Source organism: Arhodomonas sp. SL1, assembly GCF_052060015.1.
Taxonomy (GTDB): domain Bacteria; phylum Pseudomonadota; class Gammaproteobacteria; order Nitrococcales; family Nitrococcaceae; genus Arhodomonas.
This window is the reverse complement of sequence record NZ_JBPODZ010000003.1, coordinates 282661-323292: the sequence shown is the minus strand read 5'-3', so window position 1 is coordinate 323292 and position 40632 is coordinate 282661. Positions and strand designations below refer to the sequence as shown.

Annotated in this window: 34 protein-coding genes, 2 tRNA genes, 1 pseudogene and 1 riboswitch (1 of these 38 only partly in view); of the genes and pseudogenes, 15 read left to right on the top strand and 22 right to left on the bottom strand. The window is 65.4% G+C overall.

What is annotated here, in order from left to right; translation table 11 throughout:
- The 6 genes from tolA to ACQ754_RS07025 all read left to right on the top strand — a co-directional run.
- Window positions 1-487, top strand: a 487-nt coding sequence (gene tolA / locus ACQ754_RS07050; protein ID WP_440996290.1) for a cell envelope integrity protein TolA, incomplete at its 5' end; no start/stop codon positions are given.
- 33 nt (window positions 488-520) lie between these two features.
- Entirely contained in the window at window positions 521-1825 is a 1305-nt protein-coding gene (tolB, locus tag ACQ754_RS07045) for a Tol-Pal system beta propeller repeat protein TolB (RefSeq protein ID WP_440996289.1), read from the top strand.
- A gap of 43 nt (window positions 1826-1868) precedes the next feature.
- Window positions 1869-2444 carry a peptidoglycan-associated lipoprotein Pal gene (pal, locus tag ACQ754_RS07040; protein WP_440996288.1) on the top strand — a complete coding sequence of 192 codons (576 nt, stop codon included), beginning with the start codon at window positions 1869-1871 and terminating at the stop codon, window positions 2442-2444.
- Between the two features lie 6 nt (window positions 2445-2450).
- Window positions 2451-3308, top strand: a complete 858-nt coding sequence (gene ybgF / locus ACQ754_RS07035; RefSeq protein WP_440996287.1) for a tol-pal system protein YbgF — start codon at window positions 2451-2453, stop codon at window positions 3306-3308.
- Between the two features lie 64 nt (window positions 3309-3372).
- A tRNA-Lys gene (locus ACQ754_RS07030) sits at window positions 3373-3448 on the top strand.
- Between the two features lie 308 nt (window positions 3449-3756).
- Window positions 3757-4221 carry a hypothetical protein gene (locus tag ACQ754_RS07025; RefSeq protein WP_440996286.1) on the top strand — a complete coding sequence of 155 codons (465 nt, stop codon included), beginning with the start codon at window positions 3757-3759 and terminating at the stop codon, window positions 4219-4221.
- A gap of 216 nt (window positions 4222-4437) precedes the next feature.
- Here ACQ754_RS07025 and brxL read toward each other — a convergent pair whose 3' ends face one another.
- The 14 genes from brxL to ACQ754_RS06955 form a co-directional block, all read right to left on the bottom strand.
- Window positions 4438-6498 (bottom strand): BREX system Lon protease-like protein BrxL, encoded by a 2061-nt coding sequence (gene brxL, locus ACQ754_RS07020; RefSeq protein WP_440996285.1) that lies wholly within the window; start codon window positions 6496-6498, stop codon window positions 4438-4440.
- A gap of 13 nt (window positions 6499-6511) precedes the next feature.
- Window positions 6512-8845, bottom strand: a complete 2334-nt coding sequence (pglZ, locus tag ACQ754_RS07015) for a BREX-1 system phosphatase PglZ type B (RefSeq protein ID WP_440996284.1) — start codon at window positions 8843-8845, stop codon at window positions 6512-6514.
- A gap of 5 nt (window positions 8846-8850) precedes the next feature.
- Window positions 8851-10539 (bottom strand): DUF262 domain-containing protein, encoded by a 1689-nt coding sequence (locus ACQ754_RS07010; protein WP_440996283.1) that lies wholly within the window; start codon window positions 10537-10539, stop codon window positions 8851-8853.
- Complete coding sequence (locus ACQ754_RS07005) at window positions 10536-13994, bottom strand: Eco57I restriction-modification methylase domain-containing protein (protein ID WP_440996282.1); 3459 nt, start codon at window positions 13992-13994, stop codon at window positions 10536-10538. The genes ACQ754_RS07010 and ACQ754_RS07005 overlap by 4 nt, the downstream gene beginning before the upstream one ends.
- A 120-nt stretch (window positions 13995-14114) precedes the next feature.
- A complete protein-coding gene (locus tag ACQ754_RS07000) occupies window positions 14115-15827 on the bottom strand; it encodes an ATP-binding protein (protein ID WP_440996281.1) in 1713 nt (570 codons plus the stop codon).
- 15 nt (window positions 15828-15842) lie between these two features.
- Complete coding sequence (gene brxC / locus ACQ754_RS06995) at window positions 15843-19277, bottom strand: BREX system P-loop protein BrxC (RefSeq protein WP_440996280.1); 3435 nt, start codon at window positions 19275-19277, stop codon at window positions 15843-15845.
- Between the two features lie 47 nt (window positions 19278-19324).
- On the bottom strand, window positions 19325-19876 hold the full coding sequence (locus ACQ754_RS06990; protein WP_018716648.1) for a BREX protein BrxB domain-containing protein: 552 nt from the start codon (window positions 19874-19876) through the stop codon (window positions 19325-19327).
- Entirely contained in the window at window positions 19873-20694 is an 822-nt protein-coding gene (locus ACQ754_RS06985) for a hypothetical protein (RefSeq protein ID WP_169509118.1), read from the bottom strand. The genes ACQ754_RS06990 and ACQ754_RS06985 overlap by 4 nt, the downstream gene beginning before the upstream one ends.
- Window positions 20675-20869, bottom strand: a complete 195-nt coding sequence (locus tag ACQ754_RS06980) for a helix-turn-helix domain-containing protein (protein ID WP_084594027.1) — start codon at window positions 20867-20869, stop codon at window positions 20675-20677. The genes ACQ754_RS06985 and ACQ754_RS06980 overlap by 20 nt, the downstream gene beginning before the upstream one ends.
- 113 nt (window positions 20870-20982) lie before the next feature.
- Entirely contained in the window at window positions 20983-21522 is a 540-nt protein-coding gene (locus ACQ754_RS06975; RefSeq protein WP_440996279.1) for a hypothetical protein, read from the bottom strand.
- A 7-nt stretch (window positions 21523-21529) separates the two neighbouring features.
- Window positions 21530-24241: a MobF family relaxase gene (gene mobF / locus ACQ754_RS06970; RefSeq protein WP_440996278.1), complete on the bottom strand. Its 2712-nt coding sequence runs from the start codon at window positions 24239-24241 to the stop codon at window positions 21530-21532.
- The gene (locus tag ACQ754_RS06965) at window positions 24241-26343 is read right to left on the bottom strand and encodes a type IV secretion system DNA-binding domain-containing protein (RefSeq protein ID WP_440996277.1); all 2103 of its coding nucleotides are present in this window, start codon (window positions 26341-26343) and stop codon (window positions 24241-24243) included. The genes mobF and ACQ754_RS06965 overlap by 1 nt, the downstream gene beginning before the upstream one ends.
- Window positions 26327-26587, bottom strand: coding sequence for a hypothetical protein (locus tag ACQ754_RS06960; protein WP_440996276.1), 261 nt, complete (start codon window positions 26585-26587; stop codon window positions 26327-26329). The genes ACQ754_RS06965 and ACQ754_RS06960 overlap by 17 nt, the downstream gene beginning before the upstream one ends.
- On the bottom strand, window positions 26584-26907 hold the full coding sequence (locus ACQ754_RS06955) for a hypothetical protein (protein ID WP_440996275.1): 324 nt from the start codon (window positions 26905-26907) through the stop codon (window positions 26584-26586). Before ACQ754_RS06955 ends, ACQ754_RS06960 begins: the two co-directional genes overlap by 4 nt.
- 611 nt (window positions 26908-27518) lie before the next feature.
- Here ACQ754_RS06955 and ACQ754_RS06950 point away from each other — a divergent pair.
- The 3 genes and pseudogenes from ACQ754_RS06950 to ACQ754_RS06940 all read left to right on the top strand — a co-directional run bounded on the left by ACQ754_RS06950 (window position 27519) and on the right by ACQ754_RS06940 (window position 28326).
- On the top strand, window positions 27519-27911 hold the full coding sequence (locus tag ACQ754_RS06950) for a helix-turn-helix domain-containing protein (protein ID WP_440996274.1): 393 nt from the start codon (window positions 27519-27521) through the stop codon (window positions 27909-27911).
- Window positions 27809-28090: pseudogene (locus tag ACQ754_RS06945) on the top strand (helix-turn-helix domain-containing protein); the annotation flags it as partial. The gene ACQ754_RS06950 and the pseudogene ACQ754_RS06945, both read left to right, overlap by 103 nt.
- Before the next feature lie 68 nt (window positions 28091-28158).
- The gene (locus tag ACQ754_RS06940; RefSeq protein WP_440996300.1) at window positions 28159-28326 is read left to right on the top strand and encodes a hypothetical protein; all 168 of its coding nucleotides are present in this window, start codon (window positions 28159-28161) and stop codon (window positions 28324-28326) included.
- Window positions 28327-28330: 4 nt separating this feature from the next.
- Here ACQ754_RS06940 and ACQ754_RS06935 read toward each other — a convergent pair whose 3' ends face one another.
- The 5 genes from ACQ754_RS06935 to ACQ754_RS06915 all read right to left on the bottom strand — a co-directional run bounded on the left by ACQ754_RS06935 (window position 28331) and on the right by ACQ754_RS06915 (window position 33249).
- Window positions 28331-29017 carry a helix-turn-helix domain-containing protein gene (locus ACQ754_RS06935; protein ID WP_440996273.1) on the bottom strand — a complete coding sequence of 229 codons (687 nt, stop codon included), beginning with the start codon at window positions 29015-29017 and terminating at the stop codon, window positions 28331-28333.
- A 194-nt stretch (window positions 29018-29211) separates the two neighbouring features.
- Window positions 29212-30999, bottom strand: coding sequence for a hypothetical protein (locus tag ACQ754_RS06930; protein ID WP_440996272.1), 1788 nt, complete (start codon window positions 30997-30999; stop codon window positions 29212-29214).
- Complete coding sequence (locus tag ACQ754_RS06925; RefSeq protein WP_440996271.1) at window positions 30996-31451, bottom strand: hypothetical protein; 456 nt, start codon at window positions 31449-31451, stop codon at window positions 30996-30998. Before ACQ754_RS06925 ends, ACQ754_RS06930 begins: the two co-directional genes overlap by 4 nt.
- Entirely contained in the window at window positions 31451-31684 is a 234-nt protein-coding gene (locus tag ACQ754_RS06920; protein WP_440996270.1) for a helix-turn-helix domain-containing protein, read from the bottom strand. Before ACQ754_RS06920 ends, ACQ754_RS06925 begins: the two co-directional genes overlap by 1 nt.
- 347 nt (window positions 31685-32031) lie before the next feature.
- The gene (locus tag ACQ754_RS06915) at window positions 32032-33249 is read right to left on the bottom strand and encodes a tyrosine-type recombinase/integrase (RefSeq protein ID WP_440996269.1); all 1218 of its coding nucleotides are present in this window, start codon (window positions 33247-33249) and stop codon (window positions 32032-32034) included.
- Window positions 33250-33386: 137 nt separating this feature from the next.
- On the opposite strand from ACQ754_RS06915, the gene ACQ754_RS06910 reads away from it, so the two are divergent.
- Window positions 33387-33458: transfer RNA gene (locus tag ACQ754_RS06910), tRNA-Ser, on the top strand.
- A 122-nt stretch (window positions 33459-33580) separates the two neighbouring features.
- On the opposite strand, the gene ACQ754_RS06905 is transcribed toward ACQ754_RS06910, so the two are convergent.
- Together ACQ754_RS06905 and ACQ754_RS06900 are read right to left on the bottom strand one after the other, a co-directional pair.
- Entirely contained in the window at window positions 33581-34012 is a 432-nt protein-coding gene (locus ACQ754_RS06905) for a hypothetical protein (RefSeq protein ID WP_440996268.1), read from the bottom strand.
- Window positions 34013-34102: 90 nt separating this feature from the next.
- A riboswitch (cobalamin riboswitch) is annotated at window positions 34103-34238 on the bottom strand.
- Window positions 34239-34291: 53 nt separating this feature from the next.
- A complete protein-coding gene (locus tag ACQ754_RS06900; RefSeq protein ID WP_440996267.1) occupies window positions 34292-36061 on the bottom strand; it encodes a PHA/PHB synthase family protein in 1770 nt (589 codons plus the stop codon).
- A gap of 215 nt (window positions 36062-36276) precedes the next feature.
- Here ACQ754_RS06900 and glnH point away from each other — a divergent pair, with 215 nt between their 5' ends.
- The 5 genes from glnH (at window position 36277) to ACQ754_RS06875 (ending at window position 40450) form a co-directional block, all read left to right on the top strand.
- Entirely contained in the window at window positions 36277-37011 is a 735-nt protein-coding gene (gene glnH, locus ACQ754_RS06895) for a glutamine ABC transporter substrate-binding protein GlnH (RefSeq protein WP_440996266.1), read from the top strand.
- Between the two features lie 66 nt (window positions 37012-37077).
- Window positions 37078-37734, top strand: a complete 657-nt coding sequence (gene glnP / locus ACQ754_RS06890) for a glutamine ABC transporter permease GlnP (protein ID WP_440996265.1) — start codon at window positions 37078-37080, stop codon at window positions 37732-37734.
- Window positions 37731-38459, top strand: coding sequence for a glutamine ABC transporter ATP-binding protein GlnQ (glnQ, locus tag ACQ754_RS06885; RefSeq protein WP_440996264.1), 729 nt, complete (start codon window positions 37731-37733; stop codon window positions 38457-38459). Before glnP ends, glnQ begins: the two co-directional genes overlap by 4 nt.
- Before the next feature lie 10 nt (window positions 38460-38469).
- On the top strand, window positions 38470-39510 hold the full coding sequence (locus tag ACQ754_RS06880) for a C45 family autoproteolytic acyltransferase/hydolase (RefSeq protein WP_440996263.1): 1041 nt from the start codon (window positions 38470-38472) through the stop codon (window positions 39508-39510).
- Window positions 39511-39517: 7 nt separating this feature from the next.
- The gene (locus ACQ754_RS06875) at window positions 39518-40450 is read left to right on the top strand and encodes a MurR/RpiR family transcriptional regulator (protein WP_440996262.1); all 933 of its coding nucleotides are present in this window, start codon (window positions 39518-39520) and stop codon (window positions 40448-40450) included.
- 96 nt (window positions 40451-40546) lie between these two features.
- Here ACQ754_RS06875 and ACQ754_RS06870 read toward each other — a convergent pair whose 3' ends face one another.
- Window positions 40547-40632 carry the final stretch of a hypothetical protein gene (locus ACQ754_RS06870; protein ID WP_440996261.1) on the bottom strand. It continues 139 nt past the right edge of the window, so only the last 86 of its 225 coding nucleotides appear in the window; the start codon falls outside the window, past its right edge — the gene reads right to left on this strand; it ends in the stop codon at window positions 40547-40549.

Genomic DNA, 40632 nt, shown 5'->3' with positions numbered 1-40632 from the left:
TGAGCTCGAACGCCAGCGCCAGGAAGAGGCCGAACGCCAGCGCGAGCTCGAGGAAAAGCGCAAGGCCGAGGAGGAACGACAGCGCCAGCTCGAGGAACAACGCCGGGCCGAGGAGGAGAAACGGCAGGCCGAGGAGCAGGCCCGGCGGGAGGCCCTGGAACGGGAGCTGGAGGAAGAGCGCCTCGCCCGCACCGCCGAGCGGGCGGTGGCCAACCTCCGTTCCGTATGGCAGAGCCAGATCAATCGCAATTGGATCCGTCCCGCCACTGTCCCGGATGGGCTATCCTGCGTTATCCGTATACGGGTGGCACCCAACGGCATGATCCGCGGCGAACCGGAAATCGTGGAGTCCAGCGGCAACCAAGCCTTCGACCGCTCGGCGTTACGGGCCGTGCAAAAGACCGGGGAGTTGCGCATGCCCGAGGATCAGGAGGTGGCCAGGCGCCTCAGCCCCATCGACCTGCGATTCCGGCCCGAGGGATCCTGATCAGGCCACCGAAGAAGGGGGAGAACCGAGCACATGCGGCCACGTATTGAAACGCGCTTCCAGGGCCTGAAGCGGATGATGATCCTGCTCCTCGGCCTGCTTGTCGCCCCGGCCTTGCCGGCGCAGATCACGGTGGATATCACCGGCGGCGCCGTTGGCGCCCTGCCCATTGCCGTGGTGCCCTTCGCCGGCGAGGACGACGCCCCCGAGGACATGGCCACTATCATCGGCGAGGACCTGCGACGCAGTGGGCTATTCGACCCCATGCCTGAATCCGACTTTCTGACCCGCCCCTCGAGTCGTGACGAGGTGCAGCTCCAGAACTGGCGGACACTGGGCGCGGACAACCTGGTGGTGGGCCGGATCGGCCGGGAGGGGTCCCAATACACGGTGCGCTTCGAGCTGATCGACGTCTATACCGGCTCGCGGATCATCGGCAAGCGCTACACTGCCGAGGGCGACGAAATGCGACGCCTCGCCCACACCATCAGTAACGAGATCTTCGAGGCCCTGGTGGGGCGGCCCGGCGCCTTCAACACACGGATCGCATACGTCCGCGCCGAAGGCGCCGGCGAGCAGCGGCGGTTCCGGTTGATGGTGGCGGATGCCGACGGTGGCGGCGCGCAGACCATACTCACCTCACGGGAGCCGCTGATGTCGCCGGCGTGGGCACCGGACGGCGAGCGCATCGCCTACGTCTCCTTCGAGGGACGTCGATCGGAGGTCTTCGTCCAGGAGGTCGCAACTGGGCAGCGGCGTAGCGTGGCGAGCTTCCGCGGCATCAATGGGGCACCGGCTTGGTCGCCGGACGGCAATCGCCTCGCGCTGACCCTCTCTCGGGACGGCAATCCCGACATCCACATTCTCGAGCTGGGTAGTGGCGAGACCCGACGACTCACCGAGCACTGGGCCATCGATACCGAACCCGTGTGGAGCCCGGACGGGCGCTCGGTGCTGTTCACCTCCGACCGCGGCGGCGGCCCCCAGATCTACCGCAAGCCCGTGCGCGGCGGCGAGGCGGAGCGCCTGACCTGGGAGGGGGACTACAACGCCTCACCGGATATCTCCGCGGACGGCAAACTGCTGGCCATGGTCCATAGGCGCAACGGGGAATTCCGCATTGCCATCAAGGATCTGGAGACCGATGCCACCAGCGTGCTCAGCCAGGGGCCACTCGACGAAAGCCCCGCGTTGTCCCCCAACGGGGTGATGCTCGCCTATACCCGTTCCCACGGCGGCACGCCGACCATCGCCACCATCTCCGTGCATGGTCGTGCCGAGGCCGACCTGGTGCGCTCGGGGGGCGAGGTGCGGGAGCCCGCCTGGTCGCCCGAATGACTGCAACTGACTCACTCATGAAAGAGAATCGGAGAACGACGCCATGACCCGTACCATCCAATGGATCTTCATTGCCCTCCTCGCCGCAGCGCTCGGCGGCTGCGCAACCACCGACCAGACCGAAAGCGAGGATCGTGCCGCCGCGGACGGCGAACTGGCAGGTGAGCGCGCCGGCATGGATGGAAGCGAGGATGGTGCCGGCGCCGAAGGCACCGGGGCCGAGGCCCGGGGGGCGGACGGCACCTCCGGGTTCACCAGCGCCGACCTCGACGATCCAGCCAGCCCGTTGTCCCAGCGCATCTTCTATTTCGAGTTCGATAGCTCTCAGCTCAGCCCGGAGGACGTCGAGACCCTCACCGACCACGCCGAGTACCTCGCCACCCACCCGGAGGTCAGCGTCATCATCGAGGGCCACACCGACGAGCGCGGCAGCCGGGAGTACAACCTCGCCCTCGGCGAGCGCCGGGCGCAGTCGGTGGCCGACGTCCTCACCCTCAACGGCGCCGCGGGTGATCAGGTCAGCGTGGTCAGCTATGGTGAGGAGAAACCCGCCAATCCCGGCCACAACGAGGATGCATGGGCGGAGAACCGTCGCGCCGAACTGGTTTATGAGCGCTAGCACATCATGATGAAGGCAAAGATTCCGACCCGATCCCGGTCCACCGTTGCGGCGGTGGCCCTCGCCCTCGCCACAACCGCGTCACCGGCGGTGGCACAGTCCGAGCGCGACCTGGAACAACGGGTAGACGCCCTGGAGCGGCGACTCGACAGTGGCGCGCTGACCCGTATGATCAATCAGTTCGGCAGCCTCGAGGATGAGATCCGAAGCCTCAACGGCCGAATCGACGAGCTCAACCGACGCGTCCAGGAGCTGGAGGAGCGCCAGCGCAAGATCTACCAGGACGTGGATATGCGGCTTCTCGAGCTCGAGGACGGCGGGGGTGACGCCTCCGGCGAGGCAGTCGCGCCTCCCTCCGCGCCGTCCGGTGGTCAGGCGCCGTCGGAAGGCTCTTCCGGGCAGGCGGACGCCGCAGCCGGGGAAGGCACCGGAGGTGCCGGCACCCCGGATGCCGGAACCACGGTCGCTGACACCGGCGAGGGCGGCGACGACGCGGAGGCGGCCTATGAATCGGCCTTCGAAACGCTGCGTGCGGGGGAATACGAGGACGCCAACGAAGCGTTCACCGCCTTCCTCGAACGCCACCCGGACAGCGAGTACGCCGACAACGCCCGCTACTGGCTCGGCGAGAGCCACTACGTGGTCCGGGAATTCGATCAGGCGCTTACCGAATTCCAGCGCGTCCTCGGCGACTACGACGACAGCGGCAAGCGCCCTGACGCCCTGCTCAAGATCGGCTATATCCACTACGAGCGTGGACGCCTGACCCAGGCCCGGGAAACACTCCGCGAGGTGGTCCAGGCCTATCCGGATTCCTCCGCGGCCAGCCTGGCACGCCAGCGTCTGGAGCAGATCGACGGGTGATCCGCAGCGAGCGACGGCGGTTGTTGTCGGGCCGCCGTCGATTCGCTAGTATCTCGCCTCTCGTGGGCCCTTAGCTCAGCTGGTAGAGCATCGGACTTTTAATCCGCTGGTCGCTGGTTCGAATCCAGCAGGGCCCACCATAAAATCAGGTATTTACGCGATCTTGTGTAACTGCCGCCTCCCTCCGAGTCACAGCAAAGTCACAGCGGCGTTCCTCTTGGTCACAGCAACCGGAGCGGACGCCATGTCGAGCACTCAAGCCTCACCACACCACCGCTGCTGCCGCGCTCGCCGCGCGCGGTGGACGCTGCCGCCGGGCGGCCACGATGTGCATTGATACCGCCAACGGCGTCGAAGTACGCTTGTGCAACGAGCACATGTAGCATTACCGTGAACGTCGATTGCGCTTGCCACGCGCCACCATGAACAACGACAGGGAGGTCTGAACATGGACTCCGATGCCTATTTCTGGGCCGGAATGGCCGGCGGCCGGTACAATCAGATTAAACGGCAGAACGGAGAGCTCGCGGAACAGGCCGAAGCGATCGGCGAGCTCCAGGAGTGCTATCGACAGCTCCGCGGTCTTCTCGACGCGATCAGTCAAGCGGCGGAAGCGCGCGGCGTTCCCGCCGATGACATCTGGGCTGACGAGGACGTGCAGAAACAGCGCGTAGCGGTGTTGCATGCCGAGAAGTCGGCACAGTCGCTGTATGAAATCGGTTGCGGCTTTAAGAACCTTGAGCCGTACCCGCATCCGAATCGCGTCGTTCAGAAGAACCGCGAGCGCCGTCGGTATTACGAGGAAACCGGAAAGAAAACGCCGTGGCAAATCATGAACGGCGTAGTCGCGCTGGTCCTACTCTCGCTACTGATAGGCGTGCCGATCATGGCCGTCTTCTTCCCGCCGCAATAATGTGACACGGCCCGCCAAGAGCCGGGCCGCCCGACCGGGAAGCGGGGTGCCAATGGCCATCGCGCTTTTGCCCCCCCTGTGGCCATCAGAATTGACCCAGTTGCCGAACGCACCCGGCGCAGGGACGCGCCACCGGCGAGCGGAAGGGGCGAGGTCGACACCCTACACGAGCTCTTGGTGATATCTGGTCGAACAGAGGGGCGACTCTACCGGCAATCATTCCCCTAAAGACTTAAGTAGTGCATCGCGCGCATCCAAATAGAACTGAATGTCGACCTTCGTAGCCATCTCGTCAGAGAGGTCGAACAGCAGTTTTCGACAAGTAACCGGCATAAGAATGGCGCTTGCCCCCTTCTCGACAGCAATTTCTACCAAAGTGACCGGATTGTGGACTGGCTCGATTGAGCCTCCCAAGTTGATCTCCCCGACTACGATTAGCCCTCCGCGGAGGCTGCGCTTGAGCAACGATGAGCTCATGGCGATCAGGGCGGCGACCCCCAATTTGCTACCGCTTTTGGCCGCATCAAACGCGCGAAGCTGGACGGCGAACTCATGCTGGCGAGGGTCCTTGTCACCGACAAGCTGTGCCGAACGGCTATAGAGATTCTGCTCGGCATAGCCGACGCTCTCGCGAAACGCTGGCGGTACCGGTTTATTCAGGATCTTCACCCCCGACCCGGGGGCTTCGTTGACCTCGATACGGAACAGGCCGGAATGTTCTTCCTGGCCGCCACTGGCCTGCCCGCCGGGACTAATGGCCCAAACCTGCCCGGGCTCCAGCGGATCGCTACCAATGCTATTGTCGCTCTGCAGCTCTGGAGTTGCCACGAACTTCTCGACGCCGTCCTCGCCCATGGTGTAGCTGAAGTGTGTGTTACGGAACTCAGCGGCACCGATGCGTTTCTGCTGCTCTTTGACGCGTCGACGGGCCTCCATGGCGATATGGATCGCCCACTCAAGGTCTTCATCACTGGGCGTCGAGTCGGTGCCTGGGTACAGTAGCTTCAGCAGTCCGCTCGCCGTCTTGTTCACGGCATTGCTGTCTCGCCCTGAAAGGGCACCACCGAAGAACACTCGACCCTGCCACTGGGAAACGCGACTCTGGTTGCGTAGTTGGCTCCAGCATTCGGAGAGGAAGTCGCTTACCAGACCGAAATGATCGGTCAGCAAGTCTTTGCCAACTTTGGGTACGTCCCAGCCCGGCAAAAAGGCGTGGATACGGTCCATGAAGGCGGTGTCGTAGCGCATCTCCTCCGGGAGCGGACCGAATAGATGCCCGATACGCTGCTGATGCTCGACGTCCACATCGAAGTTCCCGACCATCACCAGGGAACCGTCCGCACGGATACTCTCCTTGCCTCGAGAGAATTCGCCGGACTCCATGTAGCCCTTCATGATGTTGACGCCATCCTTGTTGTCGAAGGAAATGCCGGAGACCTCGTCGAAGCAAACCACGTCATACTGGCAGACCAAACCACGCTGGCCATTGGAGTTGTTGACGAACATCTTTGCCACGGTCGCCTTGCCGCCAGAGATCAGGTGGGCGTAAGGGGACACCTGCTGAAATAGGTGGCTCTTCCCGGTGCCTCGAGGTCCCAGCTCGACGAGGTTATAGTTGCGCTCCACGAAGGGGACCATTCGCAGCAGCATCGCGTCCTTCTGCCGCTCCGTGAGCCCGGCGGGCTCGATGCCGGTGGAGCGCAGCAGAAACGCCTTCCACTCCTCTGTCGTGAAGCCGCTCCGGGCCCGTGCCAGCTCGTCGAGGACATTGCGCTTGGAGAGCTGGATTTCGCGCAGCGCCCGAATACCAAATGGGCGTCCGCCCTGTTCCTGGGCAACACCGGAGTCATACGCAAGGGTGACCTCCGCATAGAAGCCGCCGGTCAGCATCCGCTCGTGCTCGCTTACCAATTCCTCGGGGATACGCACATCGTTCAGGCGCAGGCTCGGGAGGGTGGCGAGGTAGCTATCGCTCTTGGTGTCCAGCCGCGCCTGGATGAGGTCAATGATCTTGATGTCTCCCTTCTCCCGGGCGCGTGCCTTGAATAACTCCTCCTCTCCAGCCTTGATGGTGCGCGACTGAAGCTGTCGCTGGACAACCTCGAGCCCCTCTTCGATTTCTTCCGGGTCGGTGCTGGCGCAGTAACGTCCGAGCAGAAACTCCACCACGTAAGTCGGCACTGGGAACTGGCGGGCAAAGGTCCGCACCAGGTCCTTGCGGACCAAGAAACCATCCAGTTGCTCGGCGGCCTTACGATCGAGCTCATCGAGTTCCATGACGTCCCCTTTGTCAGTGCTCGCCGCCGACGGTAGTCGAGCGCTGCGCAATCACCCGTCCCGCGCTGTCGAGAATGACGGCCTGGGCTGTCTCTCCCTCACGATCGTCATCGGCGACCACGACCGAAGCCTTGCCTCCTGTTTTGAAGGGCTTGGGGGAGAGAGCGAGGCTGCTTGTCGGATCGCCAGCGTGATGGCGTACGTCCAACGTCATTCCGTCGGTGTCTCCCTCCACAGCCAGTGTGCAGCGCAGCCCTTTCCACACCAGATCGTCAATCAATACCGAGGGCCTGGGACCGGCGGTACCAGTTACGACGAGCTCCGGCGTGACACACTCCTGGACGCTGAGACCCCCATGAGCATAGCTTTCGCCCGCCTTGAAGCAGTGAATGCTCTCTGCGAGGGCGAAGTGCGCCTGCTCATTCCAGTACCAGGGGAAGCGCACCGCATCGGTGCGCGCGCCGGGCTTTAGCTGCGCGCAGCGTCCCCACTTGGTCTCTACCAGGCTGGCAGACAGCTCCGTTTTTGGCAGATCTCCGGGGAGAAGCAGCCACCCGTGATCGGTGACCACTCGTACCTGCGGCCAGCCCTGGGCCAGCAAGGCTTCGATGCGCTCCGTTACCTCGGCCAACATGTCGTCGACATGCTGGGCCAGCTTCCAGCCGCGCTCGTGTCCGGCGTGGTCGATATCGCCGAACTCACACCAGGCGGGCCTTGAGGTGTCCAGTGTCTCCTTGTGCAGGCGTTCCACCTGGCGTCGCTCGAGCACCTGCCACCCGTGCTCGTGCAGTAGCTTCTTGAACAGGTGCTGAGTGATCGGCGTGAACTGATAACCAGCGGGTTCTTCGTGGATAGCATCGCTATTTAGGATGGGTGCCACCGCATATTTCCCGGTGCCGGTCACACTGGGCAACGCCGCCCAGGTGGTGTGCTCCTCGACCGCCAATCCCAGACTGGCAAGCCTCTTGGCCAATCGCTTGCCGCAATCCAGCCGCAGGCCATCCACGAACAGCACGCACTCCTCTTCGTGTGCGCGAGGGGAGGTGGCCCCCCGTTTGAGCCCATCCACTCCTGGCCGCCAGGTTTGCTGTAGGTGACGGGCCGCCTCGTCGGCCCATCGCATGTAGACGGTACGTATCGCGGTGAAGACGGCCTCCTGCTCACGCTGCCCATTCACTGCCGCCAGCGCGGTCAGCAGCGCATCATCCGCCTTCCACCCGTCGGCGGCATAGGCCTGGCGCATATCCTCGGGCTCGCCACCGGCCAGGCTCCGCCGGGTCACCTGGGCAAGCTGGGCGAGTGGCGCCAGGGCGACGGCTAAAGGACTTTCACCCAGCTCGGCCCACACCCACGCCCGGCGCATACCATGCTCGCGCTCCAGCATCTCGAGCCGATCCCGAGCCTCGTGGGCCGGCAGATCACTCAACCTGGACAGGGCGTCATAGAGCCTGTCCTCCTCCTGTCGGTTGAGCTGCGGCCAGACCTCCATGTCTTCTGGAGCCGGAAAGAGCCCCAGGTCTGGGGGCGTAAGCTGGCGAATCTGCCGGATAAGCTCCGGATAACGGTGCGGCGCCTCCGCGAAGCGCGTCCACACCGTTTTCCACGTGCCCTGTCGCTGGGTGAGTTTCTCGACGGCTTCCAGCGCACTGTGTTGTTCGGGGTGTACGCCATAGCGGGATGCGCAGACATGACAGAAGGCCTTCCATTCATGGGCTGGCAAGCTGGCCTTCATGCTCTCCGGTTGGCTGAGCCAGTCCAGCAGGTCGCGAACGGGATCGCCCCCGGTGAGCAGCGTGTTCAGCGCATCGGCGTCCAGGTGCTGGCCCTGCAGATCCTCGACTTCTTCGTTCAGCAGCCGGGGCAACGCCGCCAGCAGCGCCTGGCGCGTGGCACTGTCGCCTGGGATGTCCAACCCGAGGCCCCCCTGCTGGGACGAGAGAAAGGCGCGCGGCGTCCAGTCCTTGGCGTTCACCTGCGACCACAGCACGCCCCGATACTGCAATTCCGCCAGCGGTTTGAGGGAGTCCGGACACTCGCTGACGGCGCGCAGGTCCTGTCGGCCGACGCCGGGCAGATAAATGACTGGCGGCGTTTCCGGATCGACCGTCACGTCGTCCAGCGTGCCGGCGATGGCGCAGCGCAGCCAGATCGCCGGACCACGTCGCGCCTCCGGCGCATAGTCACCGAGCACCAAAAGCTCCGGAAGCTGCGCCTGGATTTGCGCGATCACCGGCTCCCAAAGGCGCTCCCGGTCAGGCCAGAGTATGCAGGCCGGTGCCGCTTGCACGTCCGGGTTATGTGCGGAGGCTCGCCGAATCGCCTCGGCCAACCGCTCGATCAGTACCATGCGTTTCAGAGATCCCACCCGTCGGCCAGCGCGTCCAACAGGTACTTCTGCCGTTCCTGGACAACGTCCGGCGTCCATTTCTTGTGTGCCAGGACCTGACTGGTCAGCGCATATGAGGATACATTGCTGCGGCCGCGGAAATAGGCGTTCTTCTTCCTCTCAAAGTCGAAGTTCTGCGCCTGGGAATTCCGCCGCTTGTTCAAGGGCACCAAGTTGGCTAGACGATGCACCCACTGTGCTCTCTTCTCCGGCATCGGCCACTGCTGCTCCCACTCGCTGCCGTCCGGTACCGACTGCGGCAATACATGCTCGATGGTGAGAAGCGTCGGGTCGTAGGAGGCCGCGCCATCCGAGACAAACGAGTCCAGCCGCAACATCAGGTAATTGCGGCGCCGCGCGGTCAGGGTGTAGATGTCGCCATCCAAGGCGCGCCGCATTGCGGCCTTCTCCTCTTCCGTTAATTCGACGGCCTGCACCCGATCGTCCCGGCTATGGGTCCGCTGCAACGCAGCGATTAACTGCGCATACCTTTCGATTCGCTGGTTTACATTGTGTGCGCAGATGTGCATATACGCAGCAAGTCGCTCGAGCCGGTTGAAAAACCACTCGACATAGGTCGGGTCATCTTTGTGTTCGGCGAGAAAGGTCATCGCCGGCGGCACCCAGTCGGAGTTATCAATACGGTTAAGCCAATGCAGATAGCGATTGACTTTGTCCGCATCGGTTTCGGCGACGTAATTGACCTCTCGCAAAGTAGAGAGGGTTTCCGCATAGGGCTCAAGAACATCTTCGATCAACGCCGTCGCACCGGTGGTTCGTGTGAGGACATGATCCCGGAATTCTTCCAGTAGCGCGCGTTTCGCTTTCTCTTGGGAATAGATCATCCGCACGTAGGCGAACAAATCGTTGAACCCGGAACGCCCCAGCTCCACCTCCATGTCTTCCCAACGCGCGTTGTACACCTCCTGCATTTCCTCCGACGGCAGCTGTCCGATAACGTCCGCTTTGATAATGTCGGTCGGCTGCAAATCCAGCCCCCGACTGTTCATCACCGAAAACACCCGAAAGGCCGACTTCTGGCTGGGTGTGGATACCGCCACCAGAAAGCAGCGTTGTAGCAGAAACCCTACAAACCGGCGCAGCGCTTGCTGGTCGTTGCCAAACCGATCGGTAACCCGGTTCAACAACAACTGACTGTTCACCTGAATGTTCTTTTGCGCTTCGTTCTCCAGCGTGTGCGAGCCCAGCGCCAGGAGATCGTCGAAGCGCATGCCCTGCACGTACCGGGCGAAGAAGTCTTGATCCTTCCCTCGCAGCGTGAGCCGCGGTTTGGGTTCGAGTCCCTCAAACGGGTTGCCGGGCTCCATGATGTACTTGTTGAGAGTGGACCGATGTTCCTCACCCTCGATCAGGGATGCGATAACCGCCAGCAGGATAGTCAGGCTGGTCAGTCGTTGCTGACCATCAATCACGTCGGCCTCGGACCTCCCCTCCTCCTTGATCAGCACGATGCTTCCGAGGAAATAGCCCTCTTCGTCCTCACTGACATGGAAGTCGTAGAGGTCATCGAACAGCTCGGATGCCTGATCCACGGTCCATGCATAGGGCCGCTGGTAGGATGGGATCCGGTACTCGAATTCGGAACTGAATATCTTGGCGAGCGGAAACTCCGCGCCACTGATCTTCTTGGTCATCCTGCTTCGTTGCTCCCTGCTTGCTTTCTCGCCCTGCGCTTTTCCGCGAGCGTCAGGTGGTGGTCGTTGATACGGGCGCCCTTCGCCTCGCCCAGCTCAGGGCCGAGGTGGTACCAAGGAGCGGATTCCACGTCCTTGCCCCGGTCCTTTCTCCAATTGATGTTGGGCTTGTCGTGGAGGACGCCGGCGCCTTTCTTCTTGACGTCGGGCACGGTCATGAAAGGGCGGATGTTGAGGCGCACACCGTCGTTGAGGTCGGGGTGCCAGCCGATGGGCTGTTCCTCCAGCGGCTTCCACCGCACGAAGATGTCGTAGGGCGCCTCGCCTTCCAGGATCAGCTCCAGGCTCTTCTGCAGGGCCTCGGCGGCGGCCAGCCGGGCTTCAGCCCCGTCGACGCCGTCGTTGATCTGCTTCTTCTGCTGGGTGATCCAGTCGCCCAGGTAGGTGTAGGTGAGGGTTTCCAGGGCCTTGTAGTCGAGCTTGTGATAGTTCACCAGCGCCGAGAAGCCGTCCTTGAGGCCGTCCCAGATGTGCCAGATGAAGGGGCGGTTCTGGAAGAACTTGCAGTGCTGAGCGAAGAACTTGTCACGCAGCCAGCTCTCCAGGTCCTTGCCGGCGTGGTCGACGCTCTCCAGCAGCTTGCCGCGGGTGGTGGCGGACCACTGGTCGCCGTAGGCGTCGGCCAGCAGTGCCTCCAGGCGGTCCACGGCGCGGCGCTCACCGCGCACGGCGGGCAGACAGACGATGCCGTCGCGGTCGGCATGGCCGAGCAGCGCCTCGCCGCGATTGACCCATTCGCGCTGCTCCTCGGCCAGCTCCATCTCCGGGTCCAGCTCCGCCGGCCAGCGGTAGCCCAGTAACCGGGCCACGGCGACCTGCAGCACGGTATCATCGGTGCGCAGCGGGCCATGAGCGGTCCATTTGGCCTCCTCGTCCCAGATGACCGAGCCGCAGGGATGGCCGTGGAAGATCCATTGGGTAGGATCGTCGGAGTAGGGTTTGGGGAGTCCATGGGGGTATAAAGCGAGAGACGTGGCCTCCCAATAAGAAATATCGATTCCTATTTTCTCAAAATATCCCGGATCTATATTCATCTTGGGGTTGTTTTTTCTCAGGGCTTCTTGGAAAAAACCTGATCTGAAAAACTCCCATATTGCTGGGTGATCATTATTGTCATGCGGTATTATTGTAGCTCCACTATTTGACCAACAGTTCCCCCCGTAAATAGTTACTGGAATGTTTCCCATTTGTGAAATATGTACGCCATGTTCTCCCCAGACGTTCTGCCCGCGAAGATAGGCCCCGGGGCTACGTGACAATGCCCCCTCTCCCTGCTCCCAAAGCAACAGGAATGAGCGTCCTCCATAATGGCAGCTTTTTTTAATAGTGCCCATTTGGAAGATCCATTCAGAAGTCTTTTCTCCTAATTCCCAAAAATGAATCACATACCTTGGTAGGTCTCCTGTTTGGAGGCCTGTGTAAGCACTTGCATATTCTGAAAGCAATGGAAGTTTAGGAGACTGGTCAAGAGAAATTGTTGCGTCTGGATTTTTTAGTTGATTATACTGTTCTATGCTCTGCACTTCATCGGCTAGCAACCTAGATGCTTTTTTAACTTCTTTTCTAGCTTGAGATACATCAATACCCCGTATCAGGTTGCGTTGGCTGCCTGAAGCTAGAAGGTCTGCTGACTGGCCTATGCTATAGCTTCGGCTTATGTTGATAAGAACTGCTTTTACTACCTCACCGCTGATGGTCTCGAAAGCTCCAGGGCCCAGCCTCGCAATCAAATGCCAAACATCATTCTGTAGTAGCTTTTCTCGAAACTTCTTGTAGCTGGTCAGGAACAGCCAGTTCTGCGGCAACACATTGCTGGTGGTGCCGCCTTCCACGCAGAGCTCCAGGCAGCGATCGAGAAAGACTGTGGCCAGGTCATTCTTGGCCGCCGGGTAGTAGTCGGCACAGAACTCTTGAAGCCTCGGATGCTGCTTGCCGCGGGCCAGGTAGGGCACGTTGGTGATGACCCAGTGATATCGATCCCCCAGCAGCGTGGCGGCCTTGGCCAGGCCCTGGGCGGTGACGGCGGCTTCATGCTGCTCGTCGCTGCCTTCCTGGGTGTTTTCTTGAGAGAGCGCCTGATTCAGCGCCTCGGACAGCTCCTCCCACTGGGCGATCTTGGCGGCACTGGTCCGGGTGGGGTCGAGCAGGCTGCCGAGGATGGGGGCGTCCTTGAAGCTGTCGTAGAGCCAGTCCAGGGCGATGGTGAGGTTCTTCTTGCCGAGCCCCAAGGCCTTCCACTCCTCTTTGGCCACGCTGATGGGCAGGCCGGAGCAGGCCAGGTGCAGTTCTGGCAGCTTGCGATAGCCGCCGGCACCGGGGTAGCGCCAAGCGGTAAGGGCCAGGGCAAAGGCGGCGAGTTCCACGCAGCGCTGATCGATCTCCAGGCCGTGCAAGTTGTCGCGCAGCACCGCATCCACGGCGTCACGAGAGCTAAGGCCCTCCAGCTCCATGCGCATGGGCACCAGCATCAGCAGGGCGGCGACCAGGAAGTGGCCGCTGCCGCAACAGGGGTCCAGGGTCTTGAGCTCGGCGAGGCTCTGTGGCCAGGCATCGAAGGTGCTGGCGGCGGGGGTCCAGTGCCCGGTCTCCTCGTCCTTGACGAAGCGTAGATATTCCAGCGGCACGCCGGGCAGGCTGGCCTTGTCGCGCAATTCCTGTTCGCTTTCGGCGTTGGCCAGGTCGATTTCCGACAGGCGGCGGACGGCCCACCAGGCGCCCAAGCTATTATCCAGTAGGAAGCTGACCATATAGGGCTCGGTGAAGAGCTGGGTGACGGCGGGCAGCTCGTCGGTGCCGATCTTCACCTCGGAGCGGTTGATGCGCTCCTTGTTGTCGGTCTGCCAGAACTGGTAGACCCAGCCCAGGCTGTCGCTGGCGTGGAAGACCTCCACCGGCAGACCGGCCAGCAGCTCTTCCAACTCGCGCTGGTACTCGGCGGCCAGGGTGAGCTCGAATACCGGGCTGTCGACGCGGAACACCTGGGGCAGCATGGTGCTGGCCAGCCGGGCGGCCAGGGCCCAGCCGCTGGCATGGCCTTCCTCCTCGGCCAGCTCCTCGCACTCCTCCAGGGTGACGGCCACCCCCTCGTACATCAGCAGCTCGTTCTCGGCCAGAAAGCGGGCGAAGATCATGCGGTGCCAGTGCTCATAGGCGACCTCATGGATCAGGCGGGTCGTCGCCTGGGCGCCGTCCTTAAGCGGGTCGCCGAGGCTACGGGCGTGGGCGCGCAGCCGACGGCGCAGGGCGCGCTGGTCTTCACCGAGGTAGCTGGGCGGGTTCTCCTCGCCGAGACCGAGCTGCTCCAGGGCCGCCTCGGCGGCCTGTTCGGCCACCGGGCGGGCCGTGCGCACGGTGCGGTCGAGCTGGTTGCGGAGTGTCTTGTCGAGTGGCTGCATGCTGCCGTCCTTGTTTATCCCTTCCAACGTTTTCCCTGCGAATGCGTGTTTATTGCGCGTGAGCATTGCAGTGCGCATTGAGCTGGGTTTAATGCTCACCCCAATGCGCAGCGCATTGCCCTACGTATTGCGGTATTCGTAACGGGCATGCTTGCCCTTCCCGGGGGGCTGGATCTGCGGGTTTTCTTCCCGTAGCTCGCGCATCAGGCGATAGGCGTGGTTGCGGTCGAAGCGGGTGATCTGGCGGATCTCCTTGTTGCTCAGCCCCACCTCGCCGCGCTTGGCGCGTTCGATCAGGATGCTGAGTACCCGGGTCTTGGCGGCATCCCAATCGATGCGGCGGCGAGTCTCCGCGTTGCCATCGGCACGAAGCCGTGCATAGAGTTCGGGGTGAATGCTCCAATAGGCCCCGCGACCGCTTCCCCCATGCTCGACGTAGCCCTGTCGCTCCATATCGGCGAGCAGCTCTCGGGTTTCTGGCTCGGTGCGCTGGCAGAGCCTCGCCGCTGTGCCGGTATCCACCTCGGGGTGCTGCAGGAAATACTGCAGTAGCAGCAACTGATCGACCCCGAGGTTGCGGCCGCGCTCGCTCTCTTCGGCCACGAACCGCCGAAACGCGGCATTGATCTCCCGCTTCTGGAAGATCACCGAGACGGAGTCGCCGATCTCGCGGATCACCGGGGGCTCCTTACCTTCCATCAGCATGGCCTCAAACATGCGGCTGACCCCGAGGTTGCTGCGGTTGACCAGGCGCAGCTTGACCAGCGCATCGACCAGCAGCGGGTTTCGGGCGGCCGGCTGGTGGTGGAGGATGTTGTGCTCGCTGATCCCTGCGATGAAGCCACCGTTGTTGCTGACCTCCAGGCGCTGGGGGTAGAGCTTGACCATCACGGGACCGGCGAGGCGCAGGTCTCCGTGACAGAAGGCGTTCATCAGCGCCTCGCGCACCGCGACCTCGGGCCAGGTGCGGTACTCGAAGTGAAACATGCCCTGCTGCACGGTGGTGATGGGGTTGAAGGGCACCAGCAGCTCCTCGATGCGCTGCACCGATAGGGGCAGGGCGCTGACGCGGTCCTCGCGAACGCCGTAGTCGGTATCGGAGCGCATCTGCAGGAAGGTCCACAGGTGGCCCGGCACATGCTCGCGCAGGGCTTCTTCGGTACCGGCCAACAGGATAGCGGCGCGGGTGACCTGCCCCTTGCGGATCAGTCCCAGGGTATCGAGCAACTCCCGGTCGGAGCGGCGCAGGAGTTCATCCGGGACTCTTTCACGCTGTGCCAGGTGGCGAAGCGCTTCCATGGCGACAGGCGAGAAGAGGGCATCGTCGACGGGACCCAGCGTCTCGGCGGTGTAATCGGTATCGCCGGTCTCCACGCCGATCTTGCGGCGCTGGGTGCCGGTGAGCGGTTTGCACTCCTTGCCGATGCGTATGGTACCGCCACCCCTGGTGTCGGTATGGGGCGGCATGCCCGGGTGCACCTGCATGATCAGCACCCGGCCGGTGCCTTCCGGCACGTGGAGTTCATCGAACACCGGAGTGACATGCGGGTCGGTCTGGTCATAGACGGCCCGCTTCAGGATATTGACGTCGACTTCTGGCGGGACACCCAGGACAGCCTGTTCACGGCCGGAGACACGATCCGCCACGCCGAACACCACAGTGCCTCCCCCGCCGTTGACCATGCAGATGGCCATTTCGACGACCTTCTCCACGGCCTTATTGCGGCTCTTGGTGTCCCACTGCTTGAAGTCTAGGTCCTGGTCTTCCAGCTCATCGGCGATGTAGTGCTCCAGCTCCTCCAGCAGCGCCTCGATATCGCGGCGTGACCTCATGCCCTGTCGCCGCCCCTATTGGGTGATCACGGGTCCGGCCTGCAGGGCCTGCTGGAGCTGATCGCGCGCTTCCTCCAGCCAGGCATCGATCTCGGCCTCGCTTTTGAGTGTGCGGCGCGGCAGCCTGACGAACTGGGCTTGGGGCTCCATGGCCTCAGCAGCCGCTGTCAAAACCTCATCGAAGCGGCTAGACAGCGCGGCGATGCGGTCGGCCAAGGCATCCGGGCGCACGCGTTCTAACGTCTCCAGTACCTCGTCGGTGGAGCCGAGTGCGATCTTCGGCGCGTGGGCGTTGGTGAGGCGCTTCGGTTCCAGGAGATCATGGCGCTGTTCGGGGGACAATTGCTGCCAGTTTTCATCTGCTTCCAGCCGCGCCATACCCGCTGCATGCTCCGCTTCGTAGCGTTCCCGCAAGGTATTCAAGGCGTCACGGAAGTACTGCGTGAGGTTGCTCAGCAGGGGTTGGATGGGGTCCGGCTCATCGAGCAGGGAGCGGTGCTCACGGATCTGATCCACCTGAGCCAGCAGCGGCTCGGCGTCTTGCTCGCCCCTGGCGTAATTCGCCAGATGCATGAGAGTTGCCCAGGCGGGCTGGCGCTGCGCAATCTTGTCCGCGATGGCCTGCCACTCATCGATCGCAGTGAGGAGTTCGTCCTGATTGGTGACGATGGCCTTGAGCTGGTCATTGCCACTGCTCAGGCGTATTGCCTCGAGGGCATCGGTGCTGGGGGGGGGTGGTAGTGGGGCATCACCACCGGCACGGTCCGCCAGAGATCGTAGCTTCTCGACGAACTCGGGCGCCTTGGGCGACTCTTCGCCAGCTTTGGCCTGGACGCCCAGCTTCTGCATCACTTTACGGATCTTGATGCGCTCGCTGGCGGATATCGTGGTGGCTTCCACGCGGAACTCGGTCTTGCCAATGGCGCGGCGATCCAGGTCCTGGGGCGCTGTCCCATCGACGGTCCGGATCTGGCCGGCAACCAGGAGCACCTGCAGGGCGCCGTCTACGGCGTCTTGTGGCCAGCCGTACTCGCCATGCTCGAAGTGCTCGCGGATCTCGCTACCCTTCTTACCGTTGCCTAGATAGCCGAGAATGGCCTTGCAGACCGGATGGGCCTGGGGCTCACCGTCATGACCCACGGCCTTCAGTGCGTCGGGCGCACCCTGTTTGGCCTTGGCATATACCTTGTCCCAGTTCGCGTGGTCGGCCTGGTGGAACTTGGGGTGAAGCCGCGTCAGGGCATTTTCAGCCCCCTCGAGGATGGCTTCTCGCAGCGTGGCACCAACGAGCTCGTTACCGCCGCCCTGGAAGACCTGGGCGCCGCTGAAGGCCTCGTCCAACAACTCGTTGATCCGTCGCTGGGCGGTGTCGCGCGTCGTCTGCATGGCGGCCTGAGCTTCCTGGCCCTCTGGGGTACCCGGCGTGCCGCGGGTCTCAAGGGTGGCCGTCGCCGCCTTGTATTCGATCAGCTGGTTTCGCAGCTCATCGGCAGAACGCTTCGGGATGAAGACGAATAACGTGGGAGATTCCGATCCCGCTTGACGTGCGTCGGCTCGTAACTGGCTCACGTCGTCCGACCAGCCGTTGCGAACCCACACGTAGAGCTTCTCAGGCGCGTCGCCAGGCAGCACCGTGTCGAATACCGGCGACAGTGGCCGCGGAACCTTCGCCTCCCCGTGGGCCAATGAGAGGTTCCCGACCTGTTTGGCGAAATGCTGCCGAATCAGGTCTTCCCGCTCGGTCTCGACCTGATGCGTTGCGTTGCCGAGCCTGTTCTTGTGGCTGAGAAAGGCGTCATTCCAAGCGGCGCTTTCCTCCGTCTGGATACGGTATTCGTCACCGACCTTAATGATGAACTCGCATCGATCGAGCAATGTTGGCAGGTGACCGCGCAGCGTGCTGCTTCCGGCCGTAAGATCGTCCACCAGCAGATCGGCGATGTTGCTCAGCGTCGGCTTCAGCCCGAGCTCGGTATTGGTGCCAGCCACCTTGTTAATCAGAAATACGAGCGCGCAGGCGCGCGCCATCAGGTGCTCATCCTCGTTGCCCTCGAGCCAGCGCAGAGTGGCGTCATGCAGCTTGCGCGGCAGCATGCGCGCCTGCAACAGCCGGTCGGCGGCGTCGAAGTAGAGGTAGTCACCCGGGATGATGTTGCCCAAGGGCGCGTCCAGGTTGGTCTGGATCGCCTTGTGGATCATGCTCAGCTGGTTGCGAAGCTGACTATCAGTGCCGGTCTGGTCGAGAACCCGCAGCGCAGCGTCCCAGAAGCGCCGACGTACGGGCAGGATGGGATAGTCCTGCGCGAAGTGCCTCGTATCCTCCTGGCGATGCGCGATGGAAGTATCAGCGAGGTGACGGGAAATCTCGCCTAGGTTCTCCTCCATCACCTCAGTGACGGGGCCCTTCGCATCGGGCTTCTTGGCCAGCACCACCTGGCGAATGACCGCGTCCACGTCGGCGTCGGAGAGCTCGATGCGGGTAGTGAAGCGGCCCTGCAAGCGCGCCAGGTTGCTGGTGCCGGTGATCGCAGTCTGGCCGGTTGCAACGAACATCAGTCGGCTGCCGAGCTCCTTGCAACACGCCTCGACGGCTTCCTGGACCTCGATGGAGCGCTGGCCATCGGAGCCGATGTACTGCTGTACTTCGTCCAGCACCACCAACGTGAGGGGCATCTTGCCGTCACGACTTATGGCCTGACGAATCGCCTTGAGCATGTCGTCGCTGCTGACGTCAGTGACGTGCGGGTAAAGGTGGCTCAGCGTCTCGGCACAAGATTCTACGCTGCTGAACGTCCTCGGCTTCGCCTTGACCAGCGCCTCGTGGAGCGACTCCGCCACGTAGAAGTTGTCCAGCTCTTCCTGCCAGTCATCGCCACGAGCCTCGACATCGTTCCGCACCTCGTCGAGAATGCCTTCATCCCGCAGCCACATGACGAAACGTGCGACGGGGTACTGCCGCGGGAGGCCGGCGGCGCGGAAAATGACGGACAGGAGTGCAAGGCGCACGCTCTTGTCGCGCGAGCTCGCACCCAAAGTACCTGAGGCGGCGAACAGCCCTCCATGGCGCCTGCCCTGGGTGGACAACTCTTTGAGTTGGTCGCCAACCTCTTGGGGCAGCGTAGTGATCCCCCGCGCAGTGGCGCCGTCGTCGAAGGTGAAGTCTTCCCAAAGGTTGCGAAGCACTTTGGCCAGGTGCGACTTGCCCGACCCGAAGAAGCCGCTAATCCATACACCGGGTTGCTGTGAGGCGCCGCCGCTGAGGTTGCGCAGGTAGGTGTCGAGGATGTCCTGCATGCCACGGGCGTACTGGCCGTCGCAGACGAAGGTCTCCAGCTCGTAGCGGAGTACTGATTGGGCGCGGCTACTGGCGTCATCGTTGACGTACGCCACCCCCTCGTTCTCCAGGCGTTGCTGGGATGGGTCCTTGGCATAGATTTCGCGGTTTCGCATGCGTCCTTTCCTTGCGGTACAGGAGGCAGTCGGTCTCGGTTGCAAGCTCACCTTGCGCCATCGGGAAGGATCGGCGTGGCGAGATAGTTCCAGCCGTCGTAGCCATCCAAGAGTCGGTAGTTGTTCTGCTCGAAGCTGCCCGGAAACAGCACGACCAGTCTGCCAGGCACATGGGGTGCGAGGCGGTCGACAACCTCCTTTACCTTGAGCAGCCCGAACAGACTGCCAACGCCGTAGATCATGACCACATGGTTGTCATCAACTTCATTGGCGTCGAGGTTTGCGACGAAGCCGTCAACCAGCCACTCGAGGTAGCGGTGCAGTACCGTGGGCAATTTTGACGGAGAGCGGAAGTATCCCTCCGCGTACTTCTGTTCGGCCATCCACCGCGCAAAGGTGTCACTCAGGTCAAAAGCGATCCAGTCATGCCCGCTTTGTCGGGTCGTCAGCTCGAACTCCCCGAGGTTGGCCCGGATGCGGAGTTCCTCGGTCTCCGGGTAGACGCAGAACGCTACCCGCTGCGCAGCAGCAGCGTCGTCCCGCCAAGGCAGCTGGATAAACTGGGCATACGACTCGATCAGTCGCTTAACCTTGCTCATGGATTGATTCTCTGTGCGGTTCCCTTGTCGGAGGTTTGCATGGCCTGAGTAACCACATCCGTTAGAGCGGGAAAATCGACATCTACCACGTTATCCACGCGGCGCATGACCATCCACCCCTTGGCCGACGCCTGACCTGCGAGTTCCAGCAGGCGCTCACTGGTAACGTTCAACAGCTTGCAGTAGACATTCTGTAGCAGGATCTCACCTCTATCTCCCTGCAACCATGCAAGGTAGAAGGCGAAGGCAACAGCGCCTATCGCGGGATTCAACTGCCGGCGGATCTTGGTTCGCCGGCCGCCAAGGAGGCCCGCCTTCGTTAGGCTGCTGTTGAGGTTCTGTGCGACCGACCTACGGGTCGCCGAGCTAAAGCGCTCGGGCCAGCGTGACTCGATTCGTTCCTCCACCCACTCCCGTTCGATACGCGTGCCCGGTGGCCTAGCGAGTATCGCGGGAGCGGTGTCGCGCAGCAGGCTGTCCCGGGCGGCGGCTGCGAGCAAGGCTAGTTGAGGGCGGGCGGATACATCACGAGCCCAGAAGTAACGCAGCCCTGCATAAACCGGATTGGCGGGATCCAACGCGTACGCTTCAGCAAGGTGTCGCGCCGTAAGAAGTCGGCTCCGCCCGGAACGCTTGGCGAGACAGTTCTGCTGGCAAATCGCATCACGATACGCGGATGGTGGCGCGTCCGCGCCAACGCAGTCGAAGAGCGTGGATAGCTCGGTGAGCATGATGGTGCGAGAGGCGTGTACACCGCCGGTATGAGTCATGAAGCCGAGGCGTTGCAGAGTAGTTTCATCACGCATCGGGCTTGCCACTCGCACGCGTCCCCCCGCTGCGGACCCACGCATCTACCTCGTCACTCTTAAACTTCCAGAGCCGTCCGACTCGGTGCGCGGGCATACTGCGCTGGGCAATCCACCGATAGACTGTGTCGCGCTTGACGCCTAGGTACACACTGATCTCATCTACGGAGAGCCAACGGCCATCCATCAATTGCTACCACCGCTGTGAGTGCCGATATAGACGATTCTGTCGGAGTCTTTGCCACTTTAGACGATTGTCGGTTTGAGGGCTAACGGGCAGTGGATCATAGAGAAGCCTCGTCAAATCCAAATCCATACGCCCTCACCGAGGCGTACAAGCATCACCTCGCCGGCGCCGGCTGCGCGGGCGGCCCGTCGTGCGCTACGCCGGTTCGGCCAGGTCGGCAGGCGACGGGCGTAGCAATACCCATCGTCGGCGGTGATTGCCAACCACACATCGCCAAGCCACGGCGAGACGTAGACGCCGGTCGCGGTGGTGCTATCAGCCCCGGCAAGCACATCGGCCCCGGCGATCAGCACGAGGTCCTCCGGTATTAGCGGCGGTTCGATGTGACCGGACTCGAGCCAGCCCACGCCGTCGCGCAGCTTCCGCCCGGGCAGGCGCTCCAGTTGCTCGATATCGTTGGGGTCGAGGTCTTCATCGTCGGCGAGCGGCGAGATCGCGGTTTCATCCCAGATGGCCTCGTAATGGTCGATGCGGCGCCCACGCCAGTCGAGCACGGCGACGAGGGAAACCGTTTTTCCGTTGACAAGTGGCCGCAGTGATTGGCCGCTATGTGGAATATCGCATCGCTTGCGCATCGTCGTTTCCCCCGTCATGGTTGCCTTACTGCCCCGCCGCATGATTAGCCTCGCGATTTATCCCGGCGGTGCCTGCCGTCACATCCGCGTCGTGCCGTGCCGGCTCGGACGCGACATAGTCGAGTGTGGTCACCGCCGGCCGGCTCTCGCCCATCGCCTCGACGAGCTCGTGGAGCTCGCCAAGGTCGGTGGTCGGCTCGCCCTGGGCGGCGAGCCAGGCCTGTGCGGCGGCCAGGCTCTCGGTGATCTCCGTCGGCCGCTCCAGGCCCCGGGCCTCGGCGAGTGCGCGCACCCGCTCGAGCAGCGGCTCGCTCGGCGCAAGCTGTTCAGCGGCGGCCCGGAGCTGCTGGCGTGTCGCGATGATCTCGGCGGAATCGCGGTGCCTGCTCATCTGCACGTAAGTGCTCTCACGAGACGTCATCGAACCGCCGGCGAGCACGACGGCGCGGTCGACTGTCGTGCCCTGGGCGGCGTGAGTCGTGACGGCGTAGCCGTGCCGCAACTGCGCGTAGCGCGCGGGATCAATCGTGATCGCCTCGCCGGTGCGATCGACGCGCGCGACGATCTGCGCGCCGCCGGCGGTGTGCCGCAGCCGTTCTACGCTCATCAAGTCGCCGTTCCGCAGTCCGGTTTCGCGATCGTTCATCTTCGCCAATAGCCGATCGCCCGCGGCCACTGCGATCTTGCCCGCGGCACGGCCGTTGCGCTCGCGGGTCTGAATCTCGGTCTCATGGCCGAGGAGCCGGCCGTCGGCCTCCATCCGCTCCCGGGCGGCGGCGTTGAGCGCTGCCACCTCCGCGTTGGTCGCCGCCATGAGCAGCGTCTCGGCGGCCCCCGCCTCGCGGACGTGCTCGGCCCAACGCGCCACGGCACGGGCCACGGCCTGGGGCTGATCGTCGGCGAGATGCACCAGGCCGCGCTCCAGATAGTGGGACAGGGCCTCGGCGGCCTCGCCGGCGGCGAAGGCCCGGGTGGCGGCGCGCGCCCAGGGATCGCGCTGACGGCGGATTGCCGTGATCTCCGCCGCGTCCTCGCCGGCGAGGTGGCGGAACACGCTCCCGGCGCCCACGGCCTGGAGCTGCTTGTGATCGCCGACCAGGACCACCCGCGCGCCCGCGTCGTCGGCGTGGCGCATGAGCCGGGCCATGGTGCGCGAGTCGACCATGCCGGCCTCGTCGACCACCACGACGTCGCGGGCGGTGAGCTGCGCCCGGGGCGGGTGAACGGTGCCTGCCTCGTCCGTGTAGCCCTCCAGCGCCAGGAGCAGCGATGCGAGGGTGCGGCTTTCGATGCCGCTGCCCGCCTCGAGCCCGGCGGCCGCCTTGCCCGACGGTGCACATCCGATGACCCGCTGGCCGGCGGCTGTCCAGGCCCGGCGGGCGGCGCCGAGGGCCGCCGACTTGCCGGTGCCGGCATCGCCGATGACGATCCGCACCGCGCCGCGGGCGGCGGTGACATGGCGCACCGCGGCGGCCTGCTCGTCACTGAGCGGAAATCCCTGCTCGCTCGTGTGGCGGGCGAGCGCGGTGGTCACCGTCGCGGCATCGACGGCGTGGTGGGTCTCGGCGGCCCGCGCCCGCGCCGAGGCCATCACCGCGCGCTCCATCCGGTAGAGCGCGCGGGTGGTGTAGCGGACCGTCCCGTCGGCACCGACCAGGCGCAGGCACTCCGGGTCGGCGAGCACCTCGCGGACCTGCTCGCGGATCGCGTCGAGGCCGAGGCCGCGGTGCTGGGCGGCGACGGCCACGGCCTGCCAGATATGGCGCGCCTCGATGACCGCCTCATGCTCGGTGGCCTGCCGGAGCAACGTCTCTGGCGTCGGCATGGGCTCCGGTGACGGGGCCGAGGCAGCGGCGCCATGGGCGTGCGCGGGGGTGAAACCGGCGGCCTGGGCCTCCATCGTCCAGCGGGCGTGCAGGGTGTCGTGGTCCGGGATCTCGGCCTTCGCCGCCCGCGTGTCCAGCGCGGCGACCTCGCTGGCCTTCGCCCCGGAGATACCGCGCTCGGCAAGGGCGGCCTCGATCTGCTGGCGTCTCGTCGAGAACCGGTCGGTCACCGCCTCCGGCACGCCGACGATGGCAAAGGAGGGGCCATCGGCGGCAATGGCGTAGCCCTGCGCGGCGAGCCCGGCGGCGAGCGCCGCCCGGTAGATCGCCCCCAGCGCGTGCTTCCACCGATAGAGATCACGCACTTCCAGGCCGCCCCAGGTGCCATCGGCGCGCTGCGCGAGATTGTGGACGAAGCTGTGCGTGTGCAGCTGCGGGTCCAGGGCCCGGGAGGTGCCGTGCTGGTAGGTGGCGATCACCAGCCCTGCCCGCTCCCGCTCGAGGCCACCACGGCCGCGGCGGGCCAGGGGGAAGCCGGACTCGATGTAGGCGAGGGCCTGCTGCACCGCCTGGTCGTGAGCGTCGGCGATGGCGGCGCGCTCAGTGGGATCGGCGACGGCCCAGATCGCGGATACCGATTTCGGCGCCGAGAAGGTGAGATCCCACCCGGCGCGGTGCGCCTCGCCGGCGCCCTGCACCAGGGCCGCTCCGTCCGGCGCGCGCCCCTCCGCCGCGCTCCGGAAGGCCTCGCCGGTGACCGTACCGGCGAGGCCCAGGGCGGCGGTCCCGGCGCCCTGCCAGACCCCCGGGGCCTCGGCCGCGTAGTAGTCCTCCGGGCCGTCGCCGGCGGCGAGATGGACGTAGTAACCCATGGCCTCGGTGGCGGAGCCGCGCGCGGAGATCGAGAGCATCAGCGATCGTCCCGCTCGGGGCCGGCGCTGTCCCCGCGCCGACGGCGGATGACCAGCCGCCGGCGCGGTCGGGGCGTGACGTCACCGGTGTCGGGGCCCTGGGGATGCGCCGGGATCTCCGGTGCCATCGCCGGCTCCTCCGGAACCTTAATCGCTCCGCTCCCGGAGGCGGCATTCCCGTCGTGCGGTGCGGCGGGCCCCGCTCTGCCGGACGGCTTCCCGGCTTCGCCGCTGCGCGAACCGCCACCGGTGCGATCCTCCTGAGCCGCGCGGGCCTCGGCCGCCGGCGGGGGGCCGTGATCCCCACCCTCCGGGACCGGGCGGTGGGAAGGGGCCGATTCCGCTGCCGGGCGCGGTGACGCCGTGGGATCCGGCTCGCTGTCACCGCCCCCCGGAGGCGGCGCGGTCTCGAGCGTATCGGTCCAGGCCGCCGGGCGATGGGGGGCTGTCACCTTGCGCCATTGGCGGCGGTCGGGAAACAGCCAGACCAGGCGGTGCACGGTGCGACCGCCGCGGATCAGCACGGCCTCGATGCCGCCGCGCACCCGGCCGAGCCCACCCCACTCGTCCGGCGGAATCACCTCCTCGTCACCGACCTGCTCGGTCACCGAGCGCCCATCGGCGCCATAGGAGGTGGTGTAGCGCCGTACCCGGCGCTGCCCGACCATCTGCGTGGCCCACTGCTGCGAGTCGGCCCCGAGCAGCCGGCCAATGATGTGGGTACCGGTCATCCCGTCCATTGCCGCTGCCGCGTCCGCGCCATAGATCTCGCGGCGCTGGGCGACGTCCTGCCAGCCCGTGACCACGCAGATGCCCTTCGATCGGCCCGTCTCGACGATCGGCTGCAGGTCCACTCGGCCCAGCTGCGCCGCCTCATCCAGGACGAGCCAAATCCGTCGCTCGGGGTCGTCCTCGAGGGCATCCAGCCCCCCGGCGATGGCACGCACGATGGCGCTGTGCAACGCCGTGGCGAGGGTGGCGTACCGGGTGGATCCGCCGAGGATCACCACGCGGGGTCCATCGCCGCGAAGCCACTGCCGGGCGGAGAAGGGTCGATGTCCCACATGCTCGGCGTCCGCGGCCGCGAGATCCGAGATCAGCCCTCCGGCGGAGGAGGTCAGCAGCGAGAGGTAGCTCGCAGTGGTGGGACTCGGCTCCCGGTGGGTGAGCAGGGCCTCGGTTGCCGGAGCGCCGGCGATCGCCGCGGCCCGCAGCTGGCGATAGGACTGGCCGATCTCGGCCACGAGCGCACGCCAGCCCCATTGCCCGCGGGTGCGGCGGGCGAGCGAGACGATGAGGCCGCCGAGGATCATCGCCGCCCCTTGCGTCCAGTGGCTATCGGTACCGTCGGCCTCACCGGAGGGGATGAGGCGGGATGCGAGCTCGCGCGCATCGGCGGGCGAGCGGATATCGGCGGCCACCGACCAGCGCATCGAGCGCGCGTCCCAGGGCGCGATCAGGCCGAGGCCGCCGCCGGTCTCGCGCATCAGCCCGGGGAGCGCGGCGGTGAAATCGCCCTTGACGTCATGGATCAGAAGTCGCGCGGACCGGTTCGCGAGGATATCGCTGATAAGATGCTGAAGTATCACCGTTTTTCCTGCGCCTACCGAGCCCGAGAGCATGATGCCGCGGGTCTCGCGATCCCGGCTGATGCGCACGTCGGGGTGGATGTGTACCCCCGGACCGCCGGCATGCCGGGACTCCCGCCGGCTCTCCGCGGCCGCGGCGCGCGTGCCGTGGGTGACGTTGCGGCCACGCTCGATAACCAGCGGGCGCGGTGCGCCGGCCACGCCCCCGAGGGTGGCACCGGCGGCCACGCCGAGCGCGGCGCCAGCACCGGCGATCCCCTGCCAGCCCGGGGCCGCGCGGGCGAGCCACTCGGTGGCGATCGGTGCCGGGGGCAGGCGCAGGGCATCGGTGAGCATGGCGGGCATCGCCGCCGACAGGGTGGCGCGTATCAGGTCATCGGCCGGCGCGCCGCTCCAGGCGGTCCCTACGGCGGCCACCCCGGCGAGCGCCACGACCCCGCCGCCGAGGACACCGAGGACGCCCCCCGCGGCGAGGGTGCGCGCCCAGTCCCGGGAATCAGGAGGTGCGGCCATCGCCGGGCTCTCCCTGGTCGTCGTCAGTGACGATCTCTACGCTGGCAAGAAACTCATCGAACCGCTGCTCGATCCGCGCCAGGCGACGATCGAGCTGTGCGATCCGATCGCCGATATCGTCGGCAGCCAGGCCGCTGGCGATGGCCTCCCGGGCGGCGGCACCGAGGGAGATCCCCCCGCGCCGGGCGGCGCGGGAGAGGGTGGCGTGGCTGGCGTCCGGCAGACGGATGGTGATGGCCCTCACTGTTCGGCCTCCACTGCCGCCCCCAGGATCTCCACGTTATTCAGGGCTTTACGTCGGCATCCAACGTAATCGTCGTCCTCCACGATGTAGACGCTTTTGCCGGAGGCGCTGTAATAGAGATCACACGCGGGGACATCCTCCTGGGTGCGTGTGTAGTAGCATGTACCCCTCGGACGCCATCCGTAGATCCGTACCGCCACATTCTCTCGTTGCTCCAGCCGCTCGAGTCGCTTACGCCACTTCTCATTCTCCTTTTCTCGCTCGGCTGCCGGATCCGGCTGCGGGTCGGTGGTCCGCTCCTCGTACTGGTCATCTCGCATCGGTCCTCCCGGGTTGTCTCGATTCGTAACACGGCGGTTTTATGACATGAAGAACCGGAAACGGTTTGCATCGCCATACGCGTACCGACATGTGACTGTACATACAGTTGATTTTGTGAGTCTTTGAACCGCTTTGGTCACCGGTTACCCCTCCATATATCGAGCTATCACCACCCGAGGTGCGTCGGGTGTGGATGTATACGTGGAAACGGTACAGGATCAGATTTTTTGTTACAAGAATTACTGTAAAATCAGATGGATAATACAAAAATGATAACAACAAATTTGTTTTTAGCGGTAAGCGTGACGACCAGGATGGAGATGCAGTGCGGCGCCCGCGCGACGTCGCGTGGGCGACTGGCCGCCTAGGTACCCAAGACGGTGTAGGACGTGAGGGGAGACAGTGAGGGCGCGGATGGGACGGGCTGCTATCTGATAGCACTGAGTCCACACAGATAGCACTCCGCGCTCTCTGTGTGGATGTGCGGAACGGTGTAGGCGGCCCCGTAAATTGCACAGATCTTGGCGGCTGAAAACTGCACACTCGGGCAAGTTGGTGTCTTCACCCCTACGAGTGGAGGCACCGACTGTGCCGGAGTGAGCAACGGGGGTTGCTACGTCACTATTTGGAGCGTGGCCTGAGTAAGGCGCAGCTGGCGCGTGAGCTGGGTGTCAGTCGCTGGACCATCTACCACTGGATCGAGAGCGGGCAGCTGGATCGGCGGCTCGATGGCGAGCCGGTGCGCTATGGGCCACGGGCGCCGCTCGCGGCCGGGCCCGAGCCGGTGATCCGCTTTGAGACGCTGCCTGGGCAGCAGGGGCAGGTGGACTTCGCCGAGTTCCGCCTGCCCTGGGGCAAGCGCTACGCGCTGCTGGTGGTGCTTGGTTATTCGCGGCTGCTATGGCTCGCCTTCTACCCACGCCAGAGCATGGAGGTGCTGATGCGGGGGGTTGGAGAGCGCGTTCGTCTTCTTCGACGGGGTGCCGGCGGAGGTGTTCTTTGACCGGGACAGGCTGGAGCTATCGGGCGAGCGCCCGCGCCTTTCACGTCGACCCACGCACGGTCCGTCGCTGGGTGCAGCGCTATCGCGCGTACGGCCGTCGGGGGCTGTATGAGCGCTCCTCTCGCCCCCGCCGCCAACCGCGGCGCACCTCCCGGCAGCGGGCTCATCAAATCGCCGCCTTACGCCGTCAGCCCGGGACGATGGAGCGCAGTGCCAGGGACCGAGCGAGCGTCAGCAGCCGGGGATGGTGCCCGAGCGCATTCGCGCGGCGCGGCATCGCGGCATGGAGCGCGCCCATGTCGATGCGGCGCTCACCCCGGCCGAGGATGCCGAGGTGAGCGCCGATCCGCTCGGCACGGAGTCCTCGCGGACGCCGTCGCGACGGCGCAGCCGCGACCAGGGCATGGAGCTGTAGCCCGTCACTCAGCGGGCTCGTCGGCCTCCTCCCTGTCCCCCAAGTGCTCGAGGAGGGCCCCGTACTCACTGATGGCAGTATCTAGGTCGCGCCGTGCCGTCTTGCGCAGTTGCTGCATCGCCATGCTGCCGACCACCTCCGAGACCGTCAGATCATAGTAGCCTTCTCCTGTACGTACGTCCCCGCCGCTCCTGAGCACATCGTCGAACCAATCCGTGGCATCGTCCGACTCGTCGTCGAGATCCGGGCGGAAGTATCGCGCGAGCATCGGGGCAAGCCTGTAGACCGAGTCAGCAGCCCCGCAAATATCCCCGAGACCGACATACACGATCGGCCCCAGCCACTCTTCGCTATAGTGCTCGGTGCAGAATTCGTGCTCAACATAGTTGTATCCGATCCCGAGTTTGCCGATACCCACTCGGGCTGCGTCGTGCAGGCTCATCTTGTCGAGGTATCGGTGATACTCCAGCTCCAGGGTATCCAGAAGCGTCCGCATGATATCTGGCTCTCGGGCCACCTCACGCTGTAGCTGGAGGTGCGATAGCGCCACCTCGATCATTCCACCCGGCGAGCGAGCCCCGGCCTCCCAGCGCCGCACCGATCGGGCATCGACCCCCAGCGCGCGAGCCATCGCCGATTGCCCCATCCCCAGCACATGCACTCGATACAGTTGTAGCGTCGCGGCATCCACTTCGGCACCTCATTCGTTCATGATCGCCATCTGTGCCTAGACAATATAGGACCAATGGACCTGTATGCAACAGTATTTGCCGCATAATAAGAGACCTTTGGTCCTATATCCGGTTGGCGCTACCCTCACGTCCTGCTTCCGGTGCCGGTACCTCGGCGTCCGGCCGGCGGCGCGGCGTCGCGCCGCCGCTGCACTCAGGGCCCAGCGCCCCGCCTGACGGGCGGTGGCGCGCGTGCGGCCGGGCGCCGGAGCCACCTCATGGTGGCCACCCTGTGCCGCAGATGGTGGGGACGGTGGCGTCGGTGGGGATCATCACCGCCCCCGCCTCCGCATTTGTCACTTTCACCTCTGACACATCTCGCGGGGGTGTATGGAGTATCCCCACCCCCACCACCATCCCCACCATCGGAGTGGACGATCCAGCGGAGCACACCACCCCGGGCTGTCTCGCCGGTCAGCGTGAGGCGGCCGACCCGGGCGTTACGGGCGGAGCGCAGCCACCGGCCCAGGGCCATGGAGTCGATACGCCCGCGGCGCGTGGCGACCGCCTCGATGGCGTCCCGTAGCCGCTCCGTGATGTCGTCACCGAGGTGGTGGCATGCGGGATCGCCCGTGACCAGCTCCACCGCCTCCCGAGCCGTGGCGCCATCGGCGCCGAAAGCCTCGTGCCAGGCCGTGAGCATTGCCACCCTGGCGTCACGCTGCGGATCGTCAGCGCGCAGGGCATCCTGCGTGGTGGCTGGGTCGGGCAGCTCGAGCCACGCCAAGGGGGATCGGACCCGGCGGGTCCAGGCTCGATAGTCGCCCATGGGCCGGAGACGCATATCCGGCTCGCCGGCGGTGTGGTAGGCGCGGAGGATGGTATGCACGTCCCGCACGATCTCGCCGCGGCGGCGCCGGCACTCACCGATCAGGTCCTGAGGGATGTCGCGCTCGTCCGGCGCGTCGGTCTGCGGATCCAGGTGGACCATGATGGTCCGGCGGGTCAGGTCGCCGCGGATCGTCATCGCGTTGCCGGTCGCGAGATGCATGGCCACCATGGGCGCTCGGGTCGTCCGGGATGCGCCGAGCTCGCGGATGTCCCGCGCCGGCTCCGTCAGCGCCGTGCACAGCGCATCGTCGTCCAGGGCGGCAGTGGCATTGTCGATGGCGATCACCAGGTCACCGGCGAGGTGCGTGGCGTCCAGGCGCTTCGCCCCTTCGCCGGGGGCCGCCGGCCAGGTGATGGCGGCCGGGCCGGTCCCGGTGGCGATGGTGGCGATGGCCCGGGCGAGCAGTGACTTGCCGGTGCCGGCACCGGATAGTGGCGCGGAGATCGCGAACATGGGGGCCGCAGGCAATGTCGGCCGGATCACACCGGTGATGATGGCGGCGAGCGCGGCGGACTCGGCCGACGGCGAGGCCCACGGGTAGTACCGGACGAGCTCCCGCAGCCGCTCCACTGCCGCCAGGGCATCCTCCCGCGTGGGCGCCTCGGGCGGGGCGGGCCACTCGCCGGGCGCCTCGATGAGTAACCCGGTGTCCGCGTGGTAGCCGTGGCCCTGGATGCGCCCATCCGGTAGGAGCTGCGGACAGCCGGCCCGCGCCCGCAGCCGCGGGAACCCGAGTACGTCCCCGGCGTCCACGATCATGGAGGCGGCCCGGGGCGGCGGGTCCGTCGGCCGCCACTCTGCTGCGCGGACATCCCAGCGCCACCAGGTTCCGCGCTCCGCGAGGGCATAGGAGATATAGCCGGTAGTCAGCGGGCGGAGGATAGTGGTGTCGGGATCATGCTGGATGGCGTCGCCGGGGGTGGAGGTATCCACACGGGCGATGCGCCGGGGCGTATCGCCCCACACGTAGATGCCGGCCTCCGAGCGCGTCAGCAGCCGCACCGCCTCCCGGACCACGCGGTCTATCTCGCCCTGCCGGATGTATATCTCACTGTCATCGCTGCGCTGGTCCAGCCACGCGACCCCGCGATCCGTCGCAGTCTCGGTCATGCGCCCACCTCCCGGGCCGCGGCCCGCAGGCGGAGCGAGGCGGCGCGCAGCCGCTCCCGGTCACGGTCGGCGAGGCGACGGCCGGCCGCGAGCTCATCGGCGGCCATGGCGACCACTAAGGCATCGCCGGGGACGGACGCCAGCATCTCCGCGGCCGACAGTCGCGGGGGCCGGCGTGCATCACGCGGCAGCGGCCCGCGCCCGCCGCGACGGAGTCGGGGGGGGAACAGGTCGGCCGCCTTAAGATCGATGGCGTCGAGCACCTGCTCGTATCCGCAGCCGGCGTGGCAGTATATAAGTACGACTCCGCTGTCACGTACGGCGATCGCCAGCGACGGCGTGTGATCCTCGTGCCCAGGGCATCGAGCGATCCACGCCCGCTCGCCACGGCGGCGAACGCAGTCGAGCTTAGCGAGTAGGCGGTCTACTGGTGCGTCCGCTTCCGTCGCCATCACCACACCTCCTGGTCGCCCTCGGCGACCGGCTCGGCGGTGCGAGTGTCGACGTAGGCGTCGAGGTCGGCCCGGCGGTAGCGAATCTGGTGACCGACGTAGGCCCACCGCGGACCTACGCGCTCGTGGCGCCAGCGAGTGAGCGTGCGCACGCTGACGCGCAGGTAGTCCGCGGCTTCCGACGGGGTCATTACGGCGGTGGACGTGTCGATGCGGCTGTCATACTGTGGCATCGGGTGCTCCTTTGGTAGCAACGCCGGCTCGGTGAGCGGCATGGAAACAGTGTGAAATGGAGTGCCCTTGACGCCTCGCCGGTGGCCGCCAGCGGGGCGTCTCTATATCAGGCGTGTGCTCAGTGCTCTCGGTGGCTCCCTGTTGCTCACGATGGCTATAGGGGTACCACGGCGCCGCAAAAACGTGCAAAATCAGTTACTTGGAACAAATTGGGTATCAACAAATTTGCACTTCTTGATTTTGCGCGATTTTTTATCAGTACGATGGCGTATGGTGGGGGCCAGACGGCGGGGTTTGCGGCGTAGAGCCATGACAAACGGTAGGGTTTTCCAGATGAACGGTAGTTCTACCCGACGACCTGCAACAGCCGCCGCTCCCATGCCGCCAGGGCAGCCCGCTTCTCCCGGTCATAGCGATGCAGGTCATAGACCGCGGCGATGCCCTTGCGGGTATGACCGATGGTCACCTCAGCGACCACCTCATCAACGCCGATAGCGGCCAGCCCGGTGCGGCAGGTTCGCCGCAGATCATGCGGCGTCCAATGGCCCCAGGTTTCCGCGTCCCGGTTCCCCAGTGCGTCGGCGTAACGGCTGGCGGCCCGGCTGATCGCCAGATTCGTCAAGGCGCTGCCGGGGCGGGCCTCGAACACGTACTCCCCCGTGCGCGGGTAGCGATGGCTCAGCCGCTCCACCTCATCCCGGGCGGCCTCCAGTAGCGCCAGGGCGGTATCCGTCAGCGGGACCACATGAGCGGTGTCGGTCTTGCCGCGGCGCTCCGCGGGGATGGTCCACAGCCGGCCGTCCAGCTCATCCCAGCGCATCCCGGCCACCTCACCGGGACGTTGGCCCGTGACCAACACCAGCTTGAGCGCCAAGGCGGTCAGGCGGTGCATCCCGCAGGTCTCCACGCCCTGCCAGAATGCGCGTATCTCGTCGTCATGAAGCACCCGGGCGCGGCGGCGCGCCGTGAGTCCGGGGCCGATTTTGCTGGATTTCAATGTCGCGATCGGCGACGCCTCGATGATCTCACGGTCTTCGGCATACTCGAATAGCTGCTTGGCATAGACCAGCACGCGCCCGGCTTGGCGCGGATGTCCAGCGGCAAGCCGTTCAATTAACACGATCACGTCACGCCGGCGCACCTCGCGCATTCGTTTCCGCCCCAGAGCCCGCACGATGTGCCCTAGCACGGCGCCCTCAATGTCGCGGTAGCTCTTTCGGTCCCGCTTGGTCTGGAGGAACCACTCGGACACATCCGTCACGGTCGGCTCCGCGCGCTCCTCCCGCCGCTGCTCCAGGATGTCCGCGCCGCTGTCGATCTCGCGGCGCAGCTCCGCTGCGCGCTTGCGCGCGGCCGCGAGGCTCCAGGTTGGATACTCACCGACGGTCAGGAGCCGGTCCTTGCCGCCGCTAGTCAGATAGCGCAGGACGAAGGCGACCTTGCCGACAGCGGTGACGCGCAGCCCGAAGCCTTTCGGCGCGTCGCGATGCTCGTCGAACACGAGCCGTCGGCCGCGTGCGGGCGGTGTCATCTTGCGGATGCGAACGTCAGTCAGGGAGGGCATGGCGGTCACAGATGTGTCACAGCGGTCACAGATATGTCACAGCATAATCGGAATGATTTGACGGTCAATGGCGGTAAACGTCATATTGTAAGTTACTGACTTTACGTTTTTATTCGAGGAAACGCCGCATGTGACGCGGGCATTGGCAGGTGGTCCTGAATGGACTTTTAATCCGCTGGTCGCTGGTTCGAATCCAGCAGGGCCCACCAATCGTCTATCACGGTCAGCGGGTTACGCCTCCGCCCCCGGTCGGTCACAACACTCCGCACCAGCGGCGTGACTCGATCGTGACTCGGCGAGCATGATGCCGCTTCGCTGTCTCTCGCATGCCTTACCGCCTTCCCGGCAGCCGCAGCAGCCCGCAGATGACCGCCTCCGGGGTGAGGCCGTCCATCAGCTCCAGGCAACCGTCAGTGTCCACCAGGGTTCCGGCACGATGACGTGCCAGCAGCAGCTGCATCCACTCCGGGGCGGTGCCGAGGCGCTCCATCTCTCGGAGCAGGCCCATCAATTCGTCGGTGGCATCGGCATCGAGCCATTCCGGGGCGGTGGCCGCCGTCGGGATCGTGATCCGGTCCACCGGCGGGTGCGTAACCCCGGGCCAGCGCACCGGTGCGATCTCCGCCCCAAGCCGGCGCAGCAGCGACCGCAGGCCGGCGGTCAGGCGACTACCAAGGACCAGGGTCTGGCGCCCGGCTTCGGGGTGGTGTGCTGCCGAGTCCCGGCGGATCGACCGGTCAGCGAAGATGGTTTTGGTATGCATGGGCTCCTCCCGCGCTGATTCTGGGGCGAGGAGCCCGCGCGGGTGCCCGGATGACGATCGGCATCAGCTCCGGGGAACCTTGGCGCGAGGCTCCCGTGATCGTCTTCGGCGGTATTCGGGCTCGGCGAACCTGTTCGCCACACCGTTGCGCGACAGCCCCGGATTCTCACCGGTGTTCCCCGCCGGATACCCACTTTATAGGGTATCCCATGAAGACTAACCCACAATATATAGACTCGCTGGAGGAGCTGCAACACACCGTCGCCGGCGAGCTAATTGCTACCGCTGCAGGACGTAGTCCCCCGGTGCGTCCTTAACGGGGGGATAACGCCGGCTGCCCATGCTCGGCGGCGCCACGCGCCCGGAAGAATGGCCCTCCAGCCACTGGGTCCACGCGGACCACCACGAGCCCGACTCGACCGGCACCGTCTCCTGCCAGGTATCCGGATCGATATAGGGCTTGCCCTCGTGGTGGGTGTGAATCTGGTAGCGCCGGCGCGGGTGGCCAGGCTCGCTGACAATGCCGGCGTTATGCCCACCGCTGGTGAGCACGAAGGTGACCTCATCGGCGTCGGCGAGGAGGTGGATCTTGTAGACCGAACGCCATGGGGCGACATGATCCTTGACCGTGCCCACCGAGAAGATCGGTACGTGGATGTCGGGGATCACTACCGGCCGGCCGTCGACGATGTAGCCCCCCGTCGCCAGCTCGTTATTAAGGAACAGATGGCGCAGGTACTCCGAGTGCATGCGGTAAGGCATGCGGGTGAGGTCCGCGTTCCAGGCCATGAGGTCGTTCATGGGCTGACGCTCGCCGATGAGGTAATCCCGCACCATCCGCGACCAGATCAGGTCGTTGGAGCGCAGCAACTGGAACGCCCCGGCCATTTGGTGGCCGTCCAGGTATCCCTGCTCCCACATCATGTTCTCGAGCAGATCGACCTCGCTCTCACTAATGAACAACATCAGCTCACCGGCCTCGTTGAAGTCCACCTGGGTGGCGAAATGGGTCATGGAGGCCAGGCGATCGTCACGATCCCGGCCCATGGCGGCGGCAGCGATACTGAGCAGCGTCCCGCCGATGCAGTAGCCCACGGAGTGGATCTTCTGACCCGGCACGATGTCGTTGATTACATCCAGCGCCGCCATGGGGCCGAGCTTGCGGTAGTCGTCCATGCCCAGGTGACGCTCCTCTGAGGTGGGGTTGCGCCAGGAGATCATGAACACCGTGTAGCCGTTGCTCACCAGATAGCGGACCAGGGAGTTCTCCGGCGACAGATCGAGGATGTAGTACTTCATGATCCAGGCCGGGACGATGAGCACCGGCTCGGCGTGGACGCTCTCGGTGGTCGGGCTGTACTGGATCAATTCGATCAGGCGGTTGCGGTAGACGACCTTGCCCGGCGTCACCGCCACATTCTCACCGACCTGATACTCCTCGGCGCCGACGGGGGGCTCGCCGGCGACCATGCGCTCCCAGTCCTCCACCCAGTTATCGAAGCCGCGGACGAAGTTCATCCCGGCTTCCGAGAGGGTGCGGCGGGTCACCTCCGGGTTGAGCCAGGGGAAATTCGTCGGCGAGAGGCGGTCGAGCATCTGACGCGCCGCGAACGACACCACCTGCTCACGGTGCTCAGAGAGCCCGTCGATATCCGTGGTGGCCTCGTTCCACCATTTCTGCTGCAGCAGGAACCCCTGGGCGAAGAGGTTGTACGGCCAGCGGCACCAGCCGTCGTCATCGAACCGGTGGTCCGACGGTGCCGGCTCAATGCAGGGTTGCTCGTCTGGACCGGCGCCGCTGCGGGCGGCATGATGCGCCAGCCGCACCCAGTGCCGCCCGGCGCGCTCGGTGAGCTCCAACTGCTTGCCCGGCGAGGTGGCAAGGTGTGCCAGCCACTCGAAGGTCGCCCCCGCCATCCCCGCTGGTGTGATTCCATTGGTGCTTCGGGCGAGACCGGCCTTAAAGGCGCGGTCCAGCGCGTGGGCCATGTAGGTCTCCGGGGTGAACGGCTCGCTACCGGTGCCGTTGCCGCGCTGCTCTCGGGACATGCCTGTCTCCTGCGTATTCACTATATTCCTCCTCCTTAACACGAATACGCCGTGTTGCATAGCAGCACAAGGTTACGGCCGTCGCTCGCCCAGCGTTCGAGCACAGTGGCCGCCTCCGGCGGCTAGACATGTGCAAATTTATTGCTACAGTTGGTCGATGACAGGCCTTTTTGCGCAAATATATTTGCCTGTCCAACTAGCCTGAGGAGGAGATCATGCAACCAATGAAGATGCTCGCCGCCGCCGTGCTCGGCGTCGGCGTGAGCCTTACCGCCCATGCCGAAGACCTGCTCGTCGCCGTCGACACCGCCTTCGTTCCCTTCGAGTTCGAGGAGGACGGGGAGTACAAGGGCTTCGACATCGACCTCTGGAAGGCCGTCGCCGAGCGGCTGGACGTGGATTACGAGCTCCAGCCCATGGACTTCAACGGGATCATTCCCGCACTGCAGACGGGCAACGTGGACCTGGCGCTGGCCGCCATCTCGATCACCGCCGAGCGCGAGAAGGTCATCGATTACTCCCACCCGTACTACGACAGCGGCGTGCTGCTGATGGTGCGCGCCGACAACGACGACGTCTCCGGCACGGACGACCTCGGCGACAAGGTGGTGGGCGTCAAGCAGGGCACGGCGGCGGCGGACTTCATCGACTCCCTGGAGACCGCGGGGGTCACGAAGTTCCCCAACATCGGCGATGCCTACCTGGCACTGCGCACCGGCCGCGTGGACGTGGCGGCCCACGATACCCCCAATGTTTTCTACTACATCGAGACCGCCGGCGACGGCGAGGTGAAGGCGGTCGGGCAGAGCATGGACGCCCAGTCCTACGGCATCGGTTTCCCTGAGGGCAGCGAGCTCCGCGACCGCGTCAACGTGGCGCTGCTGGAGATCATGGAGGACGGCACCTACGACGACATCTATGCCAAGTGGTTCGGCGAACCACCGAAGTGATCCGGCGGCGCGGGGCCGAGTCCCCGCGCCGGCCCCACAGGGCACAGCGTCATCGAGAGGCATCCCATGGAATTCGACTTCTCCGTCATCCCGCAGGCGATACCCGAGCTGCTCGCCGGCGCCCGGCTGACGCTCTACATCACGGTGACGGGACTGCTCGGCGGCTTCTTCATCGGGGTGGTCGCCGGTACCGCCCGGGCCTACGGCAACCGGCTCATCAACGCCATCGCCATGACCTACATCGAGCTGATCCGCGGCACCCCCATCGTGGTGCAGGTGATGTTCATCTACTTCGCGATGCCGATACTCCTGGACATGCGCCTGGACGCCCTGACCTCGGCCATCGCCGCCATCGTGATCAACGCCGGCGCCTACATCGCCGAGATCGTCCGCGGCTCGCTGCTGTCCATCAGCCGTGGCTACATCGAGGCCGGTAAGGCCCTGGGGATCACCAACTGGCAGTTGTTCCGCGACATCATCGGGCCCCTGGCCTTCCGACGTCTCGTCCCGCCGCTGGGCAACCAGTGCATCATCAGCCTTAAGGACACCTCGCTGTTCATCGTCATCGGCGTCGCCGAGCTCACCCGACAGGGCCAGGAGGTCATGGCCAGCACCTTTCGCGCGGTGGAGATCTGGTCCACCGTCGCGGTGCTCTACCTCGCCATGACCCTGACCATGACCGTAATCCTGCGCGTGGTCGAAAAACGGATGAAGATCCTATGAGCATGGTCGAATTCGACAACGTCACCAAGGCCTTTGGCGACCTGGTGGTCCTGCGGGACCTGGACTTCAACATCGAGCAGGGCGAGGTGGTGTTCGTGGTCGGGCCGTCGGGCTCGGGCAAGTCCACACTGCTTCGCTGCATCAACGCCCTGGAGCCCATCACCTCCGGCGCCCTTCGCGTGGAGGGTAAGAATGTCGCCGACCCGCGCACCAATATCCGCGAGATCCGCCGGGAGGCGGGGATGGTGTTCCAGCAATTCAACCTGTTCCCGCACATGACCGCGCTGGGCAACGTCGCCTACGGCCTGCGACGGGTCCGCGGCAAATCCCGGCGGGGGGCCAAGGAAGCGGCCATGCCCATCCTGGAGATGGTCGGCATGGCCGACCGCGCCGAGCACTACCCCGACGAGCTCTCCGGCGGGCAGGCCCAGCGGGTGGCCATCGCCCGGGCGCTGGCGATCAATCCGGACCTGATGCTGTTCGACGAGCCCACCTCCGCGCTGGATCCGGAGCTACGCTATGAGGTGCTGCGGGTGATGGGCGAGGTCGCCCAGGCGGGTATGACCATGATCGTGGTCACCCACGAGATGTCCTTCGCCCGGGAGGTGGGCACCCGGCTGCTGTTCATGGACGGCGGGCGCATCGCCCTGGACGGCGACCCCCGTGAGCTCATGCGCGAGCCGCCGACGCAGCGCTTCGCGGACTTCCTAGTCCACATCCAGTAGGCACGGCGCGATGGATCATCTCCGCATCGGGGGCGACCCCTACACCCTCGGCCGCGAGCTTGGCGAGCGCGGGCGGGAGGCCTTCGTCCGACGCATCCGCCCGGGCGATGACTTCCGGCGGCTGCAACGCCGGCTGCCCACGGGCTGGCTGGACGACGTCGCCGGCCGCATCCGCGCCGCCTTCCCGGGAATTTGGCGGGAGCTGGAAGGCCTGGCCATTGGCCTGGGGCAGCCGCTGGAGGCGGTGCTGCTGTGGAACTGCCGGGGCGATCTCGCCCCCACCGGACCGGAGGGCTGCAGTTCCGTGGCAGTGAAGGGACGGGGCCGCTGCTGGCTCGCCCACAACGAGGATGGCGACCCGGCGCTACGCGACGCTTGCTTCGCGCTGGATGCAGCGCCGGATGACGGCCCGGCGTTCTTCACCTTCTGCTATCCCGGCTCACTGCCCGGCCATACGCTGGCGATGAACGCCGCAGGGCTAGCGTACACGGTTAACAACCTCCGCCTGACCGAGCACCCGCCCGGCATCCCGCGGATGGTCTCCGCCCGCGCGTTGCTGGGTTGCAGCGAGGTAGACGAAGCGCTCCGCCTTCTCGACGGCCTGGAGCGCAGCGGCGGCTTCCATTTCATGATGGCGGATACGAGCACCCTTTCCCCGCTCTCGGTGGAGGCGCCTTTCCAGCGCATCTCCGCCCGTCCAGCGTCGCCGGTGGCGGTCCACGCCAACCACCTGGTGCATCCCGATTGCCGCGATATCCCCCAACGGGTGACCGCCTCATCGGCCGCCCGCCAGGAGCAACTGGAAGGCTGGTGCGCACAGACCGACCCCGGCGACGCCCCCAGCGCGCTGCTGGGCGTTCTCGGCGACCAGGGAGACCCGTGGCTGCCCATCCATCGCACGGACCCGGGGGACCCGGACCGCGAGAACACCCTGGCCACGGTTGTCTTTACCCTGCGGCACGGTGGTATAACGGCGGAGCTCCGGCCGTCACCGCAGGCACGAGTGGCGGTACAACGCCGCTTTCCCCCGAGCGCAGCGAGTGACGGGTGACGCCAGCATGAGCCAATACGCCACGCAACCGACACCCGCCCGACCCCCGGAATCCCTCGAGGATCTGCGCCGGATCCTGGAGTCGGCCCGACGGGACGAGGGCCCCATCCGCCTCGGCAACCGCGGCATCGCCGTGCTTGAGGAGATGCTGGCCTGTCCGGAAGAGGTCACCCTGGGGAGTATCGCCGGGATCGCCGGTCACCACGGAGTGAGCCCCTCCACCCTCAGCCGCCTGGCCCGGCGCCTCGGCTTCGACGGTTTCAAAGGCTTCCAGCGGGTGTTCCGCCTGGCCGTGGCCCAGGGCCGGCATTTCTACACCGAGCAGGCCCAGCGCTTGCTGGAGAGCACCCAGGCGCCTGGAGCGAGCGCGGACGGCGGCCATAGTGCCGGGATGATGGCGGCCACCCGGGAGCTGGAGAACCTTGCGGACACGGCCGCCGCCCTCGAGCCGGGTACCCTGACCGAAATCAGCGATGCGGTACTCCAAGCCCGTCGCCTCTACGTCCTCGGCCTGCGTGGCTGCTACAGCGTGGCCCACTACCTCGGCTACTACCTCGCATTCACCGGCAAACCGGTGACCACCCTGGGTGGCAGCGGCTTCACCGTAGCCGAGGAAATCAGCGATATCGGTGAGGGTGACGTCCTCATCGCGGTCACGGTCCGCCCGGAAACACGCCTGGCCATCGACGCCTGCGCCCTGGCGGCGGAACGGGGCGCGACGGTGGTGACCGTCACCAATCACTTCGCCTCCCCCGCCCGGACCCATGGCGACTTCAACCTCCACGCCCGGTGCGAGGGGCCGTACTACTTCAATCCGGTGGCCGCCCTGTTCATGGTGGCGGAGGGACTGCTCGCCGAGCTGGCGGCGTCCCTTGGCGAGGCGTTGATCGAGCCACTCGGGCGGCGGGAAGCGGCCTTCGAGGCCCTGAACATCGAGTAACCCGCTCGCAATAGATAGAAAGGGCCGGCCCCGCAGCGGGGCCGGCCAATGGGCTTCGCCGCAGGCGACGCCCGTCCCCGTGGTCGTGGATGGCGCTCAGCGGTGCCGGCCGATGACCGGCGCCTCCTCAAAGAGAAAAGCAACGCTCATGCCAAGCCGACGCAATCGGGCGCCGGTCCGCT

Excerpts from the sequence above, each read along its gene's own strand:
- brxL (WP_440996285.1), bottom strand. The coding sequence starts at position 6,498 with ATGGAACTCGATGAGCTCGATCGTAAGGCCGCCGAGCAACTGGATGGT.
- ACQ754_RS06915 (WP_440996269.1), bottom strand. The coding sequence starts at position 33,249 with ATGCCCTCCCTGACTGACGTTCGCATCCGCAAGATGACACCGCCCGCA.
- ybgF (WP_440996287.1), top strand. The coding sequence starts at position 2,451 with ATGATGAAGGCAAAGATTCCGACCCGATCCCGGTCCACCGTTGCGGCG.
- ACQ754_RS07005 (WP_440996282.1), bottom strand. The coding sequence starts at position 13,994 with ATGCAGCCACTCGACAAGACACTCCGCAACCAGCTCGACCGCACCGTG.
- ACQ754_RS06920 (WP_440996270.1), bottom strand. The coding sequence starts at position 31,684 with ATGCCACAGTATGACAGCCGCATCGACACGTCCACCGCCGTAATGACC.
- ACQ754_RS06990 (WP_018716648.1), bottom strand. The coding sequence starts at position 19,876 with ATGAGCAAGGTTAAGCGACTGATCGAGTCGTATGCCCAGTTTATCCAG.
- ACQ754_RS06975 (WP_440996279.1), bottom strand. The coding sequence starts at position 21,522 with ATGACGGGGGAAACGACGATGCGCAAGCGATGCGATATTCCACATAGC.
- ACQ754_RS06905 (WP_440996268.1), bottom strand. The coding sequence starts at position 34,012 with ATGCATACCAAAACCATCTTCGCTGACCGGTCGATCCGCCGGGACTCG.
- ACQ754_RS07025 (WP_440996286.1), top strand. The coding sequence starts at position 3,757 with ATGGACTCCGATGCCTATTTCTGGGCCGGAATGGCCGGCGGCCGGTAC.
- ACQ754_RS06955 (WP_440996275.1), bottom strand. The coding sequence starts at position 26,907 with ATGCGAGATGACCAGTACGAGGAGCGGACCACCGACCCGCAGCCGGAT.
- glnH (WP_440996266.1), top strand. The coding sequence starts at position 36,277 with ATGCAACCAATGAAGATGCTCGCCGCCGCCGTGCTCGGCGTCGGCGTG.
- ACQ754_RS07000 (WP_440996281.1), bottom strand. The coding sequence starts at position 15,827 with ATGAGGTCACGCCGCGATATCGAGGCGCTGCTGGAGGAGCTGGAGCAC.
- ACQ754_RS06980 (WP_084594027.1), bottom strand. The coding sequence starts at position 20,869 with ATGGATGGCCGTTGGCTCTCCGTAGATGAGATCAGTGTGTACCTAGGC.
- tolB (WP_440996289.1), top strand. The coding sequence starts at position 521 with ATGCGGCCACGTATTGAAACGCGCTTCCAGGGCCTGAAGCGGATGATG.
- ACQ754_RS06875 (WP_440996262.1), top strand. The coding sequence starts at position 39,518 with ATGAGCCAATACGCCACGCAACCGACACCCGCCCGACCCCCGGAATCC.
- glnP (WP_440996265.1), top strand. The coding sequence starts at position 37,078 with ATGGAATTCGACTTCTCCGTCATCCCGCAGGCGATACCCGAGCTGCTC.
- ACQ754_RS06880 (WP_440996263.1), top strand. The coding sequence starts at position 38,470 with ATGGATCATCTCCGCATCGGGGGCGACCCCTACACCCTCGGCCGCGAG.
- ACQ754_RS06900 (WP_440996267.1), bottom strand. The coding sequence starts at position 36,061 with ATGTCCCGAGAGCAGCGCGGCAACGGCACCGGTAGCGAGCCGTTCACC.
- ACQ754_RS06930 (WP_440996272.1), bottom strand. The coding sequence starts at position 30,999 with ATGACCGAGACTGCGACGGATCGCGGGGTCGCGTGGCTGGACCAGCGC.
- ACQ754_RS07010 (WP_440996283.1), bottom strand. The coding sequence starts at position 10,539 with ATGACCAAGAAGATCAGTGGCGCGGAGTTTCCGCTCGCCAAGATATTC.
- brxC (WP_440996280.1), bottom strand. The coding sequence starts at position 19,277 with ATGCGAAACCGCGAAATCTATGCCAAGGACCCATCCCAGCAACGCCTG.
- ACQ754_RS06965 (WP_440996277.1), bottom strand. The coding sequence starts at position 26,343 with ATGGCCGCACCTCCTGATTCCCGGGACTGGGCGCGCACCCTCGCCGCG.
- glnQ (WP_440996264.1), top strand. The coding sequence starts at position 37,731 with ATGAGCATGGTCGAATTCGACAACGTCACCAAGGCCTTTGGCGACCTG.
- mobF (WP_440996278.1), bottom strand. The coding sequence starts at position 24,241 with ATGCTCTCGATCTCCGCGCGCGGCTCCGCCACCGAGGCCATGGGTTAC.
- ACQ754_RS06925 (WP_440996271.1), bottom strand. The coding sequence starts at position 31,451 with ATGGCGACGGAAGCGGACGCACCAGTAGACCGCCTACTCGCTAAGCTC.
- pglZ (WP_440996284.1), bottom strand. The coding sequence starts at position 8,845 with ATGGTACTGATCGAGCGGTTGGCCGAGGCGATTCGGCGAGCCTCCGCA.
- pal (WP_440996288.1), top strand. The coding sequence starts at position 1,869 with ATGACCCGTACCATCCAATGGATCTTCATTGCCCTCCTCGCCGCAGCG.